We start from the raw sequence: 57,671 nt of genomic DNA on the forward strand, positions 1-57,671 counted from the left end.
TTAAAAAATATTTTTAAAACAAGTCAATCAACAAGTGCCCACACAGATTGTCTGATATATTGTTAAAGAGCAAAAAACAACGACGCACCGGTTTTTCTTAAGATTCACAACAGCGCGTCGTTGTGTGGGGCGTATTATAGGACTTTCAGAATTCTTTGCAAGTGCTTTTTTATAAAAAAATTCAATTTTTTTACTGTCTGATGATTTAATCATCAAAGTGAATTGTCTTTGTTCAATATTCAAGGTAAATTACCCCAAAAAAGAGTAAGCAATCTAATGAGGTCTTTATGAATTTTGAACAAATGATTGGTTTCGGTGTGGCAGGAAATTTCGCAGGTCATTTAGAACAAGCTGGCGAAGCAGCTGATTTCACTCAAGTAAAAACAGAAAATGCCATTCAACCCAAAGCGATTTTCCCGTTTTATGTGCCAAGCGAAAAAGCTGGCTTTCTTTCTACCTTTCCTTTAAGTCACAATCAAATTAATTTTCCACAAGGTGCTGATAATCTGCAAATTGAGCCTGAGATTGCACTTATTTGTGATCTTATCTATAAAGGAAAGCAAGTTGAAAAAATTATTCCGCACTATTTTGCAGCCTATAATGACTGCTCTATTCGTCGTCCTAATGCGAAAAAAATCTGTGAAAAGAAAAACTGGGGATCGGCAAGTAAAGGTGTTTCAACCAAACTAATTCCACTTTCTTCCTTTATTAAGGGAAGTGAAATTGATCAATATCGTATCGCTTGCTTCCATAAAAGAAATAGCGAGCTCAATACGTATGGTATTGACAGCCCCGCTATCGGTTATAGCTATTTCCACCAACAATTATTAGATTGGATCGTCGATAGAATGAATAATCAACCGGATGAGGGACCGATGAATCATATTGCTTCTTTATTAGAGCAAGCAAACTATCCTGAACAAGCGATTATTAGTATTGGCGCCACCCGTTATACCGAGTTCGGCGAAATGCATTTCTTGCAACCCAATGATCTTAGTATTGTTGTCGTGTATGACGGTGAAAAATATTCTGCTGAGGAAATTGAGAAAATGGCAAGAGATGAAAAATTTGCAGATGACATTTCAGCGCTTATTCAAAAAGTGGTTTAGCATCATATAAAAAGTGCGGTTAATTTTAACCGCACTTTTGGTTTACTTCCTTCTTAAAGAAACTTCTCCGGCATTAAAATACCGCTCACCTTCATCGGTTATGACTTTTAAATAACCGCGTTTATCAATCCCCTGCTCTATACCTGAAATCGCGCCTTGTTCTGTAAAGACATTCACTTCATCACCAAAAAATTCATTATGGTTTATCCATTGTTGCATGAATTCCTCATCAATGCCTTTTTCTTCAAATTGAGCTAATCGAGAATAAATACGTTGAATCACTTTAACAAGGATCATTTCACGATCTATATCAGGATTCTGTTCAGTTAATTGTGCATACGGCTGACTAATTTCGGTTGATTGTGGCAATTTTACATTGATCCCTATACCAACCACTAAATTAAGCAACCCATTCTTGTGATTAATAATCTCCACTAAAATGCCACCTAGTTTCCTCCCTGAAAGCAAAATATCATTTGGCCATTTCACTTTCGCATTTAACGCTTCTGCAATAGCTAAACCAATCACTAAACTTAATCCATCCAATGCTTTTTTAGGATCGATAGTCCAATAAAAACTAAAAATTAACTGCCCAGCAAACGGTGAAAGCCATTGACGACCGCGACGTCCTCGCCCTGCTGTTTGATATTCTGCCAAACACAAATCGCCTTTTTTTAATAGGTTAATTTGATTCGTTATAAATTCATTTGTTGAAGAAATGGTTTGATGATAATGCACAGAATAAGGAAAAAGTGCGGTCGAAATAGCTTGAGGATTTAACAAGGGCATTTCTGGCATCAGCTGATAAATCTCATTTTCTTCTTGAATATTTAATCCCACTTCTCTCAACAATGCCATTTCTTGCGCCAATTCATTTGACGTAATATTTAAAAACGACATCAAATCTGACCGCACTTTAGGTTGACAATCAGACAAACAATCCAATAACGATGGCATATTCATTCCTTCTCATAAAAACCTTAGCAAATCTTACCATAAAAGCGAAAAAATTCATTTTCAACCACATGAAAAATCTGTATAATCTCGCCGCAATATTTTTTGACACAATTTTTAACAGCGAGATATTGCCATGCTTAGAATTAAACAAGAAGCTCTGACTTTTGACGATGTTCTACTCGTCCCAGCTCATTCAACTGTTCTTCCGAACACAGCTAACCTCTCAACTCAACTCACCAAAGAAATTCGCTTAAATATTCCGATGCTTTCTGCTGCAATGGATACTGTCACAGAAACCAAATTAGCAATCTCTTTAGCACAAGAAGGTGGTATCGGCTTTATTCATAAAAACATGACGATCGAACGCCAAGCGGATCGTGTTCGTAAAGTGAAAAAATTCGAAAGTGGTATCGTTTCTGAACCTGTCACTGTTTCTCCCGATTTAACCCTTGCAGCACTTGCTGAAATGGTGAAGAAAAACGGCTTCGCAGGCTACCCTGTTGTTGATGCTGAAAATAACTTAATCGGTATCATCACTGGCCGAGACACGCGTTTCGTAAAAGATTTAAGCAAAACTGTTTCACAATTAATGACAAAAAAAGAAGATTTAGTCACCGTAAAAGAAGGTGCAAGCCGTGAAACGATTTTAGAATTAATGCATCAAAACCGCGTAGAGAAAGTACTTGTAGTAGATGATGCATTCAAATTAAAAGGCATGATCACCGTTAAAGACTTCCAAAAAGCGGAACAAAAACCAAATGCATGTAAAGATGAATTTGGTCGTTTACGTGTCGGTGCAGCTGTAGGTGCAGGCCCAGGTAACGAAGAACGTATTGATGCTTTAGTGAAAGCCGGCGTAGATGTGTTGTTAATCGACTCTTCTCACGGTCACTCAGAAGGCGTATTACAACGTGTTCGTGAAACGCGTGCAAAATATCCAAACTTACCTATCGTTGCGGGAAACGTAGCAACGGCTGAAGGTGCTATCGCACTTGCAGACGCAGGCGCAAGCGCAGTGAAAGTAGGTATCGGTCCAGGTTCAATTTGTACAACTCGTATCGTGACCGGTGTAGGAGTTCCACAAATCACCGCTATCGCAGATGCTGCTGCGGCATTAAAAGATCGTGGTATTCCAGTTATCGCGGACGGTGGTATTCGTTTCTCTGGTGATATTGCAAAAGCTATCGCAGCAGGTGCGAGCTGTGTAATGGTTGGTTCTATGTTCGCGGGTACTGAAGAAGCACCGGGTGAAATCGAACTTTACCAAGGTCGTGCATTTAAATCTTACCGCGGTATGGGTTCATTAGGTGCCATGGCGAAAGGCTCATCAGACCGTTACTTCCAATCTGATAACGCTGCAGACAAACTCGTGCCAGAAGGTATCGAAGGCCGTATTCCATACAAAGGTTACTTAAAAGAAATCATCCACCAACAAATGGGTGGCTTACGTTCTTGCATGGGCTTAACTGGTTGCGCAACCATCGAAGAATTACGCACGAAAGCAGAATTCGTTCGCATCAGTGGTGCAGGTATTAAAGAAAGCCATGTTCACGATGTAACTATCACTAAAGAAGCGCCAAACTATCGCATGGGTTAAAACAAAAGGTATTTTATATGCATCTCCCTAATGTTAAACAAAAAATAACTAACCAAGAACTATGTGATATTTTTAAATGTTCAACTCAAGGTGGCATGAGAAGATCTCTAAAAACAAAAACTCTTGTTTTAGTTACCAAAACTTATGGAAAACAGACATATATCAATCACTGGGAAAATGATATTTTATATTTAACTGGGATGGGATTAACTGGCGATCAAACCTTAAGCTCTCAAAATAAAACTTTATCGGAATCAGATAGTAACAATGTTACTCTACACTTATTCGAAAATGACGCACCTAATTCATATATTTATGAGGGGGTTGTCACATTAGCTGGTCCGATTATTAAGAAAGCTCAGAAAGATAAAGATGGAAATAACCGCAAAGTATATATCTTTCCACTGAAGAAAATTAATACAATTTAGAGAAAAAAATGACAAACATCCACAATCATAAAATCCTGATCCTCGACTTCGGTTCACAATATACTCAACTGATTGCACGTCGTGTGCGTGAAATCGGTGTGTACTGCGAACTTTGGGCGTGGGATGTGACTGAAGAACAAATCCGTGAATTTAATCCAGACGGTATCATTCTTTCTGGTGGTCCTGAAAGTACCACTGAAGAAAACAGCCCGCGTGCACCTGAATATGTATTTAATGCCGGCGTGCCTGTATTGGGTATTTGCTACGGCATGCAAACCATGGCAATGCAACTTGGCGGTTTAACTGAAACCTCTGAACATCGTGAATTCGGCTATGCCTCTGTTTTAATGGATAATCCAACCGCACTTTTCGCTCATTTAAATGATGGCGATAGCAAATTAGATGTATGGATGAGCCATGGCGATAAAGTCACGCGTTTACCTGAAAACTTCCAAGTTACCGGTACGACTCCAACCTGCCCAATTGCGGCCATGTCTGACGAAAATCGTCGTTTCTACGGTGTACAATTCCACCCTGAAGTAACCCATACCAAAAAAGGTTTGGAATTATTAATGAATTTCGTGGTGAACATTTGTGGTTGCGAAACCAAATGGACAGCAGAAAACATTATCGAAGATGCCATTGTTCGCATTAAAGAGCAAGTGGGCGATGATGAAGTGATTTTAGGTTTATCTGGTGGTGTGGACTCTTCTGTGGTTGCATTACTTTTACACCGTGCTATCGGCAAAAACTTACACTGCGTATTCGTGGATAACGGTTTACTCCGCTTACACGAAGGCGATCAAGTCATGGAAATGTTCGGTGATAAATTCGGCTTGAACATTACCCGTGTTGACGCTGAAAGCCGTTTCTTAGGCGAACTTGCAGGCGTATCGGATCCTGAAGCGAAACGTAAAATTATCGGTAAAGTATTCGTGGATGTATTTGATGATGAATCGAAAAAACTCACTAATGTGAAATGGTTGGCACAAGGTACGATCTACCCTGACGTGATCGAATCTGCAGCAAGCAAAACCGGTAAAGCACATGTGATTAAATCACACCACAACGTAGGTGGCTTACCAGACTATATGAAACTTGGCTTAGTTGAACCTTTACGTGAATTATTTAAAGATGAAGTACGTAAAATCGGTTTAGCATTAGGCTTACCGGCTGAAATGATCAACCGCCACCCATTCCCTGGTCCAGGTTTAGGCGTCCGTGTATTAGGCGAAGTGAAAAAAGAATACTGCGATTTATTACGTCGTGCGGATGCAATCTTTATCGAAGAATTGCGCAATAGCGGTTGGTATGAAAAAACCAGCCAAGCCTTCAGCGTGTTCTTACCTGTAAAATCTGTAGGTGTGATGGGTGATGGCCGTAAATACGATTGGGTTATCTCACTACGTGCGGTAGAAACCATCGACTTTATGACCGCACATTGGGCACATTTGCCTTATGATTTATTGGGCAAAGTGTCTAACCGTATTATCAATGAAGTGAATGGCATTTCCCGCGTGGTGTATGACATCAGCGGAAAACCCCCAGCAACGATCGAATGGGAGTAACCTAAATCAATTTAAAGGGCAAATTATTTTGCCCTTTTCTTCTTTTATAACAACAACTTTTCTCATCAAGATTCACTATGGATATCACTTTTTTACTCGGCACTAAAATTATTGAACTGACACTTATTGTGCTTATTGGTTATGGGTTGGTTAAATCAAAACTATTAAAATCAGAAGATAGCAAGCCGCTTTCTATTATTGGGCTTTATGTTATCAGTCCATCAGTGATGATTGAGGCATTTCAAATTGATTACACACCTGAAATCCTGCAAGGTTTACAGCTCTCACTGCTTATGGCGGTGTTTCTTCACATTATTTTGATTATCATTGGCAGTCTATTAAAACGCCTACTAAAACTTGATCCTATTGAGCACGCCACCTCCATTTATTCTAATTCTGGTAATTTAATTATTCCGATTGTGATGTCGCTATTTGGCAAAGAATGGGTCATTTACGCCAGCTGTTTTATTGTGGTACAAACCTTTCTATTTTGGACGCATTGTCGTTTGATTATTGTAGGAAAAGGAAATTTATCTTGGAAGATGATTGCCAAAAACATCAATATTTGGTCAATTCTCGTCGGGGCATTTTTGTTTGCTTTTCAAATTAAGTTGCCAAATATTATTAATGGTACGCTGTCTTCGATTGGATTGTTTATTGGTCCGAATGCCATGCTTGTCGCCGGTATGCTGATTGCGGCAATTCCTTTACGGAGCATCGTAGCATCCAAACGCATTTATTTAGTTACACTCTTGCGGTTGCTACTTATTCCACTTGCATTATTGGTATTAATAAAGCTGATTGGGTTTGTACAGTGGGCTGAAAAAGGCGAGATCATTGTGCTAATTAGCTTTTTAGCCACCACTAGTCCTTCTGCAGCAACCGTGACACAAATGGCGGTGATTTATAACAACAATCCACAAAAAGCCAGCGCCATTTATGGTGTAACGACGCTGCTTTGTATGTTTACTATGCCAATAGTAATTGCGTTATATCAAATGTGGGGGTAAATCGTGGAAAAGTGCGGTCAATTATTTAAGCACTTTTGATGCCGGCTGCTCTTTTTTCAAATGATAAAGTTGATATAAGTTAACGAAAACTAAGAATGCGTTTAGAAGCGCAACTGGATAAGATTTGATGATCAAACTGTAAACGACAAAAAGTACCGCTCCAATTGCATTAACAACTCTCAAGTGAACAATCGATTTAAATAAAAAAGACGCGGCTACAAAAAATGTTGCCAAATAACCTAATAATTCGATGAAATTAAATTCCATAAATCTCTCCGTCAACAATGATTGGAGGCGGCATCATAAAAGATTTTGGAATTGAGGAAAAGAGGCGAAATAAAGGCAACCGATTGCAATATCAAGAAATTTTTATTTCACTCAACATTCGCTTAGATAAAGATTTTTTGCACTAAAAACATATAAAAAATCGTACCTGCTGAAATGGAAAGAAACATGTTCTTTTTCCAGAAATGCAATCCCAATACCAAAGCTCCCGCAATAAAATCGGGCAAGCCGTGATAACTACTCAACACATCCACATTTTTATAGCAATACACTACTAGCATCCCAAACATCGCGGCAGGTAATACTTTACCTAGATAACGAACATATTCCGGAATCGGACGATTTGCAGGAAAGATCCAGAATGGCAATAATCGAGTAAATTGCACGCACACAATACAAATCACAATGGTGATAATTTGTTCCATCAATGTCATTTTAGTGCCTCCAATTTAGATGAAAGTTTAGGACGTCGTACCGTTAATAGAATCCAGATACTGATTAGCGTTGGCACTAAAAAGTGTTCTTTCCCCACAATTAACAGCGATACAAAGGCTACGCCTAAACCTAATAATGAGCTTTCATGAGATTTTTCTTTTAGCCAGTTTTCAGCAAAGATTACGAGGAAAAGTGCGGTCATCCCAAACTCTACCCCTTTTAAATCAAAAGGAATGATTGAACCAAATAGGTTACCTAATCCGGCTCCTACGACCCAATAAAGATGGAGATAAAAACTGACAAAGAACATGTACCAGCCTTTATCTAAATGGTCGGGGATTTTCGCCATATAGTTCAGGGAAAAACTTTCATCTACTAGAGTACTAATTAAATACCAACGTTTTTTCCCAATTTGAGCACCATATTTTTCTAGCATGGAAATGGCATAAAAAATCTGACGACCACTTACCATCAGCGTAACTAATGCGACACTTAAAGGCGAAAAAGGCATGACTAATGCTGCAGCAGCAATAAATTCAACGGAGCCCGCATAAATGAGTGCTGCCATTGCAACAGGGAACCAAACACCAAATCCAAGTGCTTTCATGTAAATGCCATATGCAATGCCTAAAAATAAAAAGCCGGCAAGCATTGGCATGCTGTAAGGAAATGCCGCTTTTGCTGCGGCTTTGATGGGATTTTCTGTCACCACTTCTGACATATTGGCCTACTACAACTCTAAAACAGACAAACCAGGTAAGGTCGAAAAACTTTGTGCTTTTACTGTTTGATGGAAATCTTCGATATAAGCTAAATTGGCATCTTCTTTACGAATTGCTGCATAAAGGTTACTGTACAACCCTTCTTCTGTAATTTTGCGTGCCACTACATACCCTTTTTCTAAATAAGGCAAGGCAGCCCAATAAGGCACTGTAGCAATACCCCGACGACTCGCCACTAACTGGATCAAGGCGATCGTTAGCTCTGTCGTACGACGTGGCGGATTAATACCTTTCGGTTTCAACACTTGACGATATAAGTCTAACATATCATCAGGCACGGGATAGGTTACCCAAGTTTCCTCAGCAAAATCTTCTGCCTGCCAAACGTCTTTATTGGCTAATGGATGATCTTTAGAACAGATTCCCACCATTTCATAAGAAAATAGCGGTTTAAACAGAACATCATCATTTTGCTCAACGTCTGACACTATCGCCCAATCTGCACGATGAGACAATAACAATCCTACAGGATCAGTATGGAAACCTGAGACGATATCCAATTCCACTAGACTCCAATGCTGACGAAACTCATCCATCGCTGGCATTAACCAGTCGAAACAGGTATGACACTCTACTGCAATTCTTAACTGCCCTGCATCACCGTGTTTTACGCGTGCAAGCTCACGTTCTGCATCAACCACTTTTGGAAGAATTTCATTGGCAAGACGAATCAAACGATCGCCTGCTGCAGTAAAACGCAATGGATTACTTTTACGCTCAAAAAGAGGTAAACCGAATTGCTCTTCCATTAATTTAATTTGATGAGAGAGTGCCGATTGTGTTAAATAAACACGTTTTGCCGCCATCGAGACGCTGCCCGTTTCCTTTAAAGCAAGCAAGGTTCTTAGGTGACGAAGTTCAAGAAATGTGGGTTTCATTAGAATAATTCATAAAGTTATAGCATTAGATGAGCAACATGATAACGCAAATTAAATTTGTCGAAAAGAAAGCGCGGTCAAAAACGTTGATATTTTGACCGCACTTAAGAGGGTTATTTATCTAATTGAACAGGGAAAAATAAGCTTAATGGACGTTTTCTCACAATTTGACAAACTTCATGCCAAATTGCCCACCAGCTGTCAATTTCCGTATTTAAAGAGCGCAGTGCGACCCAAAGTGTCAATGAAAAACTGACCATTAAATTAACTAAACCAATCAGCAACACAAAAGCAATGCATTGTAAAAAGAATGGATAGGCAAATTGTCCACTGACTGCACTATATCCTAAATTCGCTGATGAAAATGCAACATGACGAATATCTAACGGGAGATGAGTTAAATATCCCACTAAACCGGTAAGCCCAAGTAACATACCAAAACAGAAGTTACCAATAAGCGAACCATAATTCTCATGCATATAATTAGCAAATTTAACGCGAGACTTCTCAGACATCAATTTTTTTAATAACGGATGTTGTGCTAAACGCATGCGCATATTCAAATAATTGCTACGATTATCAAAATAGCCAGAAATAATTCCGGAGCAGAATAACCATACACCTGCAATAGCTGCGAACCATAAAGAACCATCTAAAGGATCAATACGGTGTAATTGATAGGCTATTTTCTCTGAATTCATCAATGGCTCACCTGTTTGATGTTGATAAACAAAAGCAATTAATGCCGCTAATCCCATAGCAACTACTACATTGCCTAAAACGGCCACGCTTTGGGAACGAAATACATCCACTAATAACTGGGCTAATTTCATATTTAATGTTTTGCCTTGTGGATTTTTCTCCACTGCCTCAGCAAAACGAGCAGCTGTCATGGCTGGCTGTTTGGTTGCAACCGTGAAATGCAACATAAAGATCACCATAAAACCGAAGCCGTAATTTAAACCTTCGGCAAGACCTTTCCAGACTTTATCATCAATAATGCTGCCTAAATAGGTTTTAAATAACGCCATTAGTGCAATCAATACACCACCACCTGCCGCAGAGTAAAACATTGCCCAATACTCTTTTTTATCTCGCGTAATGTAATGCTCACCGTGGTCCCCAGCATTCTGCGTAACACTACGAGCAATTAATCCTGAGCTTTGTTTCCATAATCGGGAAATACTATGACGTTCCGCTGCCGCACGGGCAAAACAACCGGTTAATAACAATATTCGGCGTGGTAAATAGCGATTTGAAACAAAAATTGCCATCAACGTTTTTAATCGTTCTAAAGTCTGGGAAAGACGTTCTAATAAATACGCTGTATTTAAGGAAGACCCCACTACTGCCCCACGTTTCTGTAAGCCAATAATCAATGCCTTACATTGATCAAACATTACCTGTAAATGGCTATCATCAAAATCTATTGACTGGCGACGCGCCGCTACCCAATCAACCACCTCATGGTGTAAAGCAACAAAAGGTGAATCAGCATTTAACAGAGAGGGTTCCATTCGCATCAGTTCAGGATCCATATCTTCAGCTGCAATCCAAATTGAAAGCATCTCTATGGCAAATAGCCCTTCACTTTCAATATGATTTTTTAAACGTTCCCGATCTTTTTGTTCTGTATAACGGGTTAAAACGCCAAATACGCCTCGCCACGTTTTTAATGGGACGGCATCAATCCAGCGTGCATCATTTTTATCGCTAAACAATAAATAAAAAATATCACGTAAATCATTAATATCTTTAAAAGAGGGGTTAAAACGCTCATAAATACGCGTTTTCATTTCTTGCCCAAAACCGCCACGCGTAAGAATACCACTACTAATAAACAACGGGTAAAGGCGTAAACCACATAACCAACCACATAATAATTTCGAAACAGAACAGCCTAATTCTTTATCTTTCTTTAAGATAAACTTAAATAAATGTAAGGTTGGAGAAATTTTTTCTGTAGGGCTATTACGTAATAATTGGCACAGCCCTTCCACAAGACCAAAGGCATCGTTTTCCGCCACTTTGTTTCGCAAAAATTGCGGTAAGGTATCGGTTTTAATCATGAGCTTTCCCCCATATCGTTTATATTCAAAAGCGAGACATTATACAGCTCTGTTGGATAAAGTAAAAATGAAAGGAAAAGCGCGGTCAATTTTGAAAGGGTTTTAAAAGAAAAGGCGTATGTTTCCATACGCCTTTAGATTGATATTATTTCTCTTTCTTCAGCAAGAAAATGCCTTGTTCAGAGAAATTCACATAAGCTTGTTTCAGATTAGCATTGAAGTCTTCAGGTTTAGTATTAATGAGCAATTCTTTGCCTGCCCAAATTGCCACCACTTCCCAGTGATTACCCATATAGACTGCACTCTTGATTTCACATTGTTGTGCTGCCTCGCCTTCTGCTTTTAAGTAAATTGCTTCAGGACGTACGCCTACTAAGCATTCACCATCTGGTAAATTGAATTGTGCCGCATTGCTTAATGGTAATTTGTAGCCATTCACGTCAATGGTGTTATTTTCCAATTTACCTTCAAAGATGCTCGATTCCCCCATGAAGTTTGCAAGGAATAAAGAGTTTGGACGCAAATAAAGCTCTTTTGCCGGTGCTTTTTGCATGATTTTACCTTTATTCATGACGATAACTTCATCGGATACCGCAAATGCTTCGGTTTGGTCGTGAGTCACATAAAGCGAGGTAATACCTAAACTTTGTTGTAATTCACGGATTTTTTCACGCATAGAACGACGTAAGTTTGCATCTAAGTTACTTAATGGTTCATCAAAAAGTAATACTTTTGGTTTTAACACTAACGCACGTGCTAATGCCACACGTTGTTGTTGACCACCTGAAATCTGATCCACAAAACGATCTTCAAAACCTGCTAAATCAACTAACTCTAAGGCTTCTTTTACACGTTTAGCGCGTTCTTCTTTTCCCACACCTTGCATACGTAAACCATAGCCCACGTTATCGCCAATGCTCATATGTGGGAATAAAGCGTAAGATTGGAATACGATACAAATATCACGATTTTGAATAGATGATTTGGTTACATCTTCACCATCGATAAAAATTTGTCCTGAAGTTGGGTTCTCTAAGCCTGCCACCAAACGTAACACAGTGGTTTTACCACAACCAGATGGCCCTAATAAGGTCACCATAGTGCCACGTTTAATGGTTAAATCTAAATTATCAATGACTGTGGATTTACCAAAAGATTTAGTGATATTTTTTAATACTAAGAAATCATTATTACTCATAATATTTACCTACAACTTAACGAGTTAATTCATTTTTTTCGCTTTAGAACGGGAAATTCGGGTATCACCCACAATCCAGTCAAAGAATAAAATAATGGCCATCATAACTACTATCAGAATTGAACCATATGCAATTGCAATTCCGTATTCACCATCTTCTACACGGTTTAAAATATAAGATGTAGCAACACGGGTATCTGCTGTAACTAAAAATACAATTGCACTTACTGTAGTCATTGCTCTAACAAAGCTAGTTACAAGAGCTGAAAGCAAGGCTGGTTTTAATAAAGGGAAAACAATAAAACAAATAGTTTTAAAAGAGCTTCCTTTTAATGATAAAGAGGCCTCATCTAAAGATTTATCTAGTTGTCCTAATCCAGCAATAGCCGCTCGCATACCTACAGGCATATTACGCATAACCATTGATAAAATAACAATTAATGCAGTCCCAGTTATATAAATTGGCGCATCATTAAAGGCAAGTATGTAGGATACCCCTGCAACTGTACCTGGTACGGCAAAACACAACAAAGTTAGGAATTCTAAAGTTTTTTTACCTTTAAATTCCCGTCTAACTGTAATATAAGCAATAAGCAAGCCAAATAATGCAGTGATAGGTGCAGCTGTTGCAGCAAAAATGACTGTTTGAATTAACGATGGCCATGCTCCATCACTAAATCCTTGACCAAATAACGTAATATAATTTTTGAGAGTTAAAGTATAATCAACACCCCAATTCACTGTAAAACTACCGTAAAAAATACTACCGTATAATAAAACATTAAATATAATCCAAAATGCTAATATAAACGTAATAGCATATTTCATCGTTACAGGAAGATCTTGTACATCACCACGATAAGATTTCCCTGATACAGTAGTGTATGAACGATTACCAATCCACCAATATTGAATAATAAAAATACCCAATGAGAAAATTAGAAGAATTGTTCCTAGAGTACTTGCGGATGCATAATCTAATTGAGAACCAGCTATATAAAAGTAAATCTGTGAAGAAATAACATCAAAGCTTCCGCCTAAAACTAACGGAGTACTAAAATCGGCTATAGATTGAATAGCAACAACTAAAAAAGAATTTGCTAACGCAGGTTTAAGCAATGGGAAAATAATATTAAAGAAAGTTTGATAACGATTTGCTCTTAAAGTATATGCAGCTTCCTCAATTGATGGATGGATGGACTTTAAAGCCCCCTCCAATATCATAAAAGACATTGGTGTTAATGCTAAGGTATGAGCAATAACAATTCCAGTAAAACCATACAACCAATTACTTTCGAATCCTAAATACTCAACTAAATAATGAGTAATATATCCTGAACGACCAAGCATTAATGTCACCCCTAAACCAACGACAAATGGAGGGGTAACAATTGGAAGAATAGAGAATATTTTACCAATAACTGCACTACGCTTTGCAATTCTAGTAGTATAAAGTGCAAATACTAAACCAAACGCTGTTGCAAGAATACCGATTGTCCCTGCGACAGCTAGTGAGTTTAAAATAATACGTATAACATAAGGCTGTTTAACAATGTCGAGCACCTGCCCTGGCACAAATTCATCTCCTTTGTAAAACATTGAGATAAAAATGGCTAAAGTAGGGTAAACAATAAAGAAAAATATAAGTAATACAATGCTCAATAGTGATGCGATAACGAATTTATCACTTTGCATCACTTTCATTTTGGCAAGAGCATTCGTTGAAATACCAATTAAAGCAATTGTAAGAATAAACTCAGAATAACCCAAGCTGAATTTTTCAATACTTGCTGAAATCATTACAAAAGAAAAAATTAAGCAAGCTAATAAAAACTCTATTTTACCTTGTTGTACGGCTCCTTTTCCTTTATATAAAAAAGAAAATATAGGAATAAGAAATAAAGAACCAAACCAAACCCAACTCAAATTTACTGAGCTCCAGCCCATGGCCGATAGGATTTCATTTTGTGTTGAATCAAAAATACCATAATATAATGCCATAGAAGGTAAAAGGGCAAAGCCTGCCATAGCAAGCATTACCCAAAATAGATTGGAATTGAGAAAATAATACTGCTTTCTCATAAAGCCTCCATTTATTTATTTAATTTAACTTCTCTCACCCAACGGTCGATCAAGCCACTACGCACATCTGATGCGCCAAATTTATTAAAATCATAATTAATTAAATTTAGCTCATTAGATTTCAATGCATAAGGTGAAGAGGTAGCATTTACATTTGTAAGAATGTGATGTGATTGTGCTTCTTTCCAAGAAATTTCTTGTGCCTCTTTAGACATAACCCAATCGACAAACAATTCTGCATTTTTTAAATTTCGGGCATTTTTAATTACACTTACGCCACCAAGTTCATAGCCGGTCCCTTCACAAGGAACAACTACCTCTATAGGTGCACCATTCTGTTTTTCAAAAGAATAGTTCTGTAAAAAGCCAATACCTATTGTTGTTTCCCCTCTAGCTAAATTATGAGCGGGTGCAGTTCCAGCTTTAGGATACTGTGAAATATTTTTATCTAATGCTTTTAAATAATTAAAGGCTTCATCCTCTCCCCAAAGCTGAACAAATGTTGCTATTGCGGTATATGCAGTTCCAGCACTTTGAGGATCTGAAATTTGAATTTCATTCTTAAATCTAGGATCGAGTAAATCTTTCCAGCATTTTGGAGTTTCAGTAATTCCTAATTTTTTCAATTTTTCTGTATTCACTCCAAAACCCAACACCCCCATATAAACTACGGAGCTGTAATTTCCTTTACGACGTCCAGGATCTTTAAATTGAGGCATAACTTCTGTCAGCATTGGTGATTGATATGCAGTTAGCAAATCCATCTCGGCAGCCTGAGAATGTGTATCAAATGTTCCACCATACCACACATCAGCTTGTGGATTATTTGTTTCAGCCTTTATTTTAGCTAGTGTACTGCCTGAACTATTACGAATAAAACTAGCATCTACATTGTATTTTTTAGCAAAAGATTGCACTTGTTTTTCACACACTGAGTTTTGTGCGCTGCAATATACTACTAACCGACCTTCAGCAATTGCTGAACTAGTAAAAAAGATCCCGCTAAACAAAGCAGCTGACAGACTCAAAGATATAGTTGATTTTTTCATTGATTGACTCCCTTTTATATTTTAGCTACAGGCTAAAAAATTAGGCGGACATCCCCGCCTAATTCATCTATAAACTATTTCGCTAATTTAACGTCTTGAACCCATTTTTCAATTAAGGCTTTGCGTTGTTCGGTTGCACCATATTTTTCAAAGTCATAATTGATGAGGTTCAGTTTATTTGGATCAAACGCAGTTGGTGATTGTTCCGCTGTGGTGTTGGTTAAGATTTGTAAAGAGTCACCTTGTTTCCACGCTAACTCTTGACCTTCTTTAGATAATGCCCAATCCACGAATAATTTTGCGTTATCGATGTTACGCGCACCTTTTAAGATACTCACGCCACCTAACTCGTAGCCTGTACCTTCACAAGGCACCACCAATTCCAACGGTGCACCTTGACGTTTTTCAAGTGCATAATCGTGTAAGAAACCGATACCTACCGCAGTTTCACCACGTGCCGCATTACGAGACGGGGTGACACCTGATTTGGTGTATTGAGATACGTTTGGATGTAATGCTTTTAAGAAATCAAAGGCTTTTTCTTCGCCCCAAAGCTGAACGAAAGTTGCCAATGCAGTGTAAGCTGTACCTGCACTTTGTGGGTCAGCAATTTGCACTTCGCCTTTTAAGCGAGGATCAGTTAAATCTTTCCAGCATTTTGGTACTTCTTTAATACCTAATTTTGCTAAACGCTCGGTATTCACACCAAAACCTAAGATACCCATGTAAATCGCAGAGACATAATGTCCTTTGGTTTTCGCTGGATCACGGAAACGCTCAACAATTTCATCAATGTGTTTAGATTTATAAGGTTCGATTAAACCTAACTCTGCAGCTTGTGCTTGAGGGTCGAATGTACCACCAAACCAAACGTCTGCTTGTGGGTTATTTTTTTCCGCTTCAACTTTTGCAAAAGTACTGCCTGAACCGTTACGAATAAATGAGGTTTTCACATCATATTTTTCGCCAAAGGCTTTTGTTGTCGTTTCACAAAGAATATTGGTCGCACTACAATACACCACTAAACGCCCTTGAGCATTAACAGCTGATGATGTCATGAAGCCTGCAGCTAAAAGTGCGGTTGAAATGGAGAGAGAAATTTTATTCATTTTCATCGTACACTCCTCATAAATAACACTGATGAAATAATAAAAACGAGCACATCGTAAGCGAAAACGAAAAAAAATTCCGTGAACTACTTCACAAATTTAAAAAATTTAAATAAAAAAGAAAGGTGAATTTAAACTGATTTTTCTTTATAATCCTTACAATTTTTACCTTCCGTTTTTTGAGGTCGTTCTATGTCAGACTCATCTTGTATTATCATCGCTATCACGGGGGCATCCGCTTCTGGCAAAAGCTCCATTGCTTCCACCGTTCATAAAGAACTTTGCAACGACCTAGGTTGTGAAGAAATTGGGATTATTGCTGAAGACAGCTACTATAAAGATCAAAGCCATTTAGAGATGAGTGAGCGAGTAAAAACCAACTATGACCACCCGAGTTCAATGGACAGAGATTTACTCATTCAACACTTAAAAGACTTAAAAAACGGAACTGCCGTAGATATTCCAGTCTATAGTTATGTTGATCACACCCGAACAGGCGAAACCAAGCACTTCACGCCGAAAAAAATTGTGATTTTAGAAGGGATCTTATTGCTTACTGATGAGCGAGTTCGCCAATTAGCCGATATTTCTGTGTTCGTGGATACACCATTAGATATTTGTTTTATTCGCCGTTTACAACGTGACATGGAAGAACGTGGCCGTTCATTACAATCTGTCATTGACCAATATCGTGCAACTGTTCGTCCAATGTTCTTGCAATTTATTGAGCCATCAAAACAATATGCGGATATCGTGATTCCGCGCGGTGGTAAAAACCGTATTGCGATTAATATGTTAAAAGCTCAAATTCTTCATTTATTAAACCAAAAATAGGAAAAATCATGCGTCTTTGCGATACCGATATCGAACGCTATCTAGATGATGGCATTATTTCTTTAACGCCTCGTCCTGAAAATGACAAAATCAATGGGGCAACCATTGATGTGCGTTTAGGCAATTCATTTCGAGTATTTCGTGAACATTCCGCGCCTTATATTGATTTAAGTGGTCCGAAAGAAGAAGTCTCTGCTCAACTTGAATCAGTGATGAGTGACGAAATTATTATCGGTGATGATGAAGCCTTCTTCTTACATCCAGGTATGTTGGCGTTAGCAACTACATTGGAGTCAGTGAAACTCCCTGCCAATATTATCGGTTGGCTAGATGGTCGTTCTTCACTTGCTCGTTTAGGTTTAATGGTACATGTAACCGCACATCGTATCGATCCAGGTTGGGAAGGCAAAATTGTGTTGGAATTCTACAACTCCGGCAAATTACCTTTAGCATTACGTCCTAATATGGTAATTGGTGCTTTAAGTTTTGAAGTTTTAAGTGGCCCGGCAGCTCGCCCGTATACCAGTCGTAAAGATGCCAAATATAAACATCAGCAGAATGCGGTAGCAAGCCGAATTAATGAGGATTAATCAATGAAAAAGATCGCAATTAGCCTGTTGATCGTGCTGTTTGCGATCTTTGCTTTTTTTTATATTCAACTTCAACAAGCTAAGAGTCTTTTGACCGAACAACTGACGAAACGAGATATTCAACTTGAAACGGTAAGTATTAGCCTCTTTCCACAGCCTGTTATTTCCTTAGAAAAGGTTAAATATCACGCTATTTCTGCACAAAAAATTGAAGGAAAATTACCTTTTATTTCACTCGTTTTTGGGAATCCAACGATTGACGAAATTCAAATTCAGCAAGCTCGCTTTACTGAAAATGCATTGAATTCAGCCAATATCCGCATGGCATTTTCAGATTTTGCACTCAAACAATTTTTAAAAAAAGATCTTACTTTTAATGGTAGCAACCATATTTGGGTGAACCTTGAAAAACCTATTTATGGCAACACCGCAACCTTTGATTTTCTTTTTAACAAAGGAAATATCGCCCTTCGTCAGGAAGGTGAATCACTTATTCAATTTGATGATGTGCAATTCAATCAGCAAAAATTAGGCTATATTGAAATTCATGCTGATTTAACGAAACCACAGAAACTTGCCATTGGTTACATTCGACCGACATGCACCACGAATTGTCTTGCCGTACTCAAATTTAGTAGCTATCTGCAAAAAAGTGCGGTCAATTTTTCTGGTAAAAATTTTCCGTTAACACAGTTGTTAGCGTTACTTAATTTTCCTCAAACCATGACGGGCACAAGTGATTTTAATGTTCAATTAGCTTTTGCAAATTCAGAATTAGCTCAAGGGAAATTTGATTTTAATGCACGTGATGGTGAACTTTTAGGACTTAATCTACTAGATATGGCGGCACAGTATTTACCGATTAATTACAACAGTGATTTAACCGCGAGTAGAAATATGAACACGCCTTATGAGCGTTTTGAATCAAGCCTTTCATTCGAAAATCATTTGCTTAAAGTCGATAAAATAAACTTAAAAACAACCGCACTTTTAGCTGAAGGTGCTGGAGCCATTGATTTAGATAATGTACAATGCGACGTCAATTTAACCTTAAAATCCACTAACGAAAAATACAAAAAGCTGGCATTGCCTATTCGCTTTTTCGATAGTTGCTACTCACCACAGTATAAGGTGAATATTGACCAAAACTTTCGTCATCAATTGAAAGAATTAATTAAAGAGAAATTAAAATAATGTCATTTTATCAGAAAGCAGAAAGAACCCAATATTGGCGCGTAGTCATCATGGCTTGCGCCGCTTTTATTTTTAACACCACGGAATTTGTGCCAGTTGCGTTACTCACTGACATCGGACAAAGTTTTGATATGCAAAGCTCCGATGTAGGTTTAATGATGACCGTTTATGCTTGGACGGTTATGATTATGTCTTTACCCGCCATGCTCGCGACAGGTGATATGGAACGTAAAGGCTTATTGCTGAAACTTTTCGTTATTTTTATCATCGGCCATATTATCTCGGTCATTGCGTGGAATTATTGGATTCTTCTCATTGCTCGTATGTGTATTGCGGTAGCGCATTCACTCTTCTGGGCAATTACCGCATCATTAGTGATGCGTGTGGCACCGAAGAATAAGAAAACACAAGCAATTGGTATGCTCGCTATCGGTACATCCCTTGCGACTATTTTAGGCTTACCATTAGGCCGTTTAGTCGGTCAATTAGTTGGTTGGCGTATTACTTTCGCAATCATTGCAGCATTAGCTTTGGTTGTGATGGTATTTATTATGCGTTTATTACCAAACCTACCAAGTAAAAATGCAGGCTCGTTATCTAGTCTGCCGATTTTAGCAAAACGTCCATTACTTATTGGACTTTATGCCACAACGGTAATCATTGTTTCAGCACACTTTACCGCTTATACCTATATTGAACCCTTTATGGTTCAAATCGGCGAACTAGATCCAAATCTTGCGACAATAATTTTGTTGGTATTTGGGGTTTCTGGCATTACCGCAAGTGTGATCTTTAACCGCTTATACCGCTTTGGTCCAACCCAATTTATCAGTACGGCAATGATTTTATTGGCAGTCTCTTTAGCATTTATGCTTGTTTCTGCAACTTATACCGCCACCATGTTTACCCTTGCTTTTATTTGGGGTATTGGCATTTCTTGTATCGGACTGGCATTACAAATGCGTGTACTGCAACTTGCACCAGATGCAACAGACGTAGCAAGTGCCATTTATTCAGGTATTTTCAATGCGGGTATTGGTGCCGGCGCACTGTTTGGTAACCAAATCGCTCGCCATATTGGTCTTGAATATATTGGCTTTACGGGCGCAGCATTAGCGATGATTGCACTCGGCATCTTTGTCTTCTTCAACTTTCGCTATCGTTCTCAAAACGTCTAAAAAAATGACCGCACTTACTCAAGTGCAGTCATTTTCTTTTCTAATCGAGATGGAAACAAGCGATTAGCTTACCATCAGGATATTTTTCCAATTTCGGTTGCTCATTTCGACATTTATCAGTCGCTTTCCAACAACGCGGATTAAATGCACAACCTTTTGGTGGATTAATCGGGCTAGGTAATTCGCCCTTTAATTTAATCCGCTGACGACGTAATTCAGGCGATAATCTTGGCGTAGCCGAAAGTAATGCTTGCGTATAAGGATGTTGTGGGTTTTTAAAGATCTGCTCTTTTGTACCCATTTCAACACAGCGACCTAAATACATCACCATCACCTCATCTGCAATGTGTTCAACCACCGAAAGATCATGGGAAATAAACACATAAGATAAACCAAGCTCAGCTTGCAAATCCATCATCAAATTCAGCACTTGCGCACGAACGGACACGTCTAACGCAGAAACGGGTTCATCCGCCACAACCACGTCAGGTTCAAGCATTAAACCACGAGCAATTGCGATACGTTGACGCTGTCCACCCGAAAACATATGTGGATATCGATTATAAAACTCTGCACGCAATCCCACTTTTGCCATCATGGCCAATACTTTTTCTTTACGCTCTTTTGCCGATAGATTGGTATTAATGACTAAAGGTTCTTCCAAAATTGTGCCAATTTTCTTACGCGGATTCAGTGAAGCATAAGGGTTTTGAAACACGATTTGGATTTTCTGACGGCGCAATGCTTTCGTTTCGTGATCATTCTCTAAGAAATTTTTCCCGTTGTAATACAACTCACCTTCTGTCGGTTCTTCTATCATCGTCAAAAGACGACCTAGTGTTGATTTACCACAACCTGACTCACCGACTACGGCAAGGGTTTTGCCTCGTTCTAAGGAAAAAGACACACCATCTAATGCCTTAACTTGCTGTGTTTTCGCAAACATCCCTTTTTTCACAGGATAATATTTTTTCAGCCCAATGGCATTGAGCAATGGTGCATTTTCTTGTGCGACATCAGTCATTGCTAGGTTCTCCTTGGGCATTTAATGGGGTGTGACATTTAACTTGTCGATTTCCTACGTGACGTAATTCAGGTTCCACACTTCGACAAAGATCAGTCGCATACGGACAGCGTGGATTTAACAAACAACCTTGTGGGCGATCGTATTTACCTGGCACCACACCGGGTAAAGATTGTAAACGAGATTTACCTTCTGCAAACTCCGGTAAAGAACGCAATAACGCTTGAGTATAAGGATGTTTGGGTTCACGGAAAATATCTTCTGCTCGTCCTTCTTCCACTACTTGTCCTGCATACATCACAATAATACGATGTGCCGCTTCTGCAACTAACGCAAGATCGTGCGTGATCAGAATCAACGACATACATTCTTTTTGCTGTAACTCAAGCAACAAATCTACAATTTGAGCTTGAATGGTCACATCCAGTGCAGTGGTTGGTTCATCTGCAATGAGCAATCTCGGTTTACAAGCAATGGCCATAGCAATCATAACGCGTTGGCTCATCCCGCCAGAAAGCTGATGCGGATAGACATCAATACGTGATTCAGGATCAGGAATACCGACTAAACGCAATAGCTCTAAGGTGCGCTCACGACGTTCTTTTTTGCTGCCTCCTTGATGCGCCTTAATTGCTTCCATAATTTGAAAACCGACTGTATAAGCAGGATTTAAGCTTGTCATCGGGTCTTGGAAGATCATGGCAATATCTGCGCCAACTAATTCCCGCTTTTCTTTTGGCGGCAAGCTTAAGAGATCTTTTCCTTCAAATGCTAAGCCCTGCGCTGAAACTCGACCAGGAAAATCAATTAAGCCCATTATCGCAAGGGAACTCACTGATTTCCCTGAGCCCGACTCACCAACAATGCCTAATACTTCACCTTGATTAACTTGATAGCTAATGCGATCGACTGCTTTAAAAGGTGCTTTTTCATCACCAAAGTGAACAGAAAGTTCTTTTACATCTAATAATGCCATTCTGCCCCCTATTGTTTTAATTTTGGATCGAGTGCATCACGCAACCCGTCTCCCATTAAGTTAAATGCTAAAACAAGCGATAAAATAACTAAACCTGGAATAGTAACCAACCAGTTTGCCGCCTGCATAAAACTACGCGATTCAGATAACATGGTACCCAATTCTGGTGTTGGTGGTTTTGCGCCGATACCTAAGAAACCTAAAGTCGCTAATTCTAAAATCGCATTAGAAATCCCCATCGTCATTTGTACGATAAGCGGTGCAAGGCAATTCGGTAAAATCACAATAAACATTAAACGTAATACGCTTGCTCCTGCCACTCGTGAAGAGGTGACATAATCTCTGTTTTTCTCGTTTAATACTGCTGCACGTGTTAAGCGCACATAACTTGGAATCGAAACCACGGCAATCGCCAACGTCGCATTCGTTAAAGAGGGCTCTAAAATTGACACCACCACAATGGTTAAAAGCAAGTTTGGGATAGCCAACATGATGTCAATGAAACGAACAATTAATGTATCTAATGCCCCGCCATAATAGCCTGCGATCAAGCCAAGACTCGTTCCTAAAATGCAAGATAAAATGACAATAATGAAACCTGCAAAAACAGAAATGCGCGTACCATAAATAATGCGAGAAAGAATATCTCGACCAATGTCATCTGTACCCAGTAAATAAGCTGAATTGCCGCCTTCATACCACGCAGGCGGTAACAATAGCGCTGAACGATTTTGTTCGATAGGATCAAAAGGTGCTATCCAAGGGGCAAAAATACTGATTAATGCCACAGCAAGGATAAAAGTGAGCCCAATCACCGCCCCTTTATTTTGTTTGAAATAAAACCAAAATTCCTGCAACGGTGTGCGCGGTGCGAAGGTTTCAATAGGTAAAGTTTGTTCCGTCATTAATAAGGCTCCTTATTGATGGCGAATACGTGGGTTTACCACGCCATAAAGTAAATCGATCGTCAAATTCACCACAATAATAATTGTAGCAATAATCAACACTGCGCCTTGTAAGACGGGATAATCGCGATTGGTAATCGCATCAATAATCCATTTACCAATACCCGGCCATGAGAAAATTGTTTCGGTTAAAACTGCACCGGATAGTAACTGTCCTACAATCAAGCCCACCACTGTTACAACAGGGATAAGCGCATTACGTAGCGCATGTACAATCACAATTCGGGTATAACTTAAGCCTTTCGCTTTTGCGGTACGAATATAATCTTCACCTAACACTTCCAACATTGAAGAACGTGTCATTCGAGTAATCACCGCAAGTGGAATAGTACCTAACACAATAGCCGGTAGAATCAATGACTTAATGGCATTCCCAAAGGCGCCTGGTACGCCTGAAAGCCAAGTATCGATTAACATAAAACCCGTTGGTGTATCGATCCAGAAACTGTCTTCTAGACGTCCCCCTTGTGGTAAATCTAACCAAGGTGAAACATATAAGATCAAAATTAATCCCCACCAGAAAATCGGCATGGAATAACCCGTTAATGACATGGCTGTCACGGTATGAGAAATCCAACTATCTTTCTTGACGGCCGCAATCGTTCCTAGCGTAATGCCGGCAATTAAAGACCAAAATAACGCAAAGAAAGCCAATTCAAATGTGGCAGGGAAAAGAGTGAAAAACTCTCTCAGAACAGGTTGTTGGGTGCGGAATGATTCACCGAAATCGCCTTGTATTACATTACCAATATAATTGAAATATTGCTGATACAATGGTAAATCAAGACCAAGTTGTTTCATCATTTGTTGATGAACTTCTGGCGTTAAACCTCGCTCTCCCATCATAATCTCCACAGGATCGCCTGGAATAAAATGAATGAGAGCAAAAGTCACAAAAGTAATGGCGATAAAGGTAGGAATCACCATTAAAATACGTTTTAAAATAAATTTAAACATCTACTTCCCACATGATAAAAGTGCGGTCGTTTCTTCAAACGTTTTCGCACTGGCATATTGAATATGAACATCAATATTCATACTCGTTGCAATAAAATCCTCCCGATTCTACCGCACTTTTTCTAATTTTGCCAAATGCGCAATCAGCCACTTAATGCCTTGAGCTTGGAAAGCAATTTGTAAACGGGTGTTATTATCTGAACCTTCAACGTTTATGACGGTACCAAAACCAAACTTCTCATGTTTCACTTTTTGCCCCATTTTCCATTCATTTTCTGGCAAACTCGTACTTAAACTCCCTACTTTCGCTTGGTTTAATGCTCGAGTCACCGTTCCGCGCAAGCGGATTTCTTGAATGCACTCTGATGGCAATTCTGTAATAAAACGTGAAGGCAAATGGCGTTCTTCTTTCGTGTAGACTCGGCGACTTTCTGCATAACAAATAGTAAGCTTTTGCTTAGCTCGAGTAATACCCACATAAGCAAGACGGCGTTCTTCTTCTAAACGACCGGGTTCTTCAAATGAACGGAAACTTGGAAATACTCCCTCTTCTACCCCAACCATAAACACGCGTGGGAATTCCAAGCCTTTTGCAGAGTGTAAGGTCATCATTTCCACACAAGATTGATGCGGCGAAGCCTGCTCTTCTCCCGCTTCTAAAGAAGCATGAGTTAAAAAGGCGGTAAGATCGGTCATATCCTCTGCTTCATCAGGTTTGATAAATTCTCGGGTTGCCGTCACCAATTCTTCTAAGTTTTCAATACGCACTTCACCTTTCTCGCCTTTTTCCTGTTTATACATATCGTATAAGCCAGAATGTTTAATCACGAAATCAGTCTGTGCAAACAATGGCATTTCGGCTGTATCAACCTGCAAAGAATTAATCAACTCTTGGAAACGCAACAATGCTGTTGAAGCACGTCCCGTTAGCATATTTTCTTGTGTGGCCACTTGCACTGCTTGCCATAAGGTAATTTGACGCTCACGGGTTAAATTTCGTAACACATCTAAAGTACGATCGCCAATACCACGCGTAGGCGTATTAATCACACGTTCAAACGCGGCATCATCTTGACGATTATTAATTAAGCGTAAATACGCCAATGCATCTTTAATTTCTTGGCGTTCGAAGAATCGCATCCCGCCATAAATCCGATAAGGAATTTGGCAACGAATCAAGGCTTCTTCAATAACACGAGATTGGCTATTACTACGATATAAAACAGCACAATCATCTAATTTCCCACCGTCATCTACCCAATTTTGGATTTGAGACGCCACAAATTTTGCCTCATCTAATTCATTAAATGCTGCATAAATACCTACTGGCTCCCCCATTTCACCGTCGGTCCATAAATTCTTACCGAGACGATCACTATTATTCGAAATAAGTTGGTTGGCACTTTTCAGGATATTGCCGGTAGAACGATAATTTTGCTCCAAACGAATAGTTTCAGCGTTGAAATCTTTTAGGAATTTTTGAATATTTTCGACTTGCGCACCACGCCAACCATAAATGGATTGGTCATCATCGCCCACAATCATCACTTTACCCATATTACCCGCAAGAATTTTGATCCAGGCATATTGGATTTTATTGGTATCTTGAAACTCATCCACCAAAATGTGCTGAAAACGTTGCTGATAGCGTTGTAAAATTACGAGCTTTTTAGCAAATAATTCATACGCACGAATTAACAATTCAGCAAAATCCACCAATCCCGCACGATCACAAGTATCTTGATAAATTTGATAAATCTTAATCCACTCTTTTTCCTGGCGATCTCCAAAATCATTAATATCTTGCGGTCTTAAACCTTCATCTTTTTTATTATTGATATACCAGCACGCTTGTTTCGGTGGAAATGCTTTATCATCATAATTGTGCAATTTCATCAAGCGTTTCACTAAACGAAGTTGGTCTTCAGAATCCAAAATCTGGAAATCTTGTGGCAAGTTCACATCTAAATGGTGAGCGCGTAATAATCGATGGGCAATGCTATGGAATGTCCCAATCCACATACCAAATAGATTCGATTGAGCATGTTTGGATAAGGTATCTTGAATACGATGACGCATTTCAGCAGCGGCTTTATTGGTAAAGGTGACCGCCATAATGCTGCCTTCAGAAATATTTTCTACGGCAATCAACCAAGCAATACGATGAGTCAAGACGCGAGTTTTACCACTTCCCGCACCTGCAAGTACAAGGTAATTACCAAGCGGTGCTGCCACTGCTTCACGTTGTTTATCATTCAAGCCATCAAGTAATTCTGAAATATCCATTGCTCTTATTTTAATCTGGTTAAATTTACAGGGATTATAGTGGGAATTATATTTTTAAACAACCTGATATTTACAAATTTACTCCGTCCCTTTATATTAGCAATATCAAATAATTACTAAATATTGACGAAGTTAAAGGAGACACAATGTCAATTAAAACAACGCTAAAATTAACCGCACTTTCAGCCCTAACCGCCCTCGCGTACACTTCTCACGCACAGGCTGAAGGAAAACTTACTGTCTATTGCAGCGTGCAAAACGTTGTATGCGAAAAAGTCACTCAAGCCTTTAGTAAAAAATACAATGTAGATGCACAATTTGTGCGTAATAGTACAGGCGTCGTATTAGGCAAAATTAAAGCGGAAAAAGAAAACCCACAAGCTGATTTCTGGTTTGGTGGTACCATTGAACCCCATCTTCAAGCCGCAGAGTTAGGCTTGCTTGAATCCTATCGTTCCCCATTACAAAAAGATATCATGCCGCAGTTTAAATCTTTAATGGAGCAACGCGGTAATTTCACCTCAGTTATTTATTTAATGGAACTTGGCATTGGGGTAAATACTAAAAAATTAAAAGAATTGAATATTCCTGCGCCAAAATGTTATGCAGATCTGATAAAACCAGAATATCAAGGTCAAATTCAATATCCAGATCCTCGCGTTTCGGGTACAGGTTATTCACTTATCAGTACTTTTTCCACATTATGGGGAGAAGAAAAAGCTTTCGATTATTTGAAAAAATTAGAACCCAATCTCATGCAACATACCAAAACAGGTCTTGCGAGCAACTATTTGGCTAACGGTACTGTGGCGATTGATTTAGGTTTTATGCTGGTTTACCCGCGTGAGAAGAAAAATGGTGCACCAGTTGAAGGCATTTTACCATGCGAAGGCGTAGGTTATTCTTTAGGCGGGGCAAGCATCATTAAAGGATCGAGAAACCTGGATAATGCCAAACTGTTTATGGATTTCGTGCTAAGCAAAGAAGCACAAGAAATTCCGTGGAAAGAATCAGACTCTTATCAACTTCCAACCAATATCCATGCAGAACCTGCACCTGGTTTCCTACCGGCTAGCAAATTAAAACTAGTGGATATTGATTTTATGAAATTTGGTACAGATCAAGAAGGCAAACGCCTCACCCAACGTTGGGTTTCTGAAGTGCTCTTAGAGGGTAAATCGCCAAAAGAATAAAGGGAATAAACAAAAAGTGTGGTCAAAATAAGAATGTTTTGACCGCACTTTTTTTAACATATGAAACTAAGCTAAAACAAATCGCTCTTTACCCGCATAGATATTGGCTTTTCCTGGGCGAGCAAAGCCGATAAGGGAAAGATTGTATTGTTCGGCCATATTGACAGCAAGATCTGTCGCAGCAGAAATCGCAACAAGTAACTCGATGCCACAAGCTACCGATTTTTGAACCATTTCATAACTGGCTCGGCTTGAAACAAGTACAAATCCTTGCGGTTGATTCTGTTTAGCATGCCAACCGATTAATTTATCTAGCGCAACATGTCGCCCTACATCCTCTCGAATCGCCAGTAAATTACCTGACAAATCAAAAAAGGCCGCTGCATGTGTTGCCCCTGTTTCTTTCCCGAGTTCTTGATTGGCTTGTAATTGTTCTAAACAGCCATCTAATAAATTTAAATTAAATTGGAAAGTGCGGTCTAATTTTGGCAATTTTTTATAAACTTGTGAGATTTGTTCTGTGCCGCAAATGCCACATCCTGTTCTACCAGTTAATGTTCGACGATGATCTTTTAATGCTACAAATTGACGGCTAGATAATTCAATTTGCACTTCAATACCATTGCATACTTCCACCACATCAATGCCATAAATATCCGCTTTTTTCTCAATAATACCTTCCGCCAATGAAAAGCCTAAAGCAAAATCCTCTAAATCTTGTGGAGAACACATCATGACGGTATGTGCAATACCATTATAGACAAGAGAAACAGGGACTTCCGCAGCCAGACTATCTTGTTTTTCAATAAAAAGTGCGGTCGGATTTTCAGGTGTTTTTTTAAAAAAATTGATTGTTTTTTGGATTATCCAGTGCATTATTTTTTCCCAATAAAATGGTTGTAGTAAAAATGTTACGATTTTTTAACAAAAAATATTTATTTTGTGATCTAGCTCAAGTTTTGAAACGATTATAACAAGTTTTGATTATAGATTTCAGGTTAAAAAATAGTTAAAATTATCCCTGTTTAAATTGGTCATTATTATAGCCGATTTAATGGTTGATACGTTATTTTAACGAAATCAAATAAATTATCTATACGAATTTATACTATCGAAATATCTTAACGGTTCGCCGTTATGAAGGAGTGATTATGCAGGTCTCTAGACGTAAGTTCTTTAAGATCTGTGCAGGTGGTATGGCGGGGACGTCTGCGGCAATGTTGGGCTTTGCACCATCATCTGTTTTAGCAGCGCCACGTGAGTACAAATTATTACGGGCATTTGAATCCCGTAACACCTGTACATATTGTTCTGTAAGCTGTGGTATGTTGCTATATAGCACAGGTAAACCTTACGATTCCTTAAGCAGCCACACAGGTACCAATACCCGTTCTAAATTATTCCACCTTGAAGGTGACCCAGACCATCCGGTAAGTCGTGGAGCGTTGTGTCCGAAAGGTGCAGGTGCGTTAGACTATGTTAATAGTAAAAGTCGCGTACTATATCCTGAATATCGTGCACCAGGTTCTGACAAGTGGGAACGTATTTCTTGGAAAGATGCAATCAAACGCATTTCTCGTTTACTAAAAGATGACCGTGATGCCAACTTTGTTGAAAAAGATGCAAGTGGCAAAACTGTTAACCGTTGGACAACTACAGGTATTATGACCGCCTCCGCTATGAGTAATGAGGCCGCACTTCTTACCCATAAATGGGTTCGAATGATGGGCATAGTGCCGATGTGTAACCAAGCGAATACTTGACACGGACCAACGGTAGCAAGTCTTGCTCCATCATTTGGTCGCGGTGCCATGACAAACAACTGGGTTGACATCAAAAACGCCAATCTTATTATTGTTGAAGGCGGTAACCCTGCTGAAGCTCACCCTGTTGGCTTCCGTTGGGCGATCGAAGCGAAGAAAAACGGTGCAAAAATCATCGTAATTGATCCTCGCTTTAACCGTACAGCGTCTGTAGCTGACCTTCATGCGCCAATTCGTTCTGGTACTGATATCGCATTCTTAATGGGTGTGATCCGTTACCTATTGGAAACCAATCAAATCCAACACGAATACGTTAAACACTATACCAATGCTTCATTCTTAATTGATGAAGGCTTCAAATTTGAAGATGGTTTATTCGTAGGTTTTGATGAAGAAAAACATGCTTACGATAAATCAAAATGGAATTATCAATTTGATGAAAATGGTTTTGCCAAACGTGATATGACCTTACAAGATCCTCGTTGTGTGATTAATATCTTGAAAGATCACGTCTCTCGCTATACCCCAGAAATGGTTGAGCGTATCACAGGCGTCAAACAAAAAACCTTCTTACAAATCTGTGAAGAGATTGGTAAAACCTCTGCTCCAAACAAAACTATGACGCACTTATATGCGTTAGGTTTAACTGAGCATACAATTGGTACACAAAACATTCGCTCAATGGCAATGATCCAATTACTCTTAGGTAACATGGGTATGCCAGGCGGTGGTATTAATGCATTGCGTGGACACTCAAACGTACAAGGTACAACAGATATGGGCTTATTGCCGATGTCTTTACCAGGTTATATGCGTCTACCAAATGACAAAGATAGCTCTTACGAACAATACATTAATGCGATTACGCCAAAAGATATCGTACCGAACCAAGTGAACTACTATCGTAATACGTCGAAATTCTTCGTGAGTATGATGAAAACGTTCTATGGTGATAAAGCAACCAAAGAAAATGGTTGGGGCTTCGATTTCTTACCGAAAGCAGATCGTTTATACGATCCTATCACTCATGTTAAGTTAATGAATGATGGCAAATTGAACGGTTGGATTTTACAAGGTTTCAACGTATTAAACTCATTACCGAACAAAAACAAAACTGTTGCAGGTATGAGCAAATTGAAATTCTTAATCGTAATGGATCCGCTTCAAACTGAATCTTCTGAATTCTGGAAAAACTTTGGTGAATCAAACGATGTAAATCCAGCAGATATTCAAACTGAAGTATTCCGTTTACCAACTACTTGTTTCGCAGAAGAAGATGGCTCTATTACCAACTCCGGTCGTTGGGCGCAATGGCACTGGAAAGGCTGTGACCAACCAGGTGAAGCACTACCAGATGTTGAAATTCTTTCTATGATTCGTGAAGAGATGCATCATCTCTATCAAGAAGACTTGAAAAAAGGTATTCAACCAAAAGGTTTAGAATCTTTCGAAGCGATGACTTGGAACTATGTACAACCGCATGCGCCAAGCTCCGCAGAGTTAGCAAAAGAATTAAATGGTTATGCCCTTGAAGATCTTTTAGATGCAAACGGTAATGTGGTTTATAAGAAAGGTCAATTACTTAACGGATTCGCTCACTTACGTGATGACGGTACAACCTCTGCAGGTAACTGGATATACGTAGGTCAATGGACTGAAAAAGGTAACCAAACGGCAAACCGTGACAATTCTGACCCTTCAGGTTTAGGTTGTACATTAGGTTGGGGCTTCGCATGGCCAGCAAACCGCCGTGTCCTTTATAGCCGTGCTTCACTTGATATTAACGGTAATCCTTGGGATAAACATCGTCAATTAATCAAATGGAACGGTAAAAACTGGAACTGGCATGATGTGGCTGACTATGGTACACAACCACCGGGTTCTGATGTAGGTCCATTCATTATGTCTGCAGAAGGTGTAGGCCGTTTATTTGCAGTAGATAAAATTACAAGTGGTCCAGTGCCTGAGCACTATGAACCAATTGAAAGCCCAATTGATACTAACCCACTGCATCCAAGTGTCGTCTCAGATCCGACAATTCGTATTTATAAAGAAGACCGCGAATTTATCGGCTCAAATAAAGACTTCCCGTATGTGGCTACGACTTATCGTTTGACCGAGCACTTCCACAGTTGGACTGCTCAATCTGCATTAAATATCATCGCTCAACCACAACAATTCGTAGAAATCGGTGAAAAATTAGCTGCAGAAAAAGGTATCCAAAAAGGTGATATGGTGAAAATTACTTCTCGCCGTGGCTACATTAAAGCCGTCGCAGTCGTAACGAAACGTTTGAAAGATTTAGAAGTCGACGGACGTACCGTACACCATATAGGTCTTCCAATTCACTGGGGGATGAAAGCCTTAAATGGTAAAGGTAATCGTGGTTTCTCCACCAATACCTTATCACCATCTTGGGGTGAATCGGTTACACAAACACCAGAATATAAAACATTCTTGGTAAATATCGAGAAGGCGGGGGCATAATATGGCAGGAAATGGTCAAGGCGTTCAATCGCAAGACATTATCAAGGTCTCCGCTACGTCTGGTTTTACGCCAGCACCTCAAGCGCGAGATCATAAAGTTGAAGTAGCAAAATTAATCGACGTATCCACCTGTATCGGTTGTAAAGCCTGTCAGGTGGGCTGTTCAGAGTGGAATGATATCCGCTCTGACGTCAATGCACAATGTGTGGGGATCTACGATAACCCAGTAGATCTCAACGCAAAAGCATGGACTGTGATGCGCTTTAACGAAGTAGAAGAAAATGATCGTTTAGAATGGTTAATCCGTAAAGATGGTTGTATGCACTGTTCAGAACCAGGCTGTTTAAAAGCTTGTCCTGCACCAGGTGCAATCATCCAATATGCGAACGGTATCGTGGATTTCCAATCTGATAAATGTATCGGTTGTGGTTACTGTATCGCAGGTTGTCCGTTCAATATTCCACGTATGAACCCAGACGACAACCGCGTGTACAAATGTACCCTTTGTGTGGATCGTGTTTCTGTAGGCCAAGAACCGGCTTGCGTGAAAACATGTCCAACCGGTGCAATTCGTTTTGGTTCTAAAGAAGAGATGAAACTCTACGCAGAACAACGTGTTGCTGACTTAAAATCACGTGGTTACGAAAATGCAGGCATCTACGACCCTGAAGGCGTGGGCGGTACACACGTAATGTATGTATTACATCATGCTGATAAACCTGAGCTTTATAACGGTCTACCGAAAGATCCACAAATTGACCTCACCGTCACTGTGTGGAAAGATATCTTGAAACCGGTAGCTGCTGTGGCAATGGGAGGTTTAGCGCTTGCTGAAATCGGTCACTACTTAGCTGTAGGTCCAAACGTAGAAGAAGATGTAGAAGATCATCACGAAATATTTGAAGAAGAAGATAGAAAAGGGGGCAAAGATGAGTAAGATTGAGATTAGCAATGATACTCGAATCATTCGTCATAGAACGCCTGCTCGTTTTAGCCACTGGCTACTCGTAATCTGCTTCTTTATGACGATGTTCACTGGTGTGGCTTTCTTCTTCCCAGATTTTGCGTGGTTAACTGAGATTTTAGGTACCCCGCAACTGGCGCGAGCAATTCACCCGTTCACCGGTATCATTATGTTCGTTGCCTTTATTTTCCTTGGCTATCTTTACTGGGATCACAACATTCCAGAGAAAAACGATATCCGCTGGTTAAAAGGCATGGTTGAAGTATTGAAAGGAAATGAACACGCTGTTGCTTATAACGGTAAGTATAACCTTGGTCAAAAAATGTTATTCTGGACATTGAACTTGGCGATGGTTACCTTGCTTGTAACCGGCATCATTATGTGGCGTCAATTTTTCTCGCACTACTTCTCTATCCCGGTATTACGTTTTGCGATTTTACTTCACTCTTTAAGTGCATTCATGTTGTTCACCGGTATCTTGGTACACATGTACATGGCATTCTGGGTGAAAGGCTCCATTCGTGGTATCGTGGAAGGTTGGGTAACCGTTCGCTGGGCGAAAAAACACCACCCGAAATGGTATCGTGAGGAAGTACTTCCTAAGCTAGAAGAAGACCTTAAAAACGAAGCTGAAGGTAAAAAAGTAAAAACCAAAGCATTGTTCAAAGGTATCAATGGCTAAAATCAAAAAGTGCGGTTAAAATTGACCGCACTTTTTCTTATAAATACTTAAGAGACAATTATGAGTATCAAAATCTTATCTGCAGACGAAATCAAACAAAAAACGAATTCATACGATATTCCGCCTGTTTTGTTTGCTAACCCTAAAAATCTTTATCAACGTCGTGCAAAACGTTTAAGAGAATTAGCGAAAGATCATCCATTGGCTGATTATTTACTCTTTGCTGCAGATGTTGTGGAAAGCCAATTAAGCGTATTTGAAAAAAATCCATTAGAAAAACAGCATTTCGATAATTTAGATGAACTTGAACCGTTAAATACTAAAACATTTAAACGCTCAAGTATTTGGATTGAATATCTCAAAGAAATTTTACATAGCATTAAACCAAAAGCAAATGAACAGGTTCTTGCTACGATTGAGAATCTTGAAAAAGCCTCTGATAAAGAGCTTGAAGAAATGGCTAGTCATCTTTTAAGCCAAGAATTTAATTTGGTGAGCACCGATAAAGCTGTCTTTATTTGGGCTGCGCTTTCTCTTTATTGGCTACAACTGGCTCAACAAATTCCTCATAACAGTCACCAAGAAGGAACTGACAATCTACATTACTGCCCAGTTTGTGGTTCTGCGCCAGTGTCAAGTGTTGTCCATATCGGTACTTCACAAGGTTTACGCTATTTGCACTGCAATCTCTGTGAAAGTGAGTGGAATTTAGTGCGCGCACAATGCACAAACTGCAATGAACACAAAAATCTTGAAATGTGGTCATTAAATGAAGAGCTTGCTCTTGTTCGTGCTGAAACCTGTGGCGATTGCCAAAGCTATTTAAAAATCATGTTCCAAGAAAAAGATCCGAATGTTGAAGCGGTAGCAGATGATTTAGCATCAATTTTCTTAGATATTGAAATGGAAGAAAAAGGCTTCGCACGCAGTGGGTTAAATCCATTTGTCTTCCCAGCAGAAGAAGTGTAATGTCTTATTTTTCAGATAAACAAAGTGCGGTCAAAATTGACCGCACTTTTTCATTCTAGAGATAACATGCCATCACGACAGCATTTTCTCGTCCACCATCTGGTTTGGGATAATAATTCTTACGAATATCAACCTCATTAAATCCCAACTTTTCATAAAGGAATCGAGCAGGATTCGATTCTCGCACTTCAAGCCAAAGCGTTTGAATGCCTTTCTCTTTAAGCTTATCCATTAAACCTTGCAATAAAAACGAACCGTAGCCCTTTCCTTGTTGAGCTGGGTCAATCGCAATATTAAATAATGTGGCTTCATCTAATACCATTTGGCAAATAGCAAAACCAAGCACTCGCTCCTTTTCCACTAATTTCAAATTGAGATAACGCTCGCCGACATTATTTTTCAATGTTCCCAATGACCAAGGCACAAGATGTGCTGCTTGTTCAATTTCATATAAGCGATCCATATCGCATTCTTCAATAGGAAAAAGAGAAGCCATAATGATTAAATTTGTTGGATTTGTTGCCAAAGCTCACGTTTAGCTTGGCTATCTTGCTGGAATTGTTGCCAATCAACAGAGCGATAAACTCGCTCTGCATTTAGGCAATAAGGCAAAGTGCGGTCAATTTCATCAGCATTTTCAGCCAATAACCAATACCGTACAGAATGTTGTAACGTGATATGTTGAATTTGATCGAAATTCAGGCAAAGGCAATCTTCTTTTTTGAGCTCTAGCGCAAGTCGAATATCTGCAAAAAGCGGTGAACTCAAGAGATTATCATTAGTCACCACAATAAATTTCACTTGTTCTGAAACACTCACACCTACCGCCCCTTGCAATACTTCTGGGCGATAGAGCTGCCAACGGGTTATTCCCATTTCATTTAAAAGAAGATTGCGTCTATCCATAGATTAACGAGCAATAGTATCTAACGGATAATCTCTTAAACCTTTAACAATCGCTTTTTCTTGCGCATCTGTTGGTTTTTCTTGATATGCTTTTAAGCTACGGAAAGAAAGAATGTTTTTCGCTTGATAAACCACGGCGATAAAGCGTTGGAAATCTTTACCATCACAAGCATAGTAAACATCTGAAGCGTTACCAATCGTTTTTAACTCACATACTTTTTTGTTTGCATCAAGATATTTTGTTGTTAATTCAGGAACGTGAGAAACATCTTTTAAATAATAGGTTTCGCTCATAATGAATTTACGATTGCTACGATCTACGCTTGCTGCACCACTTAAGAAACGCGGATCTTCTGATTTATCAAAGGCTTTAGTTTGTTTATAGAATTTTTCGCCATTGAATGTGACTTCTTGGTTACCTTTTTTGATGCGCTCAAACTGCGCATCTAAGCTTTGCGCTTGTGCAGCAGGTAATTCAACTTTTGAGCTTGTTGTTGGTAAGGTTGAAGTTTTTTGTTTGTTACCTTGAAGTTGTTCGATTAATTGACAGCCAGACAATAAACTTGCCATTGCGACTGCGGTGATGATTTTTTTCATAAATAATTCCTTAATAAATACGTTTAAATCGTTTTCTTTTGTTAGAATAACACATAATTTTAACCAATAAACCACAGGATTTAAAGCGTGATTTCTCTCGAAAGCGAAGTTTTACAACGCCATCTTCCCCTTTTTAGCGGTAAATCAATTCTTCTTGCCGGCGGCATTAATGATGATTTTCCTCAAATATTGCAAAAACATTGCCAATCTGTGCAGGTTTGGAGTTGGTATTTTGATTATGCCAAAACCCAAAGTGCGGTCAATTTTGAGGTTGAATTTCAGCCGCAAGCCGATTTGATTATTTATTATTGGACGAAGAATAAACAAGAAGTGAATTTTCAGCTGATGCAACTACTCGCCAAAAGTAAAATTGGTCAAGAAGTGTTGATTATCGGTGAAAATCGTTGTGGCGTCCGTTCAGCTGAAAAACTGCTTGAACCTTACGGTGAAATTGGCAAAATTGACTCAGCTCGTCGTTGCGGTTTATACCATTTTTCCTTACAAAAACAACCGCACTTTGATCTTCAATCTTATTGGAAATGCTACCAAAATGATGCATTAGGCGATCTCCGTATTTACAGCTTGCCGGGTGTATTCAGTGCTAATGAACTTGATAGTGGAACATCGCTTCTACTTTCTACCTTAACGTCACCAATTCAAGGCAAAGTGTTAGACGTTGGTTGTGGGGCGGGTGTCATTGGTTCCATGATCAAAAAACATCATCCTAAAGCGGATATTACAATGACTGATATTCATGCAATGGCAATTCAATCCGCTCGCCAAACGCTTGCTGAAAATCAGCTTGAAGGTCAGGTTATCGCAAGCGATGTGTTTTCCCATATTGAAGGGAAATTTGATCTGATTATTTCAAACCCGCCTTTCCACGATGGAGTCGATACCGCTTATCGTGCGGTGAAAGAACTTATTCAACAAGCAAAATGGCATTTAACGGCAGGCGGAGAACTGCGTATCGTTGCTAATGCATTTCTACCCTATCCCGATTTATTAACACAACATTTCGGGAAATTTGAAGTCCTTGCTCAAACTACCAAATTTAAAGTGTATTCCGTGAGAAATTAAGGAGAAAACAATGTTTGTAACCAGTTCAGCCATTCAAAATGGTGCCTTTGAAGACAAATATGGTAAACGCGGCACACAATTTAGCCCAAATGGTATGCCAACCTACTCTATCCCGTTTGAAATTCACGATGCCCCTCAAGGCACTAAATCCTTTGCGGTTGTCTTAGAAGATAAAGACGCAATTACGGCGAGTGGCTTTGTGTGGATTCATTGGCTCATTGCAAATCTTGAACGTACGGTTATTCAAGAAAATGAAAGCCAAACCGCAACAGATTACGTACAAGGTGCAAATACTTGGGCAAGTAAATTAGGTCAATTTGATATTGAAGAAGCCTCATTCTATGGCGGTATGGCTCCGCCAAATTGTTTACACCGCTATGAACTTATTGTGTATGCACTCGATACCAAACTAAACCTCAAACCGGGATTCCGTTTTAATGATCTGCATTTTGCGATGCAAGGGCATATTCTAGATCAAGCTGTGGTGATGGGCACTTATGATGTTTAATCATTTATAGTTCATCCTAAAAACACCATAAAAAATGACCGCACTTCAACAAAGTGCGGTCATTTCTTTTGAGGATTTATAATGTGATTTTATTTGATGAATCTTTCACTAATTTCGCGTGCGCTTTTTTCTGTTCTTTCATCTTATTGCTCGTTTCACGGCGTAAAGTAGAAAGTTCCGCATTGCGAATGTTGTACTCATCCACACGACCTTCATAGTCATCACGCATATTTTCGATAATCGCACGAACATCTTCAATGCTCATATCATCACGAATATATTGATTTAAGTTATCTAATAATAAGACACGTTTTTGGTTATCACGAATTTTGCGGTTGTTGTCTTCAATGTCGCGCTTAAGTTTATTTTTCAAACGATATAAACGCACATACTCTAATACTTCTTGGAAGGATTTACTTACATTTCCCATGATCGACTCTCTCAAAGTTAAAAACAAACTTCGAGTAATGTAGCCTTTTTTTTCGTCCCCGTCAAAAGCTTAAATTTAAATTGATGGATTAGATCAAAAAACTGTTTGATTTAGTTGATTATCCTATTCGGTAGTGGTAAAAATGAAGAATCCATTCAAAATAAAATAAGGAAACACAATGTCAAAAGTCTTTAATTTTAGCGCTGGTCCAGCCATGATTTTTCCTGAGGTCCTACAAAAAGCACAAGCAGAGCTAACCAACTGGCTTGGTCAAGGTGTATCGGTAATGGAAGTCAGTCACCGTGGCAAATATTTTATGGAATTGATTGCTCAAGCAGAAAAAGATTTACGTGAGGTGTATCACATTCCAGATAACTATCGTGTGTTATTCCTACAAGGTGGGGCTCGAGGTCAATTTGCGGCATTACCGATGAACTTAATCGGTGAGAAAGGCAAAGCGCTTTACTTAAATAGCGGCCACTGGTCTGCAACCGCGGCTAAAGAAGCGCGTAACTTTGCTGAAATTGATGAAATTACCATTGTGGAAAATGGTGAGCACACACACATCACTAATCTTGATTTCAGTGACATTGCGGAACAATACGATTACGTTCACTATTGTCCAAATGAAACGATTAGCGGTGTTGAAATTTTTGATGTACCGAATATAGGCAATGCGGTGCTTGTAGCAGATATGTCATCTAATGTTCTCTCTCGTGAAATTGATATTAGCAAATTTGGTGTTATTTATGCCGGTGCGCAAAAAAACCTTGGTCCTGCAGGGATTACGCTCGTGATTATTCGTGATGATTTAATTGGTCATGCACGCCAAGCGACACCATCAATTTGGAATTACGCCACACAACGTGATGCAGACTCCATGATCAATACCCCACCAACATTTGCGTGGTATCTCTGTTCATTGGTCTTCAAACACATTCAAGCAATCGGCGGCTTAAAAGAAATTGCAAAACGTAACGCAGTGAAAGCACAAACCCTTTATGACTACATTGATAGCAGTAAACTCTATCGTAACATAGTGGCTAAAGAAAACCGTTCAACCATGAATGTCACATTTGTGACAGGCAATCCTGAACTTGATGCTAAATTTGTCTCAGAATCTACCGCTGCCGGTCTTCAAGCTTTAAAAGGTCACAAAGTATTAGGTGGTATGCGCGCCTCTATCTATAACGCGATGCCATTAGAAGGCGTACAAGCACTCATTGAATTCATGAAAAAATTTGAAGCTGAAAATAGCTAATTATCTGATTAACTAAACTCAACGTGCGGGCTGAAAGGCCCGCTCGTTTTTATAAGGAAAGCATATGCAATACATCAACGTCGCCAATCAAGGCGTAAAATCTCTTTCACCTTACCAAGCCGGAAAACCAATCGAAGAACTCGAGCGCGAATTAGGCATTACTGATATCGTTAAACTGGCCTCAAATGAAAACCCTTTCGGTTTTCCTGAAAGTGCGAAAAAAGCCATTCAAGCCCAACTTGATCATTTAACGCGCTACCCTGATGCGAATGGTTTTGAACTTAAAGAGGCTATTGCAAAAAAATTTGGTGTGCAACCAAACCAAATCACCCTTGGCAATGGTTCTAACGATTTATTAGAGCTCTTTGCTCATACCTTTGCGGGTGAGTATGATGAAGTGATTTATTCACAATACGCCTTTATTGTTTACCCTTTAGTGACCAAAGCCATTAACGCTGTCGCAAAAGAAATTCCTGCTAAAGATTGGGGACACGATTTAAACGGATTTTTGACCGCACTTTCAGATAAAACCAAGCTGATTTTTATTGCCAATCCAAACAATCCAACGGGGAATTTCTTAACGGAAGCAGAATTGGATGCCTTCTTGGCCAAAGTACCTGAAAATGTGATTGTGGTATTAGATGAGGCTTATACCGAATTTACTCATCCAAGCGAACGCGTTAATTCTTTTGCATTACTAGATAAATACCCTAACCTTATCGTTTCTCGCTCCCTATCAAAAGCTTATGGTTTGGCGGGGTTACGTATTGGTTACGCAGTCTCTAATCCTGAAATCGCTGACTTATTAAACCGTGTTCGTCAACCGTTTAACTGTAATAGTCTTGCTTTAACCAGTGCGATTGCGGTGATGAACGATGATGCTTTTGTTGAAAAAGTGGCTGAGAATAATCGGCAAGAAATGAAACGTTATGAAGCCTTCTGCCAACAATATGGCTTAGACTTTATTCCGTCTAAAGGTAATTTTATTACCATTGATTTTAAACAGCCTGCCGCACCAATTTATGATGCATTATTGCGTGAAGGCGTGATTGTACGCCCAATTGCAGGTTATGGCATGCCAAATCACTTACGTATCAGTATTGGCTTACCACAAGAAAATGACAAGTTTTTTACTGCACTTAAAAAAGTGCTTAATTTAGGAAATGAAAAATAGGAGCATTTATGACTCAAGTAACAATGATGGGTAATCCCATTGAAGTAAGCGGCAACTTTCCCAAAAAAGGAGAGAAAGTGACCGCACTTACGCTAACCAATAAAGAACTCGCTAACGTCACGCTTGATACTTATGCAGGAAAACGCAAAGTTTTAAATATTTTTCCAAGTATTGATACAGGTGTATGTGCAACTTCTGTCCGCAAATTCAATCAACAAGCAGCTAATTTAAAAAATGCTGTGGTACTTTGCATTTCAGCTGATTTGCCTTTTGCACAAACACGATTCTGCGGTGCAGAAGGTATTGAGAACGTAGAAACGCTTTCTACTTTCCGTCATAAAGAAGCCCATGAAAACTTAGGGGTAAACATCACAACAGGTCCAATCGCAGGTTTAACTGCACGTTCAGTAATTGTTTTAGATGAAAACAACAATGTGCTACATAGTGAACTGGTGTCTGAAATTAAAAATGAACCAAATTATGAAGCAGCACTAGCCGCACTATAATGAATAAGGCGCTTTTTTATAGAAAGCGCCTTTTTATTTATTCAGGAAAAATCTCATTCAATATCAATGCAATCCCATCATCATTATGCGAAGCGGTGACGCGATTGGCGGCTTTTTTAATCTCATCGGGAGCATTGCCCATTGCAACGCCTAATCCCACACTTTCTAGCATATCTAAATCGTTAAAGTTATCGCCGAAAGCAACACATTCTTCCATCTTCACATGAAAATAATCTTCAAGAAAACGTACCGCGTTACCTTTTGTCGCGGATTTATGCATCACTTCAAGGAAATTCGCATGAGAACGGCAAATACTTAAATGCGTGAATTTCTCTTTCAAGATTTGCTCAATAGCAATCACTTCATCTGTTTCACCAATGATTTGAATTTTATGTGGAGAATAGACCGCACTTTCATCATAAGGATCAATCTGAATGCCTGTCACGCTACGTTCATAAATCACCCATTTATTATCCAAATCGCGAGCGACGCAATCATCATAGGTATAATAATTGACACCTAGTGCAGGATGGTCTGCTAATACTTGATTAATGGCTTGAATATCAGCGGGATCAATTTGTACCGAATAAATAGGCGTGGCGTTTTTATCTAAAATCAAGGCACCACTAAATGCCACAATGATGTTGTAGTTTTCAATGAGTTTCGCATAAGGCCAAATACCAAGCGGCGAACGCGCAGAGATTGGTGTAAATGGGATACCTTGTTTTGTAATGCGTTGAAGTGCATCTAAGGTTTTAGGCGAAATTCGATGATCGGAAGTTAATAAAGTACCATCAAAATCGCTGAATACGGCTTTATACATAATTGCTCCAAATCGTCATTATTTTTCGGAAAGATAAGGGTCAGCAAAGCCCAAACCCTGCATAATTTCAGTTTCTAAACTTTCCATTTCTTCGGCTTCATCATCTTCAATGTGATCGTACCCCAACAAATGTAAGCTGCCATGCACAATCATATGCGCCCAATGTGCCATTAAAGGCTTTTCTTGCTCGATAGCTTCGCGTTCTACTACCTGGCGACAAATCACCAAATCGCCCAACAGCGGTAATTCCACTTCGTCAGGACATTCAAAAGGGAAAGACAATACATTGGTTGGACGATCTTTACCACGATAAGTCAAATTCAAGTCATGACTTTCCGCTTCATCCACAATACGTACTGTCATTTCAACATTATCACTTTCTGGTTGAACTGCAGCGGTTGCCCATTGCAGAATTTGCGCTTCTGATGGCAAGACTTCTGTATTTTCACAGGCCAGTTGCAAATCGATAATCATATTGCCCATGTTATTCTCCTAAATTCGTTTCATTTTCTGACCGCACTTTTTGCTCACGTTCAGCTCGACGCTGCGCTGCGATTTCTTGGCGACGAATTTCATCTTGAGCTTCCCATTCTTCGTAAGCCTGCACCACTTTTGCCACCACAGGATGTCGTACAATATCTTTACTCTCAAAGTAGTTAAAGCTCAATTCCGACACTTTGCTTAATACTTCCATGGCGTGGCGTAAACCCGATTTTGTGCTGCGCGGTAAATCGATTTGAGTCACATCCCCTGTAATCACGGCTTTGGAATTAAAACCAATACGAGTCAAAAACATTTTCATTTGTTCAACTGTTGTATTTTGGCTTTCATCTAGAATAATAAAGCTGTCATTGAGTGTGCGACCACGCATATAAGCCAATGGCGCGATTTCAATCACATTACGCTCCATTAATTTTTGTACACGTTCAAAGCCAAGCATTTCAAATAACGCATCATAAAGTGGTCGTAAATAAGGTTCAATTTTTTGGCCTAAATCACCCGGCAAGAAACCTAATTTTTCGCCCGCTTCCACCGCAGGACGAGTCAGCAAAATGCGACGAATTTCTTGGCGCTCTAATGCCTCAACAGCAGCCGCTACGGCTAAAAAGGTTTTCCCTGTGCCAGCGGGGCCAATCCCAAAACTAATATCGTGCGTAAGAATATTATGTAAATACTGAATTTGATTTTCACCACGCGGTTTAATCAAACCTCGCTTGGTTTTAATTGTGGTGCTATAGACGTGATTTTCACTGCGTGACTCACTGCCCTCTTGCGATAACATTCTGCTCTCTTGCAAGGCAATATGCACATCTTCCAAATCAAGTTCTTTCACTTTCCCCTTAATTGGCGCTGTCTCCACATATAATGCTTGGATTAATCTAGCTGCACGCTCAACTAATTGCTCATGATGTGGTTTCGGACTTTCATCGTTAGATTTCACCGTGAAAGTGAAATTATTGCGGGAAATATTGAGTTTAAATTCTTTTTCAATCAGTTTGATATTTTCATCAAATGCCCCACAAAGGGATTGCAGACGATCATTTTCTTGAGGTTCTAAGGTAAAAGTTGTCATTAAATTTCATTTTAGAATTGTGAATACTGTTTCCATTTTAGCCTAATTACGATGAATGTAAAACGGGCTTCACCAACTGATGAAGCCCGATAACTAAATTAAGGTAATTCAGGGAAAAGCATCTTAATCACATTCATTGTCAATCGTCGAGATTGTCCACTAAATGGGAAAATATGCATCATCATCATAGGATTAAAGTTTGCCTCAATCACACCCCACGAATGTAGGCTCGGTTCTGCCGGCTTTTTCAAATCAGGAATAATCAAATCCACGCCACACACTGCCGCCCCCATTGCTTTGCTAATCCCGACCGCAATTTCTTTGTAACTGGCATGCATTTCATCCGTCATATCAATAGAATCGCCGCCTGTACTAATATTGGAATTCGCACGTAATTGGACAAGTTGATCTTTCGCTGGAATAGAATCCACAGTTAAGCCTTGTTCCTTAAGCTGCAACTGCTCAATATCCCCTAATGCAATTTTTTTCAATGGTGTTCGACTACCATCGCCCCGTAAAGGATGATCATTTTTAGCCGCAACTAATTCAGCAACGGTATGTACACCATCTCCAATTACATTTGCTGGAACACGTAATAAGACGGCTAACGTTTGATCCCCCAGCACAAAGAAGCGATATTCAGTGCCAAGTAGATAATCTTCAACCATGATCTCTTTATCTTCACGGAAAGCAATCTCTACAGCTTTTGCAAAATCATCTCGATCCGTTACACCTTGCTGGAAAATACTAATCCCTAAACCAAAATTCGTTGATTTTGGCTTAATCACGACGGCTCGATTTTCAAAAAGTGGGAAATTTTCGACCGCACTTTTCACATCGGTAAACTCGATGCTTTGCGGTACATTAAATCCTGCTTTCGCTAACACTTTCTTCGTCACCACTTTATTTTCCATAATGAGTGGAGAAATATAGCTATCGTGAGAAGTCATATTACCGTTTTTCACATATTCCAAATGATCGCCAAATTGAAGACTGATAAATTGATCGCGTTCATCTAAAATCTCAATCTTTAGCCCTTTTTGGATTGCATCAAACAATAACGCTTGTGTGGACAGTTCCATATTATCAAACGCAGTTAATGCATAAAAACGTTCAAAGGCTTTTGCTTTATTAGATTGCGCAATATCGGCCCCTAATTGTTGGTAACTGCCGACCTGTTCAATTGCCGCAACCACTTTGGCACAAAGCGTTTGGCTTGGATCCGCAAATTGTCCTAATTTGTCTTTAACAATCGTTTTAATCTCATCACTCACATTAAGTTGCTCAAGCATTTTGAGCATTTCAAGGAGGACTAATTCGCCTTCTACCGCATAAACGCTTTGCTGTCTTGGGTCTTCCCATGCCACTTCAGCAAGACGTGCTTTGCCTAATTTTATACCTTCTTGATCAGCGGTATCATCAAGCCATGCCATTAACAAAATAAAATAATGAATGAATTTCGCGTCAGCGAGTTCCATTCCATAAGGTGCAAACGGATTGAGATCAAACAAACGAAATTCTAAATATTGAATTCCTTTTTGAAGTAAATCGCGCGCTTTTTTAGCGCCACGCAAACGTACGCTTGAGTAAAACTCTTTTTCCGCAATCAAATCACCCGATTTCACCCAGTGTTCTAATGTCTCAACATACTCTTGCAAACTGTCATAAGAGACGTGGATCTTTGGATCATTCACATAACCATATTTCCCTGAACGTAAACTCCGCACATATTGATGCGGTTTAAGGGGGGAATTGCCTCTGAAATATTTATCCTCTACCGTCGGTGTTGCAGAAAACAAGTAAAGTAAAATCCATTGATAGCGTAAGAAGTTCTTCGCTATTTTTAAGTAAAAATTATTTTGAAAATCAACCGCACTTTGTGTTTCATTTTGTGCATGAAATAAGGCATCAATAAACTTAGGGTCAATTTGAAAATTGTAATGAATACCACTGACCATTTGCTTATATTTACCGTAAGACTGGACTAAATGCTCACGATAAGCCACATCTTCCTGATTATCTAATTGTGCAACCTTAATGTGTTCTTCTGGCGGTAATCCTGCAGGCATACTAAAAGGAAAAATAAATTCATCCTCCGGTAAAGTTCGCAAAGTCACTTCATGAATGGCTGAAAGCCAACGTAGTGTATCCTCTAACTTTTTCATAGGGGGAGTCACCAATTCCAACTGACTTTCTGCAAAATCAGTTTGAATATAAGGGTGAAAACGACGATTACCAAAAGCTTTAGGATGCGGTGACGTCAAAATTGAACCATCTGCATATACCCGTTGACTTTCCTTTTCAATCCCAAACGACCCTTGCTGGAATAAGAGCTCTAAATGATGTTGTTTAATGATTTGCTGAATATTCATATCCGTCCTTATTAGAAATTTCTACTAGACATTATGGAGAAAAATCAACATAGGACGAAGTAAAAAAATAGAATGGGATATGAAATTTTGATATAAGAGAAAAACATCTGAGAATTATTTGCATTATCTCTTTTAAATATATTAGAATGGGACGAATTTTATTTTCAGAAAATGGGCGATTTGCCCGATAACATAAAGGAGTTTTCATGAAAATTAAGCACTTCCAAATTGCCGCACTAACCGGCTTAATGGCGTTTGCAGGATTCGCTTCTGCAGATATTACTGTTTACAATGGACAGCACAAAGAAGGTTCTCAAGCTGTTGCTGATGCATTTACAAAAGCAACGGGCATTAAAGTGACCTTAAACAGTGCTAAAAGTGATCAACTTGCAGGTCAATTAAAAGAAGAGGGCGATAAAACCCCTGCTGACGTATTCTTTTCTGAACAAACTGCACCTTTCGCGGCACTCTCTGATGCGGGCTTATTAGAACCGCTTTCTGCAGATACTATTAAACAAACTGCACACAAAGGTGTGCCTGTTGCACCGAAAAAAGACTGGGTCGCATTAAGCGGTCGTTCTCGTGTTGTGGTTTACGATCACACTAAATTATCTGAAAAAGACATGGAAAAATCCGTGTTAGATTATGCAACACCAAAATGGAAAGATAAAATTGGTTACGTTCCAACTTCAGGCGCATTCTTAGAGCAAGTTGTTGCGATTACCAAATTAAAAGGTAAAGATGCCGCTCTTAAATGGTTAAAAGGCTTAAAAGAAAACGGTAAACTTTATGCGAAAAACAGCGTTGCTCTTCAAGCGGTTGAAAATGGTGAAGTACCAGCAGCGTTAATCAACAACTATTACTGGTATACACTTGCAAAAGAAAAAGGTGCTGATAACCTCAAAACACGTCTTTACTTCATTCGTCATCAAGATCCAGGTGCATTAGTGACCTATTCTGGTGCAGCGGTATTAAAAGGTTCTAAAAATAAAGAAGAAGCGAAAAAATTCGTTGATTTCTTAGCAAGTAAAGAAGGACAACAAGCGTTTGTTTCAGTACGTGCAGAATACCCACTTCGTACCGATGTGGTTTCTCCATTTAACATGGAACCTTATGCGAAATTAGAAGCGCCTGTTGTTTCGGCAACGACTTCTGAAGACAAAGACAACGCCAATAAACTTATTGAAGAAGCTGGTTTGAAATAAGTTTAATTTGCTATGCAATATAGGGCGTGTAATACACGCCCTTCTGTTATTTACTCTACTTATTTTACACTAATATTTTAAAGGATTTTTCTGTGTCTAATCGCCCACCTCGCTGGCTTATAGCCTTAATCGTGCTGATTAGTTTGCCATTATTACTCCCTTTTTTATATGTTATTGAGCGTGCTGCAGATGTCGGATTGGCTCGCAGCATTGAATTACTTTGGCGCCCAAGAATGTGGGAATTGCTCAGTAATACCCTACTTTTAATGGTATTTGTCACACTTTTTGCCATTATTCTCGGCACACTATGTGCGTTTTTATTAGAACGTTATCGCTTTTGGGGAAAAGGCTTTTTCCAAGTAGCCATGACGCTCCCTCTTTGTATTCCGGCTTTTGTCAGTTGTTTTACGTGGATCAGTCTTACCTTCAGAGTGGAAGGCTTCTGGGGAACCATCGGCATTATGACGCTGAGTTCTTTCCCGCTTGCTTATCTCCCTGTCGCGGCGACCTTAAAAAGACTCGACCGCTCTTTAGAAGAAGTGAGCCTTTCATTAGCTAAAAGCCAGGCTTACACATTTTGGCATGCGATTTTTCCACAACTCAAACCCGCCATCGGTAGCAGCGTATTATTAATTGCGCTTCATATGTTGGTAGACTTTGGCGCCGTGTCTATTTTAAATTACCAAACCTTCACTACGGCAATTTTCCAAGAATATGAAATGGCCTTTAATAACAACACCGCCGCCTTACTTTCTGGTGTGTTAATGGTGATCTGTATCTTTGTTGTGATGGGGGAAATTCGTTTTAGAGGCACACAAACACTCTATCAAAGCGGCAAAGGCGTAATACGTCCGTATCCATTGAAAACCCTCTCAGCAGGAAAACAAATTTTAGTCGTAAGCTTTTTCACGACCATTTTTGTGCTCAGTATTGGTGTGCCGATTACTATGCTGATTTATTGGCTAACCGTGGGAAGTTCCATTGAAGGTGCGGTCGATTTTGGGGAATTTTTTACCGCCTTCACAAATTCACTGACTATATCAACACTGGGTGCAACACTTACCGTTATTTGTGCACTACCATTGGTATGGGCTGCGGTACGCTATCGCAGTAAATTGACGATTTGGCTTGATCGAATCCCTTATCTACTTCACGCTGTGCCAGGGCTTGTTATCGCATTATCATTGGTCTTCTTTACCATCAACTATGCCTATTCCCTTTATCAAACCTTTGCCATGGTTATCGTCGCCTACTTTATGCTTTATCTTCCAATGGCACAAACGACCTTGCGGAGTTCGCTTGAACAAATGTCTAGCAACATTGAAAAGGTAGGACAAAGCTTGGGCCGTAGCAACTTTTATATTTTCCGAACCTTAGTCATTCCGGCTATGCTACCAGGGATTGCTGCTGCCTTTGCTTTAGTGTTCTTAAACTTAATGAAAGAGCTCACCGCAACCTTATTACTGACCCCTAATGACATTAAAACGCTTTCAACTGCGGTGTGGGAATACACCTCTGATGCACAATATGCGGCTGCAACGCCTTATGCCATTATGTTAGTGCTATTTTCAGGGATTCCTGTATTTTTACTGAAACGATACGGTTTTAAATAACGAGAAGATAAAAATGACAACATTACTCGACATTAAAAATTTGAATAAATCCTTTAACGGACACCAGGTTCTACACAATATCTCTCTGCAATTAGAGAAAGGTGAAATTCTGTTTCTTCTTGGCGCATCTGGTTGTGGAAAAACCACCTTATTGCGTAGTATTGCTGGTTTTGAACAACCAACAAGCGGTGAGATTTGGTTAAAGAATCAACCTATTTTTAAAGAAAACCTCAATGTGCCAACCCAGCAGCGCAAATTAGGGTATGTGGTACAAGAAGGCGTGTTATTCCCTCATTTAAATGTTTACCGCAACATTGCTTATGGTTTAGGCGATGGTAAAGGAAAAACGGAAGAGGAAAAACAACGAATACAGGAAGTGATGAAACTCACGGGTATTAGCAGCTTAGCGGACCGTTTCCCTCATCAGCTTTCTGGTGGTCAACAGCAACGTGTTGCACTTGCTCGAGCACTTGCACCAAGCCCTGAATTAATCCTGTTTGATGAGCCATTCAGTGCATTAGATGAGCATCTGAGAAATCAAATTCGTTACGATATGTTACAAGTATTAAGAGAAAGTGGTTCCTCTGCCGTATTCGTGACCCATGATCGTGATGAAGCGCTATGTCATGCAGACAAAATCGCAGTGATTCAAGAAGGAAAAATTCTCCAAATTGCGACACCTAAAACGCTCTATTGGTCACCTCAGTATTTGTCTATTGCTAAATTTATTGGGGACAGCATTATTCTTCCTGCAACATTAAAAAGCGATGGCATCGCGACCTGTCAATTAGGTGAAATTGCCATCGAAAATAAAGGAAATGGCCATACGCAAGGGGAAGTGTTATTCCGCCCTGAGCAATTCTCTCTTGCGAAAAAAATCCAAGATCCGACCGCTTCTTTTAACGGTGTGATTAAGCGAATTGAATCAAGAGGACGAGCTATCAATATTTGTATTGATGTTGGTGGTTATGAATTGAATATCAATGAAGATCTCATTAACGAATATCATACTGGCGAACAAGTCACCATGTATTTGTATGGGAAAGGGGTATTCTATAATGACTAAAAAAAGGCGGAACACATTGTTCCGCCTTTTTATATGATTTAATGACCAAGTGATTTTCGCATCTTGATGTTGAGCATTTCAACTACTGTTGAGAAGCCCATTGCAAAGTAAATGTAGCCTTTTGGAATATGAATATCCAAACTTTCAGCAATTAAACTTACTCCAACTAAAATTAAGAATGCTAAGGCTAAAATCTTCAATGTCGGATGGGTATCAACAAAATTACCAATTGGTTTCGCTGCAAACATCATCACACCTACTGCAATCATAATTGCCAAAATCATCACTGGAAGGTGGTTTGCCATCCCTACCGCAGTAATCACTGAGTCTAAAGAAAACACAATATCTAAAATCGCAATTTGGATTAATACACCCAAATAACTGACTTTCTTCTTATTATTCTCTTCTTCATGATGTGATTCAGGATGCATCGCTTCTTTGATTTCACCTGTACTTTTCATAATCAGGAATAAGCCCCCAAGGAATAAAATCAAATCGCGACCCGAAATTTCCTGACCGACTAAAGTGAATAGTGGCTCCGTTAATTTCATCATCCAGGAAAGAGAAACAAGAAGTAAAATACGAGTAATCATCGCTAATCCAAGACCGATAATACGACCAGATTGGCGTTGATTCGCGGGTAAACGTCCTACTAAAATACTAATAAAAATAATGTTATCAATACCCAAGACGATTTCAAGAGCGGCCAAAGTAAGCAATGAAATCCATGCTTCAGGATCAACAAGCCATTCAAACATAATATGTTCCTATATAAAATCCGAAAGGTTGAATCATAGACAGTTCACGTAGAAAATCAAGATTTTTCCTAACTTTTTAAGGTCTCGAAAATCTTTTCTGCTAACGCTTTAGAAATACCGGGTACAGAGGCGATTTCATCCAACGTGGCATTTTTGACACCTTGCAATCCACCTAAATATTTCAACAAGGCTTGACGTCGTTTAGCACCTACCCCTTCAATGGTTTCCAATCCACTTTGGGTAAAGGCTTTTTGGCGTTTTTGACGATGACCGCTAATCGCATGATTATGGCTTTCATCTCGAATATGTTGGATTAAATGCAACGCAAGACTATCATCCGGCAAATGGATTTCACGATCTTGTTTGCTGATAATCAACACCTCTTGTCCTGCTCGACGATCTACACCTTTTGCAACACCAATTAAGTGCGGTCGGTTTTTATCCCATTTTACGTTGAGGTGATGAAAAACCTCTAAGGCACGATTAAGCTGCCCTTTACCACCATCAATAAAAATAATATCGGGAATTTTATCTTCATCAAGATCGCGGTCGTAACGTTTCTTTAAGGCTTGCTCCATCGCTGCATAATCATCACCACCCGTAATACCTTCAATATTAAAACGGCGATAATCTGATTTCAGTGGGCCTTCTTGATTAAATACCACGCAAGATGCCACGGTTTGATTACCCATCGTATGACTAATATCAAAACATTCCATGCGTTTAATTTCAGGCATATCGAGCAATTCACAAAGCGCTTGATAACGTTCGTACATTCGGGAAGATTGTTTAAGTTGAGTCGCTAAGGCCGCTTTGGCATTAATTTGTGCCAACTGCAAATACTTGCCTTTATCGCCTTTAGCAGATTCTTGTATCACCACTTTTCGGCCGGCTTGTTCAGTTAATAAGGCCTCAAGCTCCGCTTTTTCATCTAATTTATGATCCACAATAATACTATTAGGAATACTTCTGCCCTGATGACCTTGCAAATAGAACTGCCCAACAAAAGTGGCTGTGAGTTCAGATAAATCTGTATTAGCAGGCACTTTCGGAAAATAACTGCGATTGCCCAATACTTTGCCTTGACGAATAAACATTACCTGAACACAAGCTAAACCGTGCTGATACGCAATGGACATAATATCCATGTCATCCAAACGCTCATTGGAAACAAATTGTTTTTCGATAACAGCACGAACCGCTTGAATTTGGTCACGATAACGTGCCGCGCCTTCAAAATCCAAGTCTCGGCTCGCCTGCTCCATTTTGCCAATGAGATAATCTAATACTTGCTGATCTTTTCCTTGTAAAAATAGTCGTGCTAATTCAACTTGTTGGTTATATTCCTCATCAGTCACATAGCCTGGCACACAAGGTGCGGAGCAACGCCCGATTTGATATTGCAAACAAGGGCGGGAACGATTGTTATAAACCGAATTTTCACATTGACGAACAGGGAATAATTTTTGCATTAACGACAAGGTTTCACGCACTGCACCTGCATGAGGATAAGGTCCGAAATACTCACCTGCAATTTTTTTTGTTCCGCGATAAGAAGTAATACGAGGATGACGTTCTTTCGTCAGTAAAATAAAAGGATAGGATTTATCATCTCGCAATAATACGTTATAACGAGGTTGGTAAAGTTTAATAAAGTTATGCTCAAGCAATAATGCTTCGGTTTCAGAAGAAGTAATGGTTGTATCAATATGATGAATTGATGCCACCAAGGCTTCTGTTTTTTTGCTGCTTAAGTTTTTGCGGAAATAGCTGGAAAGTCGCTTTTTGAGATCTTTCGCTTTGCCCACATAAATAACCTGATCTTTATCGTCATACATACGATAAACACCGGGTTCATGAGAAACGTCTGAGAGAAACTTCTTGGAATCAAACATCAGTAAAAACTACGCCAAAATTGACCGCACTTTTTCTAAATCTTCAGCCGTATCCACACCAACAGCCGGGACTTCTTTCGCCAATTCCACATAAATACGCTCACCGTACCACAATACACGGAGTTGCTCTAACTTCTCTAAGTTTTCTAACTGCGTTGGTGCCCATTGCACATATTGTTTAATAAAGCCCGCACGGTAAGCATAAATACCAATATGGCGAAGATACACATCTGCAAGTTGTGCCTTTGAGATATCCTCTAATTGCATAAACTGATCACGATCGTAAGGAATCACTGAACGAGAGAAATATAAAACGTAGCCATCTTTATCAGTAACGACTTTCACCGCATTTGGATTAAATAACTCTTCCGCTTCATGAATTTTTACCGCAAGTGTCGCCATATTCACGTTAAACTTCGCTAAATTGTCTGCCACTTGACTCACAATGACGGGGGGAATTAACGGCTCATCCCCTTGGATGTTTACAATAATTTCATCATCAGCAATACCAAGCTTACTCACTACTTCCGCTAAACGCTCTGTACCGGAATTATGCGCTTCTGATGTCATACACACTTCTGCCCCAAAAGCTTTTGCTGCCTTTTCAACTTGTTCGTTATCTGTTGCAATAATTACTCGGCTTGCCCCTGATTGTTGAGCTTTCTCAAAAACATGTTGAATCATAGGTTTACCGGCAATATCTGCTAAAGGTTTACCTGGTAAGCGGCTCGATGCAAAACGAGCAGGGATAATAACTGTAAATGACATAATCATTCCTTATTCTTTCAATGTTTCGGCTTTCTCTGCCAACAAAACCGGCACGCCGTTCTCAATAGGATACGCCACTTGCTCAAAAGGGCAAATAAGCCGTTGATTTTCTTGATCGTATTTCAATCTTGCCAAACAACGTGGACAAGCGATCACGTCTAATAATCGAGGATTGAGTTTCTCACGCATATTTCACTCGAATAGAGTTAAACTAAATGACGGATTTTTTCCCACAATTGTGGAAGTTTTTGGCCTTGGTTTTCAGCCTCAACAATCTCCGCATCAACTGGAACATACCACCAATTCTCTTTAGCAAACGCTTGGCATTTTACGGCATCCTTTTCGGTCATAAAGAGCGGTTGATTTTCAGCGAGTTTTTCTAACAATTGTTGCTCAAAATGTTGATGATCTTGAAAAGCTTTCGTATTTTCTAAACGAACATTTAAATTTTCCAACATCGTGAAAAAACGTTGAGGATTGCCAATTCCCGCAATAGCTGAACCTTGGGTAAACTCACTTAGCAAGCGTTTTTCTGCTGTCACTAAATTAATCGCATAGTGAGGAACTAACGTCATAATGGCATCAGAATAAGCATTTTTTCCGCCATTAGTAATCACAAAGTCCACACTTTTTAAGCGACTTGGTAATTCACGTAAAGGCCCAGCGGGTAATACAAAGCCGTTCCCTAAAGCACGTTCTGCGTCCATCACCACAATTTCAATATCACGCTGCAACTTATAATGTTGTAATCCATCATCCGAAATAATCAGATCGCAATCCTGTGTTTTCAAAAGTAATTCGATAGCGTGTTGACGATTCGGTGAAATCACCACAGGCACACCTGTTCTTTTGGCAATTAAAACAGGTTCATCGCCCCCTTGAACAGGGTCTGTTTCCGGTGTGACAAGCAAAGGATAGGTTTTTGATTGGCTACCATAGCCACGAGAAATCACGCCTACACGTAATCCTTGTTTTTGTAACTCTTCAACTAGCCACACCACGACAGGGGTTTTACCGTTTCCACCAACAGAAAGATTACCAACAATAATGACGGGCTTCGGGGATTTATAAGAGGATAAGATATTCAGGAAAAATAATGCTCGGCGAATTTGGCTAATCAACCAAAATAGCAGTGAAAAAGGCAGGAGCAACCAAGCAAGCTTTGAATTAGAGTACCAAAAAGGCATTTTCATTTATCCTATATTGATTTTGGGCGAACACATTGGTTCGCCCTTATTATTTTATCCGCTAAACTGCATACTGTGTAATTGTTTATACGCGCCATCAAGTGCTAATAAATCTTGGTGTGTACCACGTTCTTTAATTTCACCGTGTTCAATGACTAAGATTTCATCGGCATTTTCAATGGTTGATAAACGATGGGCGATAACCAATACCGTACGATCTTTTTTCAGTTCTTCTAATGCAGACTGAATCGCACGTTCAGATTCGGTATCAAGAGCAGACGTCGCTTCATCTAAAATTAAGACAGGTGAATTACGTAATAACGCACGAGCAATGGCTAAACGCTGACGTTGACCACCAGAAAGACTTGCTCCATTCTCACCAATAACGGTATCAAAACCTTGCGGAAGTTTCTCGATAAACTCAAGGGCATAAGCTGCTTTTGCTGCTTCGATTATTTGCTCACGGCTGTATTTATCTTCTGCTGCATAGGCAATATTATTGGCAATCGTATCATTAAACAAATGCACTTGTTGAGAAACAACAGAACAATTCTCACGTAAATTAGATAAACGATAATCTTGAATTCTCACGCCATCTAATAAAATCTCACCTTCATCAATATCGTAGAAACGCGTCACTAAATTGGCAATGGTTGATTTACCCGAACCTGAACGCCCCACTAATGCCACAGTTTTGCCTGCGGGCACATAAAAAGAGATATTATTTAAGGCTTTCTCTTCTTTACCCTCATAAGCAAAACTCACATTTTTAAATTCTAAATCACCTTTTGCAGGTTCTGCTTTATATGTGCCATTATCTTTTTCAGTTTCTAAATCTAAGATAGAAAATAATGTCTGACAAGCAGCCATGCCTCGTTGGAATTGTGAGTTCACATTCGTCAAGGATTTTAAAGGACGCATCATCGCTAACATGGAAGAAAAGACGACAGTGAAAGAACCTGCGGTTAAATTATGCTCCGCAATTAATGGTGTGGTTGCCAAATAAAGCACCGCGGCTAACGCCAAAGAGGCAATCACTTGCACGACAGGATCTGAAATGGCATCAGCAGTCACCATCTTCATGCCTTTACGGCGCATATCGTTACTCACTTTATCGAAACGCTCTTCTTCCACTAATTGCCCACCAAAAGAAAGCACCACTTTATGCCCTTTTAGCATTTGTTCCGTCGCAGAAGTTAATTCCCCCATAGAATCTTGCATATTTTTACTAAGCTTACGGAAGATCTTCGATACAAAGCGAATAAGCACCGCAATAATTGGCCCAATGACGAAAAGAACCAATGTCAATTCCCAACTGGTATAGAACATCACCACGAGCAATGAAATTAAATAGGCCCCTTCACGGACAATAGTCACTAATGAATTAGAGGAAGAATTGGCAATCATTTCTGAATCGTAAGTAATACGAGAAAGCAATTTCCCCGTTGAATTACGATCAAAGAAACTTACTGGCATAAACATTAAATGTTTAAACAAACGGCGACGCATAATCATCACCACTTTGCCAGAGACCCAAGCCAAGCAATAGCTGGAAATAAAGTTAGTCACACCACGCAACATAATCATACCAACCACAACAAACGCCATCAGTTTTAGGAAGGAATGATCGGCTTTCCCAAACCCATCATCGAGCAACGGCTTAAGCATATAAATCAGGCCAGAATCAGCCAATGCATTAAAAACGAGAGCGACAGCAGCGACAAATAAACCCGATTTAAAAGGTGAAATCATCGGCCATAAACGCTTAAAAGTTTGCGAGGTTGAGAAATCTTTATCTTGCATAGTTTGTTCTTGCATCACATTGTCTTAATAAAAATTGGCTGCATTGTACCTGTTATTTCGGGGATAATCCAATTACACGGGCAAACCAAGGTGAAAAATCTCCTCTCGCCTTTTCAATTTCAATGCCTTTTTCAGTAAAATTTAACCTTATATGACCTGAAATAGCCGTATTTTCGACCGCACTTTGATAACGATTTAATCGTTCAATCACCGTTGGATGAGGAAAATTCCACGCATTCCATCGTCCGCTTGAAATTAAGGCAAGATCAGGTTTCGTCTGTCCCAGTAAAAACTCGCTTGTTGAGGTTTTACTGCCATGATGCCCCACCTGTAACACATTAATTTTGCCTGCTTTTTCAGCAAAAGAGCTTTCTGTTGCCACATCAGCATCACCGGTTAAAAGGATCTGATACTCTCCATCCGTGAATAAAATCACGCAAGATTGGGGATTATCTGCCCTGTCTGTAATTTGCGTCGGTGAAAGAACTTTAAAATCAAGTCCTAGCCACTGCCATTGCTTCCCCTGAAGACAAAAAGTGCGGTGCGTTTCACCATAGTTTTTACGAGAAGGTGTAATCAGTTCAATCTCTGGATATGCGGCTAAAATCGCTTTAGCGCCACCTGAATGATCGTTATCATCATGGCTTAAAATCAAGGTTTCAAGTTCAATGCCTTCTCGTTGAAGATAAGACAATATTTCTAATTCTGCCATGGAAGATCCACCTATCCCACTCTGCCAAGCGGGCCCCGTGTCATACAACACGCCTTTCCCCTCTTTTACAATTAAGGTTGCTAAACCTTGTCCAACATCTAACGTATCTAACTGCCATTTGGGTTTCATGATATATCGATACCCAAGCGTACTCATACAAACACTTAAAATAAGGATTACGCCCAATAGAGCTTGTTTATAATCTTCTGGCAGTAAGATTTTTGTACTATTTAACGTGAAAAATCGACTCGATTTTAACGGTGTGTTTTTTGTTTGAACTTGAGATACTAAATACAATCCATATAACATTCCGCCAAAAACAAGACTTAAAAGTGCGGTCAGAATGAGGGATAAATTAATTGAAATTGGCATATACGAGTCTTGGAAAAAACTGAGGCATTGTGTAATACCTTGAGCAATCGCATTTGAAAGATGCCAAGAAGAAAATGCGCCATTCGTTAACACCGCAAAGAGAATCAAGGGTACAAGTAAGAAGCTATATAAGGGCACTGCAATTAAATTCGCCAAGAATCCATTTAACGCCAAGCCATTAAAAAAGAAAAGCTGAATGGGCGTAAATAAAATCAACAACCCAAACTGCAAATGAAACAAGCCTAAAATCCACCGCACTTTGTTGGATAATTTTTGATGCTGCCACTCAAAGATTGATAAGGGAACATATCGGTACCACACAATCAGACAGGTAACAGCACCTACTGAAAGCCAAAAGCTCACCGAAAGCGGCATAAGCGGATCACAAAACAGTAAAAACGCCACCACTAAACAAAGCATTTGCGAAGGCGTGTAATATCGTCG

Annotated in this window: 53 protein-coding genes (1 of these 53 running past the window's edge); 22 read left to right on the top strand and 31 right to left on the bottom strand. The window is 39.4% G+C overall.

Annotation, left to right across the window (positions count from 1 at the left end; translation table 11 throughout):
• Positions 1–287 precede the first annotated feature (287 nt).
• Positions 288–1,109 (top strand): DUF5718 family protein, encoded by an 822-nt coding sequence (locus tag QP437_RS03155; RefSeq protein ID WP_285266927.1) that lies wholly within the window; start codon positions 288–290, stop codon positions 1,107–1,109.
• A 42-nt stretch (positions 1,110–1,151) separates the two neighbouring features.
• Here QP437_RS03155 and birA read toward each other — a convergent pair whose 3' ends face one another.
• Positions 1,152–2,072 (bottom strand): bifunctional biotin--[acetyl-CoA-carboxylase] ligase/biotin operon repressor BirA, encoded by a 921-nt coding sequence (gene birA, locus QP437_RS03160; protein WP_285266928.1) that lies wholly within the window; start codon positions 2,070–2,072, stop codon positions 1,152–1,154.
• A gap of 127 nt (positions 2,073–2,199) precedes the next feature.
• Here birA and guaB point away from each other — a divergent pair, with 127 nt between their 5' ends.
• The 4 genes from guaB to QP437_RS03180 all read left to right on the top strand — a co-directional run bounded on the left by guaB (position 2,200) and on the right by QP437_RS03180 (position 6,669).
• Positions 2,200–3,663 (top strand): IMP dehydrogenase, encoded by a 1,464-nt coding sequence (guaB, locus tag QP437_RS03165; protein ID WP_005697778.1) that lies wholly within the window; start codon positions 2,200–2,202, stop codon positions 3,661–3,663.
• Positions 3,664–3,680: 17 nt separating this feature from the next.
• Complete coding sequence (locus QP437_RS03170; RefSeq protein ID WP_285266929.1) at positions 3,681–4,091, top strand: HNH endonuclease; 411 nt, start codon at positions 3,681–3,683, stop codon at positions 4,089–4,091.
• A gap of 8 nt (positions 4,092–4,099) precedes the next feature.
• Positions 4,100–5,659 carry a glutamine-hydrolyzing GMP synthase gene (gene guaA, locus QP437_RS03175; protein ID WP_285266930.1) on the top strand — a complete coding sequence of 520 codons (1,560 nt, stop codon included), beginning with the start codon at positions 4,100–4,102 and terminating at the stop codon, positions 5,657–5,659.
• Between the two features lie 77 nt (positions 5,660–5,736).
• Entirely contained in the window at positions 5,737–6,669 is a 933-nt protein-coding gene (locus tag QP437_RS03180; RefSeq protein WP_285266931.1) for an AEC family transporter, read from the top strand.
• Between the two features lie 21 nt (positions 6,670–6,690).
• Here the strand turns inward: QP437_RS03180 and QP437_RS03185 are convergent, their stop codons facing one another.
• From QP437_RS03185 to QP437_RS03225, 9 genes are all read right to left on the bottom strand, one after another.
• A complete protein-coding gene (locus QP437_RS03185) occupies positions 6,691–6,936 on the bottom strand; it encodes a YgjV family protein (protein WP_285266932.1) in 246 nt (81 codons plus the stop codon).
• 122 nt (positions 6,937–7,058) lie between these two features.
• Positions 7,059–7,388 carry a branched-chain amino acid transporter permease gene (locus tag QP437_RS03190; protein ID WP_285266933.1) on the bottom strand — a complete coding sequence of 110 codons (330 nt, stop codon included), beginning with the start codon at positions 7,386–7,388 and terminating at the stop codon, positions 7,059–7,061.
• Positions 7,385–8,110, bottom strand: coding sequence for an azaleucine resistance protein AzlC (azlC, locus tag QP437_RS03195; protein ID WP_197559307.1), 726 nt, complete (start codon positions 8,108–8,110; stop codon positions 7,385–7,387). Before azlC ends, QP437_RS03190 begins: the two co-directional genes overlap by 4 nt.
• A gap of 9 nt (positions 8,111–8,119) precedes the next feature.
• The gene (locus tag QP437_RS03200; RefSeq protein WP_049384778.1) at positions 8,120–9,049 is read right to left on the bottom strand and encodes a LysR family transcriptional regulator; all 930 of its coding nucleotides are present in this window, start codon (positions 9,047–9,049) and stop codon (positions 8,120–8,122) included.
• A 113-nt stretch (positions 9,050–9,162) separates the two neighbouring features.
• On the bottom strand, positions 9,163–11,118 hold the full coding sequence (locus QP437_RS03205; protein WP_285266934.1) for a site-specific recombinase: 1,956 nt from the start codon (positions 11,116–11,118) through the stop codon (positions 9,163–9,165).
• Between the two features lie 145 nt (positions 11,119–11,263).
• Positions 11,264–12,316, bottom strand: coding sequence for a ferric ABC transporter ATP-binding protein (gene fbpC, locus QP437_RS03210; protein ID WP_065285904.1), 1,053 nt, complete (start codon positions 12,314–12,316; stop codon positions 11,264–11,266).
• 24 nt (positions 12,317–12,340) lie between these two features.
• Entirely contained in the window at positions 12,341–14,398 is a 2,058-nt protein-coding gene (locus QP437_RS03215) for an iron ABC transporter permease (RefSeq protein ID WP_285266935.1), read from the bottom strand.
• A gap of 11 nt (positions 14,399–14,409) precedes the next feature.
• Positions 14,410–15,447 carry an ABC transporter substrate-binding protein gene (locus QP437_RS03220; protein WP_285266936.1) on the bottom strand — a complete coding sequence of 346 codons (1,038 nt, stop codon included), beginning with the start codon at positions 15,445–15,447 and terminating at the stop codon, positions 14,410–14,412.
• Between the two features lie 74 nt (positions 15,448–15,521).
• Complete coding sequence (locus QP437_RS03225) at positions 15,522–16,562, bottom strand: ABC transporter substrate-binding protein (RefSeq protein ID WP_005697792.1); 1,041 nt, start codon at positions 16,560–16,562, stop codon at positions 15,522–15,524.
• Positions 16,563–16,748: 186 nt separating this feature from the next.
• Here QP437_RS03225 and udk point away from each other — a divergent pair, with 186 nt between their 5' ends.
• The 4 genes from udk to QP437_RS03245 are packed head-to-tail and all read left to right on the top strand — an operon-like array spanning position 16,749 to position 20,352.
• Positions 16,749–17,390 (top strand): uridine kinase, encoded by a 642-nt coding sequence (gene udk / locus QP437_RS03230; RefSeq protein ID WP_049372428.1) that lies wholly within the window; start codon positions 16,749–16,751, stop codon positions 17,388–17,390.
• Between the two features lie 8 nt (positions 17,391–17,398).
• Positions 17,399–17,980 carry a dCTP deaminase gene (dcd, locus tag QP437_RS03235; RefSeq protein ID WP_005696382.1) on the top strand — a complete coding sequence of 194 codons (582 nt, stop codon included), beginning with the start codon at positions 17,399–17,401 and terminating at the stop codon, positions 17,978–17,980.
• A 3-nt stretch (positions 17,981–17,983) separates the two neighbouring features.
• Positions 17,984–19,174, top strand: a complete 1,191-nt coding sequence (locus tag QP437_RS03240) for an AsmA-like C-terminal region-containing protein (RefSeq protein WP_075874910.1) — start codon at positions 17,984–17,986, stop codon at positions 19,172–19,174.
• Positions 19,174–20,352, top strand: a complete 1,179-nt coding sequence (locus QP437_RS03245) for a sugar transporter (protein WP_070591179.1) — start codon at positions 19,174–19,176, stop codon at positions 20,350–20,352. Before QP437_RS03240 ends, QP437_RS03245 begins: the two co-directional genes overlap by 1 nt.
• A gap of 40 nt (positions 20,353–20,392) precedes the next feature.
• Here the strand turns inward: QP437_RS03245 and QP437_RS03250 are convergent, their stop codons facing one another.
• From QP437_RS03250 to uvrD, 5 genes are all read right to left on the bottom strand, one after another.
• Positions 20,393–21,376 (bottom strand): peptide ABC transporter ATP-binding protein, encoded by a 984-nt coding sequence (locus QP437_RS03250; protein WP_049384063.1) that lies wholly within the window; start codon positions 21,374–21,376, stop codon positions 20,393–20,395.
• On the bottom strand, positions 21,369–22,352 hold the full coding sequence (gene dppD / locus QP437_RS03255) for a dipeptide ABC transporter ATP-binding protein (protein ID WP_285266937.1): 984 nt from the start codon (positions 22,350–22,352) through the stop codon (positions 21,369–21,371). The genes QP437_RS03250 and dppD overlap by 8 nt, the downstream gene beginning before the upstream one ends.
• 8 nt (positions 22,353–22,360) lie before the next feature.
• Complete coding sequence (locus QP437_RS03260) at positions 22,361–23,257, bottom strand: ABC transporter permease subunit (RefSeq protein ID WP_285266938.1); 897 nt, start codon at positions 23,255–23,257, stop codon at positions 22,361–22,363.
• Positions 23,258–23,269: 12 nt separating this feature from the next.
• Positions 23,270–24,274 (bottom strand): ABC transporter permease subunit, encoded by a 1,005-nt coding sequence (locus tag QP437_RS03265; RefSeq protein ID WP_285266939.1) that lies wholly within the window; start codon positions 24,272–24,274, stop codon positions 23,270–23,272.
• A 108-nt stretch (positions 24,275–24,382) separates the two neighbouring features.
• Complete coding sequence (gene uvrD / locus QP437_RS03270) at positions 24,383–26,560, bottom strand: DNA helicase II (RefSeq protein ID WP_197541878.1); 2,178 nt, start codon at positions 26,558–26,560, stop codon at positions 24,383–24,385.
• 146 nt (positions 26,561–26,706) lie between these two features.
• On the opposite strand from uvrD, the gene QP437_RS03275 reads away from it, so the two are divergent.
• Positions 26,707–27,753, top strand: a complete 1,047-nt coding sequence (locus QP437_RS03275; protein WP_197541877.1) for an ABC transporter substrate-binding protein — start codon at positions 26,707–26,709, stop codon at positions 27,751–27,753.
• 66 nt (positions 27,754–27,819) lie between these two features.
• Here the strand turns inward: QP437_RS03275 and fdhD are convergent, their stop codons facing one another.
• Complete coding sequence (gene fdhD, locus QP437_RS03280; RefSeq protein WP_285266940.1) at positions 27,820–28,629, bottom strand: formate dehydrogenase accessory sulfurtransferase FdhD; 810 nt, start codon at positions 28,627–28,629, stop codon at positions 27,820–27,822.
• Between the two features lie 275 nt (positions 28,630–28,904).
• On the opposite strand from fdhD, the gene fdnG reads away from it, so the two are divergent.
• Genes fdnG through fdhE form a run of 4 tightly spaced genes read left to right on the top strand, consistent with a single transcriptional unit; the run spans position 28,905 to position 34,618 of the window.
• Positions 28,905–32,003 carry a formate dehydrogenase-N subunit alpha gene (fdnG, locus tag QP437_RS03285; protein WP_285266941.1) on the top strand — a complete coding sequence of 1,033 codons (3,099 nt, stop codon included), beginning with the start codon at positions 28,905–28,907 and terminating at the stop codon, positions 32,001–32,003.
• A 1-nt stretch (position 32,004) separates the two neighbouring features.
• Complete coding sequence (gene fdxH, locus QP437_RS03290; RefSeq protein ID WP_285266942.1) at positions 32,005–32,940, top strand: formate dehydrogenase subunit beta; 936 nt, start codon at positions 32,005–32,007, stop codon at positions 32,938–32,940.
• On the top strand, positions 32,933–33,649 hold the full coding sequence (locus QP437_RS03295; protein ID WP_285266943.1) for a formate dehydrogenase subunit gamma: 717 nt from the start codon (positions 32,933–32,935) through the stop codon (positions 33,647–33,649). The genes fdxH and QP437_RS03295 overlap by 8 nt, the downstream gene beginning before the upstream one ends.
• Positions 33,650–33,709: 60 nt before the next feature.
• Positions 33,710–34,618, top strand: coding sequence for a formate dehydrogenase accessory protein FdhE (gene fdhE / locus QP437_RS03300; protein ID WP_285266944.1), 909 nt, complete (start codon positions 33,710–33,712; stop codon positions 34,616–34,618).
• A gap of 55 nt (positions 34,619–34,673) precedes the next feature.
• Here the strand turns inward: fdhE and rimI are convergent, their stop codons facing one another.
• The 3 genes from rimI to QP437_RS03315 are packed head-to-tail and all read right to left on the bottom strand — an operon-like array spanning position 34,674 to position 36,121.
• Positions 34,674–35,114 (bottom strand): ribosomal protein S18-alanine N-acetyltransferase, encoded by a 441-nt coding sequence (rimI, locus tag QP437_RS03305; RefSeq protein WP_285266945.1) that lies wholly within the window; start codon positions 35,112–35,114, stop codon positions 34,674–34,676.
• A gap of 5 nt (positions 35,115–35,119) precedes the next feature.
• Positions 35,120–35,524 carry a DNA polymerase III subunit psi gene (locus QP437_RS03310; protein WP_285266946.1) on the bottom strand — a complete coding sequence of 135 codons (405 nt, stop codon included), beginning with the start codon at positions 35,522–35,524 and terminating at the stop codon, positions 35,120–35,122.
• Between the two features lie 3 nt (positions 35,525–35,527).
• Positions 35,528–36,121 (bottom strand): hypothetical protein, encoded by a 594-nt coding sequence (locus QP437_RS03315; protein ID WP_285266947.1) that lies wholly within the window; start codon positions 36,119–36,121, stop codon positions 35,528–35,530.
• Between the two features lie 87 nt (positions 36,122–36,208).
• Between QP437_RS03315 and rsmC the strand changes: the two genes are divergently transcribed.
• Positions 36,209–37,201, top strand: a complete 993-nt coding sequence (rsmC, locus tag QP437_RS03320; protein ID WP_285266948.1) for a 16S rRNA (guanine(1207)-N(2))-methyltransferase RsmC — start codon at positions 36,209–36,211, stop codon at positions 37,199–37,201.
• A gap of 10 nt (positions 37,202–37,211) precedes the next feature.
• Entirely contained in the window at positions 37,212–37,709 is a 498-nt protein-coding gene (locus QP437_RS03325; RefSeq protein ID WP_285266949.1) for a YbhB/YbcL family Raf kinase inhibitor-like protein, read from the top strand.
• 76 nt (positions 37,710–37,785) lie between these two features.
• On the opposite strand, the gene QP437_RS03330 is transcribed toward QP437_RS03325, so the two are convergent.
• A complete protein-coding gene (locus QP437_RS03330; protein WP_049366844.1) occupies positions 37,786–38,139 on the bottom strand; it encodes a DUF496 family protein in 354 nt (117 codons plus the stop codon).
• Between the two features lie 178 nt (positions 38,140–38,317).
• On the opposite strand from QP437_RS03330, the gene serC reads away from it, so the two are divergent.
• The 3 genes from serC (at position 38,318) to tpx (ending at position 41,080) form a co-directional block, all read left to right on the top strand.
• Positions 38,318–39,400, top strand: a complete 1,083-nt coding sequence (gene serC / locus QP437_RS03335) for a 3-phosphoserine/phosphohydroxythreonine transaminase (RefSeq protein ID WP_285266950.1) — start codon at positions 38,318–38,320, stop codon at positions 39,398–39,400.
• Positions 39,401–39,464: 64 nt separating this feature from the next.
• Positions 39,465–40,574, top strand: coding sequence for a histidinol-phosphate transaminase (gene hisC / locus QP437_RS03340; protein WP_285266951.1), 1,110 nt, complete (start codon positions 39,465–39,467; stop codon positions 40,572–40,574).
• Positions 40,575–40,582: 8 nt separating this feature from the next.
• Positions 40,583–41,080: a thiol peroxidase gene (tpx, locus tag QP437_RS03345; RefSeq protein WP_285266952.1), complete on the top strand. Its 498-nt coding sequence runs from the start codon at positions 40,583–40,585 to the stop codon at positions 41,078–41,080.
• Between the two features lie 37 nt (positions 41,081–41,117).
• On the opposite strand, the gene QP437_RS03350 is transcribed toward tpx, so the two are convergent.
• The 4 genes from QP437_RS03350 to gshAB all read right to left on the bottom strand — a co-directional run bounded on the left by QP437_RS03350 (position 41,118) and on the right by gshAB (position 45,848).
• The gene (locus QP437_RS03350) at positions 41,118–41,903 is read right to left on the bottom strand and encodes a Cof-type HAD-IIB family hydrolase (protein ID WP_285266953.1); all 786 of its coding nucleotides are present in this window, start codon (positions 41,901–41,903) and stop codon (positions 41,118–41,120) included.
• Positions 41,904–41,921: 18 nt separating this feature from the next.
• The gene (gene ybeY / locus QP437_RS03355) at positions 41,922–42,386 is read right to left on the bottom strand and encodes an rRNA maturation RNase YbeY (RefSeq protein ID WP_285266954.1); all 465 of its coding nucleotides are present in this window, start codon (positions 42,384–42,386) and stop codon (positions 41,922–41,924) included.
• 1 nt (position 42,387) lies between these two features.
• Positions 42,388–43,476: a PhoH family protein gene (locus QP437_RS03360; RefSeq protein WP_285266955.1), complete on the bottom strand. Its 1,089-nt coding sequence runs from the start codon at positions 43,474–43,476 to the stop codon at positions 42,388–42,390.
• Positions 43,477–43,574: 98 nt separating this feature from the next.
• The gene (gene gshAB, locus QP437_RS03365) at positions 43,575–45,848 is read right to left on the bottom strand and encodes a bifunctional glutamate--cysteine ligase GshA/glutathione synthetase GshB (protein ID WP_285266956.1); all 2,274 of its coding nucleotides are present in this window, start codon (positions 45,846–45,848) and stop codon (positions 43,575–43,577) included.
• Positions 45,849–46,054: 206 nt separating this feature from the next.
• Between gshAB and QP437_RS03370 the strand changes: the two genes are divergently transcribed.
• The 3 genes from QP437_RS03370 to QP437_RS03380 all read left to right on the top strand — a co-directional run bounded on the left by QP437_RS03370 (position 46,055) and on the right by QP437_RS03380 (position 49,732).
• Positions 46,055–47,053: an iron ABC transporter substrate-binding protein gene (locus QP437_RS03370; RefSeq protein WP_054418009.1), complete on the top strand. Its 999-nt coding sequence runs from the start codon at positions 46,055–46,057 to the stop codon at positions 47,051–47,053.
• A gap of 92 nt (positions 47,054–47,145) precedes the next feature.
• Positions 47,146–48,666, top strand: a complete 1,521-nt coding sequence (locus QP437_RS03375) for an iron ABC transporter permease (RefSeq protein ID WP_285266957.1) — start codon at positions 47,146–47,148, stop codon at positions 48,664–48,666.
• A 13-nt stretch (positions 48,667–48,679) separates the two neighbouring features.
• Complete coding sequence (locus QP437_RS03380) at positions 48,680–49,732, top strand: ABC transporter ATP-binding protein (protein ID WP_285266958.1); 1,053 nt, start codon at positions 48,680–48,682, stop codon at positions 49,730–49,732.
• 38 nt (positions 49,733–49,770) lie between these two features.
• On the opposite strand, the gene QP437_RS03385 is transcribed toward QP437_RS03380, so the two are convergent.
• From QP437_RS03385 to QP437_RS03415, 7 genes are all read right to left on the bottom strand, one after another.
• Entirely contained in the window at positions 49,771–50,490 is a 720-nt protein-coding gene (locus QP437_RS03385; protein ID WP_049372408.1) for a TerC family protein, read from the bottom strand.
• Positions 50,491–50,558: 68 nt separating this feature from the next.
• Entirely contained in the window at positions 50,559–52,385 is a 1,827-nt protein-coding gene (gene uvrC, locus QP437_RS03390) for an excinuclease ABC subunit UvrC (RefSeq protein WP_285266959.1), read from the bottom strand.
• 9 nt (positions 52,386–52,394) lie between these two features.
• On the bottom strand, positions 52,395–53,153 hold the full coding sequence (gene kdsB / locus QP437_RS03395; protein WP_285266960.1) for a 3-deoxy-manno-octulosonate cytidylyltransferase: 759 nt from the start codon (positions 53,151–53,153) through the stop codon (positions 52,395–52,397).
• 9 nt (positions 53,154–53,162) lie between these two features.
• A complete protein-coding gene (locus QP437_RS03400; RefSeq protein ID WP_049372406.1) occupies positions 53,163–53,342 on the bottom strand; it encodes a Trm112 family protein in 180 nt (59 codons plus the stop codon).
• 17 nt (positions 53,343–53,359) lie between these two features.
• Complete coding sequence (gene lpxK, locus QP437_RS03405) at positions 53,360–54,340, bottom strand: tetraacyldisaccharide 4'-kinase (RefSeq protein ID WP_285266961.1); 981 nt, start codon at positions 54,338–54,340, stop codon at positions 53,360–53,362.
• 54 nt (positions 54,341–54,394) lie between these two features.
• The gene (gene msbA / locus QP437_RS03410) at positions 54,395–56,158 is read right to left on the bottom strand and encodes a lipid A ABC transporter ATP-binding protein/permease MsbA (RefSeq protein ID WP_285266962.1); all 1,764 of its coding nucleotides are present in this window, start codon (positions 56,156–56,158) and stop codon (positions 54,395–54,397) included.
• A 37-nt stretch (positions 56,159–56,195) separates the two neighbouring features.
• Positions 56,196–57,671, bottom strand: partial view of a DNA internalization-related competence protein ComEC/Rec2 gene (locus QP437_RS03415; RefSeq protein ID WP_285266963.1) — the 3' portion only. Its footprint extends 927 nt past the window's final position; 1,476 of the gene's 2,403 nt are visible here — the last part of the coding sequence; the start codon falls outside the window, past its right edge; the stop codon is at positions 56,196–56,198.

It is taken from the genome of Haemophilus sp. UMB1048 (assembly GCF_030218125.1).
Taxonomy (GTDB): Bacteria; Pseudomonadota; Gammaproteobacteria; order Enterobacterales; family Pasteurellaceae; genus Haemophilus_D.

Excerpts from the sequence above, each read along its gene's own strand:
- QP437_RS03155 (WP_285266927.1), top strand. The coding sequence starts at position 288 with ATGAATTTTGAACAAATGATTGGTTTCGGTGTGGCAGGAAATTTCGCA.
- birA (WP_285266928.1), bottom strand. The coding sequence starts at position 2,072 with ATGAATATGCCATCGTTATTGGATTGTTTGTCTGATTGTCAACCTAAA.
- guaB (WP_005697778.1), top strand. The coding sequence starts at position 2,200 with ATGCTTAGAATTAAACAAGAAGCTCTGACTTTTGACGATGTTCTACTC.
- QP437_RS03170 (WP_285266929.1), top strand. The coding sequence starts at position 3,681 with ATGCATCTCCCTAATGTTAAACAAAAAATAACTAACCAAGAACTATGT.
- guaA (WP_285266930.1), top strand. The coding sequence starts at position 4,100 with ATGACAAACATCCACAATCATAAAATCCTGATCCTCGACTTCGGTTCA.
- QP437_RS03180 (WP_285266931.1), top strand. The coding sequence starts at position 5,737 with ATGGATATCACTTTTTTACTCGGCACTAAAATTATTGAACTGACACTT.
- QP437_RS03185 (WP_285266932.1), bottom strand. The coding sequence starts at position 6,936 with ATGGAATTTAATTTCATCGAATTATTAGGTTATTTGGCAACATTTTTT.
- QP437_RS03190 (WP_285266933.1), bottom strand. The coding sequence starts at position 7,388 with ATGACATTGATGGAACAAATTATCACCATTGTGATTTGTATTGTGTGC.
- azlC (WP_197559307.1), bottom strand. The coding sequence starts at position 8,110 with ATGTCAGAAGTGGTGACAGAAAATCCCATCAAAGCCGCAGCAAAAGCG.
- QP437_RS03200 (WP_049384778.1), bottom strand. The coding sequence starts at position 9,049 with ATGAAACCCACATTTCTTGAACTTCGTCACCTAAGAACCTTGCTTGCT.
- QP437_RS03205 (WP_285266934.1), bottom strand. The coding sequence starts at position 11,118 with ATGATTAAAACCGATACCTTACCGCAATTTTTGCGAAACAAAGTGGCG.
- fbpC (WP_065285904.1), bottom strand. The coding sequence starts at position 12,316 with ATGAGTAATAATGATTTCTTAGTATTAAAAAATATCACTAAATCTTTT.
- QP437_RS03215 (WP_285266935.1), bottom strand. The coding sequence starts at position 14,398 with ATGAGAAAGCAGTATTATTTTCTCAATTCCAATCTATTTTGGGTAATG.
- QP437_RS03220 (WP_285266936.1), bottom strand. The coding sequence starts at position 15,447 with ATGAAAAAATCAACTATATCTTTGAGTCTGTCAGCTGCTTTGTTTAGC.
- QP437_RS03225 (WP_005697792.1), bottom strand. The coding sequence starts at position 16,562 with ATGAAAATGAATAAAATTTCTCTCTCCATTTCAACCGCACTTTTAGCT.
- udk (WP_049372428.1), top strand. The coding sequence starts at position 16,749 with ATGTCAGACTCATCTTGTATTATCATCGCTATCACGGGGGCATCCGCT.
- dcd (WP_005696382.1), top strand. The coding sequence starts at position 17,399 with ATGCGTCTTTGCGATACCGATATCGAACGCTATCTAGATGATGGCATT.
- QP437_RS03240 (WP_075874910.1), top strand. The coding sequence starts at position 17,984 with ATGAAAAAGATCGCAATTAGCCTGTTGATCGTGCTGTTTGCGATCTTT.
- QP437_RS03245 (WP_070591179.1), top strand. The coding sequence starts at position 19,174 with ATGTCATTTTATCAGAAAGCAGAAAGAACCCAATATTGGCGCGTAGTC.
- QP437_RS03250 (WP_049384063.1), bottom strand. The coding sequence starts at position 21,376 with ATGACTGATGTCGCACAAGAAAATGCACCATTGCTCAATGCCATTGGG.
- dppD (WP_285266937.1), bottom strand. The coding sequence starts at position 22,352 with ATGGCATTATTAGATGTAAAAGAACTTTCTGTTCACTTTGGTGATGAA.
- QP437_RS03260 (WP_285266938.1), bottom strand. The coding sequence starts at position 23,257 with ATGACGGAACAAACTTTACCTATTGAAACCTTCGCACCGCGCACACCG.
- QP437_RS03265 (WP_285266939.1), bottom strand. The coding sequence starts at position 24,274 with ATGTTTAAATTTATTTTAAAACGTATTTTAATGGTGATTCCTACCTTT.
- uvrD (WP_197541878.1), bottom strand. The coding sequence starts at position 26,560 with ATGGATATTTCAGAATTACTTGATGGCTTGAATGATAAACAACGTGAA.
- QP437_RS03275 (WP_197541877.1), top strand. The coding sequence starts at position 26,707 with ATGTCAATTAAAACAACGCTAAAATTAACCGCACTTTCAGCCCTAACC.
- fdhD (WP_285266940.1), bottom strand. The coding sequence starts at position 28,629 with ATGCACTGGATAATCCAAAAAACAATCAATTTTTTTAAAAAAACACCT.
- fdxH (WP_285266942.1), top strand. The coding sequence starts at position 32,005 with ATGGCAGGAAATGGTCAAGGCGTTCAATCGCAAGACATTATCAAGGTC.
- QP437_RS03295 (WP_285266943.1), top strand. The coding sequence starts at position 32,933 with ATGAGTAAGATTGAGATTAGCAATGATACTCGAATCATTCGTCATAGA.
- fdhE (WP_285266944.1), top strand. The coding sequence starts at position 33,710 with ATGAGTATCAAAATCTTATCTGCAGACGAAATCAAACAAAAAACGAAT.
- rimI (WP_285266945.1), bottom strand. The coding sequence starts at position 35,114 with ATGGCTTCTCTTTTTCCTATTGAAGAATGCGATATGGATCGCTTATAT.
- QP437_RS03310 (WP_285266946.1), bottom strand. The coding sequence starts at position 35,524 with ATGGATAGACGCAATCTTCTTTTAAATGAAATGGGAATAACCCGTTGG.
- QP437_RS03315 (WP_285266947.1), bottom strand. The coding sequence starts at position 36,121 with ATGAAAAAAATCATCACCGCAGTCGCAATGGCAAGTTTATTGTCTGGC.
- QP437_RS03325 (WP_285266949.1), top strand. The coding sequence starts at position 37,212 with ATGTTTGTAACCAGTTCAGCCATTCAAAATGGTGCCTTTGAAGACAAA.
- QP437_RS03330 (WP_049366844.1), bottom strand. The coding sequence starts at position 38,139 with ATGGGAAATGTAAGTAAATCCTTCCAAGAAGTATTAGAGTATGTGCGT.
- serC (WP_285266950.1), top strand. The coding sequence starts at position 38,318 with ATGTCAAAAGTCTTTAATTTTAGCGCTGGTCCAGCCATGATTTTTCCT.
- hisC (WP_285266951.1), top strand. The coding sequence starts at position 39,465 with ATGCAATACATCAACGTCGCCAATCAAGGCGTAAAATCTCTTTCACCT.
- tpx (WP_285266952.1), top strand. The coding sequence starts at position 40,583 with ATGACTCAAGTAACAATGATGGGTAATCCCATTGAAGTAAGCGGCAAC.
- QP437_RS03350 (WP_285266953.1), bottom strand. The coding sequence starts at position 41,903 with ATGTATAAAGCCGTATTCAGCGATTTTGATGGTACTTTATTAACTTCC.
- ybeY (WP_285266954.1), bottom strand. The coding sequence starts at position 42,386 with ATGGGCAATATGATTATCGATTTGCAACTGGCCTGTGAAAATACAGAA.
- QP437_RS03360 (WP_285266955.1), bottom strand. The coding sequence starts at position 43,476 with ATGACAACTTTTACCTTAGAACCTCAAGAAAATGATCGTCTGCAATCC.
- gshAB (WP_285266956.1), bottom strand. The coding sequence starts at position 45,848 with ATGAATATTCAGCAAATCATTAAACAACATCATTTAGAGCTCTTATTC.
- QP437_RS03370 (WP_054418009.1), top strand. The coding sequence starts at position 46,055 with ATGAAAATTAAGCACTTCCAAATTGCCGCACTAACCGGCTTAATGGCG.
- QP437_RS03380 (WP_285266958.1), top strand. The coding sequence starts at position 48,680 with ATGACAACATTACTCGACATTAAAAATTTGAATAAATCCTTTAACGGA.
- QP437_RS03385 (WP_049372408.1), bottom strand. The coding sequence starts at position 50,490 with ATGTTTGAATGGCTTGTTGATCCTGAAGCATGGATTTCATTGCTTACT.
- uvrC (WP_285266959.1), bottom strand. The coding sequence starts at position 52,385 with ATGTTTGATTCCAAGAAGTTTCTCTCAGACGTTTCTCATGAACCCGGT.
- kdsB (WP_285266960.1), bottom strand. The coding sequence starts at position 53,153 with ATGTCATTTACAGTTATTATCCCTGCTCGTTTTGCATCGAGCCGCTTA.
- QP437_RS03400 (WP_049372406.1), bottom strand. The coding sequence starts at position 53,342 with ATGCGTGAGAAACTCAATCCTCGATTATTAGACGTGATCGCTTGTCCA.
- lpxK (WP_285266961.1), bottom strand. The coding sequence starts at position 54,340 with ATGCCTTTTTGGTACTCTAATTCAAAGCTTGCTTGGTTGCTCCTGCCT.
- msbA (WP_285266962.1), bottom strand. The coding sequence starts at position 56,158 with ATGCAAGAACAAACTATGCAAGATAAAGATTTCTCAACCTCGCAAACT.